The sequence below is a fragment of the Micromonospora sp. NPDC047620 genome, assembly GCF_043205005.1.
Classification (GTDB): domain Bacteria; phylum Actinomycetota; class Actinomycetes; order Mycobacteriales; family Micromonosporaceae; genus Micromonospora.
This window is the reverse complement of sequence record NZ_JBIDDG010000029.1, coordinates 1-56,832: the sequence shown is the minus strand read 5'-3', so window position 1 is coordinate 56,832 and position 56,832 is coordinate 1. Positions and strand designations below refer to the sequence as shown.

The window sequence follows — 56,832 nt, the reverse complement described above, 5'->3', positions numbered from 1 at the left end:
TTGCGGTCGGGACCGCCCGAGCCGATGACTTCGACGAGCTGGCCCGGCTGCTCGGCCACCTCTTCCACGCCCCGCCCGACCCCGAAACGCACGAGATCGAGCGGGCGCTCTTCGAGCCCGAGCGCACGCTGCTGGTCCGGGACGGCGGCGAGGCGGTGGCGACCGCACGGGCGTTCACCCGGGAACTCACCGTGCCGGGCGCGCGGGTGCCGGCCGCCCACGTCAGCGGGGTGGGCGTCGCACCCACCCACCGACGCCGGGGACTGCTCACCCAGCTCATGGTGCGACAGCTGCGGCAGGTGCGCGACGAGGGCCGGGAACCGGTGGCGGTGCTGTGGGCCAGCGAGGGCGGGATCTACCCGCGCTTCGGCTACGGCCTGGCCGCCCAGCGGCTCTCCGTCCAGTGCGCCACCGTCGCGCTGCGGATGCCGGACCCGACGCCCACGCAGGGCCGGCTGCGCCTGGCCGCGCCTGCCGACTGCCGGGCCGAGCTGGCCCGGGTGTACGACCGGGTGCGCCCCGAGCGCCCCGGCTGGTCCAGCCGCGACGAGGCGTGGTGGCGGTACGTGCTGAGCGACCAGGCCGACCGGCGGGGCGGCGCCACCGAGCGCCGGGCGGTGCTGCACGAGGGGCCGGACGGCGTGGACGGCTACGGGCTCTTCCGTACGCGCGCGAACTGGGAGAGCACCGGGCCGAACGGGATCACCACGGTCGACGAGGTGGTGGCCGCCACCCCGGCGGCGTACGCGGCGATGTGGCGGATGCTGCTCTCGCTCGACCTGACCGGGCAGCTCTCCTTCGGGGCGGGTGCGGTGGACGAGCCGCTGCTGCGGCTGGTCAACGAGCCGCGCCGGCTGGGCGCGCAACTGATCGACGCGCTCTGGCTGCGGGTGGTGGACGTGCCCGCCGCGCTCGCCGCCCGCCGGTACGCGACCGGGATGGACGTGGTGATCGAGGTCACCGACGAGCTGATCCCGGAGAACGCCGGCCGCTGGCACCTGAGCGGCGGGCCGGAGCGGGCCGGGTGCGCGCCGACGGACCGGCCGGCCGAGCTGGCCTGCGACGTGCGCTGCCTCGGCGAGCTGTACCTGGGTGGCGCCGGGCTGGCCGCGCTCGCCGCCGCCGGCCGGGTACGCGAGCTGCGCCCCGGCGCGTTGGCCGCCGTGGGTCCGGCCTTCGGCTGGCACCGGGCTCCCGCCGGCATGGACGTGTTCTGACCACCCGGCCGCCGGCGCGGGCGGGCCGGCGGCGGTGGGCCTCGGGCGGTACGGTCGGCTGATGGGGGACGTGGAGCGACGGCGCCGCCGGCTACGGCACTCGGGCGGCGACCCGGGCGCGCCCGAGGGGCCGCAGGCCACGACCCCGGGCGTGCACGACGGCGGCGCCGAGCCCTCGCGCGGTCGCCGGGGCGGCCCGGGCGACGAGGGGGAGCGCGGCCTGCGCGGCCTGGTCGGCTCCGGCTCGTCCCAGGTGAGCGTGACGGCCGCGATGCGGGCCCGCGACGCCGCCCAGCCGACCGACGAGGACCTGGCCGCCGCCGAGGAACGCGTGGTGGTCATCCGCCGGAACTGGACGCCCCGCGAGGACCTTCCCCGCCGCTGACGCCGAACCGCGACTGACGCCGACCCACGCCGCCCGCTCCCGCCCGGCGATCCTGGTACGGAGGCGACCCCACAGGGCCGCTCCGCACCAGGATCCGGGACAGGCACCGTCAGGTGCGCTCGGCAGGGACGGCGCGGGGTGGGAGGCGGCGGGTCAGGGAAGGGCGGGCAGTTGGCGGGTGCGCTCGTAGTCGGCCATCTGGCCGATCCGGCGGGCGTGCCGCTCGTTGCCGGAGAACGGAGTGGTCAGGAACGCCTCGACGATGGCCGTCGCCTCGTCCAGGGTGTGCTGGCGCGCGCCGACCGCGACGATGTTCGCGTCGTTGTGCTCGCGGGCGAGCTGGGCGGTCTCGATGCTCCAGGCGAGGGCCGCCCGGACCCCGGTCACCTTGTTCGCGGCGATCTGCTCGCCGTTGCCGGAGCCGCCGATGACCACCCCGAGGCTGCCGGCGTCCGCCACCACCCGGTCACCGGTGTGCAGGCAGAAGGCCGGGTAGTCGTCGTCCGGGTCGTAGGCGTGCGGGCCGACGTCGACGACGTCGTACCCCTCCTTGGTCAGGTGGTTGACCAGGTGCACCTTCAGCTCGAAACCGGCGTGGTCGGATCCCAGGTAGACGCGCATACCGCGCAGTCTGTCAGGGCGCGCGCCCGGGACGCCGCGCGGGCGGCGCCCCGGGGCGGATTCGTCACAACTCAGCGGGACAGCTCGGCGACCACCAGGCCACCGCGCGCCTTCGGGGTGAACCAGGTGCTCTTGCGCGGCATCTTCTCCCGCGCCAGGTTGACGGCCACGAAGTCGTCCACGGTCACCGGGGCGATCAGGACGGCCAGCTCGGCCCGACCCGCGTCGACCTCTCCGGTCAGCCAGCTCGCCGGATAGTCGCCGCCGACGTAGGTGATCCGCTTGTCGCCCGGGTCGAGCCCGAGGGCGTCGCGCAGCAGCAGCCGCTCGACCAGCGCGTGGTCCAGGTTCTCCAGCCGGCCGCCGCCCACCTGCGGCAGGGTGACGGCGTACCCCCGGTCGGGGAGGCGGAGGTGGACGGTGCCGCCGGCCGCCGGGACCTCGACCGGTCCGTCGATCGGGGTGACCTCCGCGCCGGCGGCGCGGAGCCGGTCGAGCAGCTCGTCGGCGGTGGTGGTCAGCTCGCTGACCAGCCGGTTGTAGGGCTGGATCGCCACCGACGCCGGCGTCGTGATCACCGACAGGAAGCGCGGCAGCCCGCCGGTCTGCGCGGCCAGGCTGCGGTGGTTGCCGTCGGCCACGACCAGCTCCCCGCCGCCCGCGAGCGCGGTCAGCTCGTCCTGCTGGGGGCCGGGGCCGAGCAGCCAGATGGCGTGGGTGCGCCCGGCCTGGTCGGTGTCGGTCGCCGCGGGCGCCCCGGCCGCGTCGGTCGCCGCCGCGAGCGCGGCGTGCAGCTCGTCGCCGCGCCCGGTCTGCAGCAGCAGTACGGGCGAGAGGAGGTGACCCAGCGCCTCGGCCAGCGCCACCCGCTCCCGCACCTTGGCGATGAAGACGTCCTCGTTGCGGATGACCAGACCGGGCTCGTCGGCCCGGGTGGAGATCTGGTCGGTGTCGGTCATGGCCCAGAGCCCGTAGGCCGTCTCCTCCCCCGGCGCGCTGATCCGGTAGAGGACCACGACCTGCTCGGCCGGGGTGTAGCTGCCGTCGGCCTTGGCCTCGGCGAGGCGGGTCACCGCGTCCGGCAGGGCGTCGAGGAAGGACTTCCCCAGGCTCTCCGGCGCCCGGTGCGGCATCTCGATGCCGAGGGCACTGTGCGGGTTCGCCTCGATGATCGCGGTGATCTCCGCGTCGTCGGCGAACTCGTCGTAGTTCTGCGCGCCGGTGCCGCCAGTGGTGATCCAGGCCCGGGCGATCGGATGCACGACCGTCATGTGCGACCACGCTACCGGCGACGCGACTGCCGGCGCGGCGGGACCCGCGCGGCGTCCACCAGATGAAAGAGCGGCCGTGCCGGGGCCGCCGGATTCGGGTGGCGCGGCGGGCACGTCGCCGGCAGGCGGTGCCGCCGCCCGAGGCGGCGGCCACGCCGCCGGCAGGCCGTGTCCCCGCCCGCCGGTGGCTACTTCGCCGGCAGGCGGTGCCGGCCGGCCGACGCGGGAGCGCCCGCCGGTCGCCGGCCCGACCCGCCCGGCGCGGCGGGCACGATCGTCCGCGGCCCGACCACCGGCGCCGACCGCTGCTCGGCCGGCACGTTGCGCCGCTGTTCCGCCGGGACGTTGCGTCGCTGTTCCGCCGGGACGTTGCGTCGCTGCTCCGCCGGGACGTTGCGTCGCTGCTCGGCCGGCGGGCCGAGCCGGTGGTCGGCGGGCGCGTTCCGCCGGTGCTCGGCCGGCGGGGTGAGCCGGGAGGTGGCCGGCACGCGGGCGACGCCGACCACGATCGGCGGGGCGAGCAGGTCCACCATGTGTGCGGGAAGATCGGGGCGGACCGCTGGCCAGCGGGAGTCGTCGACCGACCAGTACGCCGCCTCCGGGCCCTCGGTCACCTCCTCCCCGGTCAGCGGATCGTCACCGGAAGCACGGTGCTTGGCCATCGGGATTGCCTCCACGAGCTGCGGGGTGCGGCCCTGCGGGTCGCTGCGGCGGACACCGAAGAGAACGAGTCCGCCGGCCCCCCGGTGACGCCGCGGACCGCGGCCCGCCGGGCCGCGGCTTCGCCAGGCCGCGGCGTGCACGGCGGCAGCACGCACGGCGGCACCCGGCGGCAGCACGCACGGCGGCACCCGGTGCCCGACCGGCGGCATCCGGGCCCGCGAGCCGTGCGCCCGGTCCGGCCGGCGCACGGCTCGCGGCCGCCGTGGAGGGTCAGTCGAAGATGGGGCCGAGCTCGCGGGAGCGCTTGAGCTCGTAGAAGCCCGGAGTGCCGGCGACCAGCAGGACGCCGTCCCAGAGCCGACCCGCCGCCTCACCCTTCGGGCGCGGGGTGACCACCGGACCGAAGAAGGCGACCATGCCGCCGTCCGGGCCGGGCGCGTGGATCACCGGGGTGCCGACGTCGGTGCCGACCGGGCGCATGCCGGCCTCGTGGCTGGCCCGCAGCGCCTCGTCGTAACCGGCGCTCTCGGCGGCCTCGGCCAGCTCCGGGTCGAGCCCGGCGTCGGCCAGCGCGGCCGCGAACAGCTCCGGCGAGAGCTTCTCCTGCCCGAGGTGGATCCGGGTGCCCAGCGCGGTGTAGAGCTTCCGGACGGCCTCCTGGCCGTACCGCTGCTCGGCCGCGATGCAGACCCGCACCGGGCCCCAGCCCGTGCGCATCAGCTCCTGGTACTTCTCGGGCACCTCCCGGCCCTCGTTCAGCACCGACAGGCTCATCACGTGGAAGCGGACGTCCACGTCCCGCACCTGCTCGACCTCCAACAGCCAGCGGGAGGTGATCCACGCCCACGGGCAGATGGGGTCGAACCACATGTCTACGGCGACACGCTCGCTCACGGTGGGTCCCTTCACGACAGGTGGCGCCGGCCTCCGGCGCCTTCCCCGATCTTCACCCCGGCGGCCATCGACCGACACCGGAATGAGAGCGTGACCTCGCCCACCGCGGGGTGTTCGTGCATGGAAGACTCGAATCCGGCCGTCACGAGCGGTCGGTGACGGCGCCAACGAGGCGTACGGCGAGACGGGATGGAGACGAACAGTGCCGGGAGTGCGCAACCTGACGCAGGTCGAGGCCACCGAGCGGGCCCGCCTGCTCGACGTGACCGGGTACGACATCAGTCTGGACCTCTCGACCGCCGTCCAGGCGGCCGAAGGTCGCACCTTCCGATCCACCACCGAGATCCGGTTCCGGTGCACCGAGCCGGGGTCGAGCACCTTCATCGAGGTGGCCGCCGACTCGGTGCGGTCGGCGACGCTGAACGGCGCCCCGGTCGACCTCGGCGGCTGGTCGGCGGAGAAGGGTCTGACGCTGTCCGGGCTGGGCAGCGAGAACACGCTGGTGGTCGACGCGGACTTCGCGTACTCGAACAGCGGGCAGGGCCTGCACCGCACGGTCGACCCGGTCGACGGCGAGACCTACCTCTACAGCCAGTTCGAGACGGCGGACGCGCAGCGGGTCTTCGCCTGCTTCGACCAGCCCGACCTGAAGAGCGTCTACACCTGGCGCGCCACCGTCCCGGACCACTGGAAGGTGGTCTCGAACATGCCGGCGGAGCGCGAGGAGCCGGCGGGCGAGGGCCTCAAGACGGTGCACTTCGCCACCTCCGTGCGGATGAGCACCTACATCACCGCGCTCTGCGCCGGGCCGTACCACGAGGTGCGGGACAGCCACGACGGCATCGACCTGGGCGCGTACTGCCGCGCCTCCATGGCGCAGTACATGGACTCGGACGACCTCTTCCTGATCACCAAGCAGGGCTTCGACTTCTTCCACGAGCAGTTCGGCGTCCGCTACCCGCTGCCCAAGTACGACCAGCTCTGGGTGCCCGACTTCAACGCCGGCGCGATGGAGAACTTCGGCTGCGTCACGCACGCCGAGGCGCACTACATCTTCCGCTCGCAGGTGACCGACTTCGAGTACGAGCAGCGGGCCAACACGATCCTGCACGAGCTGGCCCACATGTGGTTCGGCGACCTGGTCACCATGCGCTGGTGGAACGACCTGTGGCTGAACGAGTCGTTCGCCGAGTGGGCCAGCCACTGGTGCAACACCCACGCGACCCGGTTCCGCGAGGCGTGGACGACCTTCCTCTCCATCCGCAAGAACTGGGGCTACCGGCAGGACCAGCTCTCCTCCACCCACCCGGTCTACTGTGAGATGCCGGACCTGGAGGCCGTCGAGGTCAACTTCGACGGGATCACCTACGCCAAGGGCGCCAGCGTGCTCAAGCAGCTGGTCGCGTACGTGGGCGAGGAGCCGTTCCTGGCCGGTCTGCGGGCGTACTTCGGCAAGCACGCGTGGGGCAACGCCACCTTCGACGACCTGCTCTCCGAGCTGGAGACCGCCTCCGGCCGGGAGCTGCGCAAGTTCGCCGCGCAGTGGCTGGAGACCGCGCAGGTCAACACGCTGCGGCCGGAGGTGACCATCGGCGCGGACGGCGCCTACGAGAACGTCGTGGTGCGCCAGGAGGCGCCGGCCGGGCACCCGACGCTGCGCACGCACCGGATCGGGGTCGGCCTCTACGACCTGACCGACGGCCGGCTGGTCCGCCGCGAGCGCATCGAGGTGGACGTGACCGGCGAGCGGACGGAGCTGACCGAGCTGCGCGGCGTGCGCGCCGCCGACGTACTGCTGCTCAACGACGACGACCTCACCTACACCAAGCTGCGGCTGGACGAGCGGTCGATGGCCACCGTGGTGCAGCACATCGCCGGGCTCGAGTCGTCGCTGGCCCGCGCGCTCTGCTGGACGGCCGCCTGGGACATGACCCGGGACGCCGAGTTGGCCGCCCGCGACTACGTGGCGCTGGTGCTGGCCGGGCTGCCCGCCGAGACCGACATCAACCTGGTCACCGCGACGCTGCGGCAGGCCACCACGACGCTCACCGTCTACGCCGACCCGGCCTGGGCGCCGACCGGCTGGGCGGAGCTGGCCCGCACCGCCCGCACCGCGCTGGCCGCCGCCGAGCCGGGCAGCGGCTTCCAGCTCGCCTGGGCCCGGGCGTACGCCTCGGCGGCCCGCTCCGCCGAGGACCTGGCGACCCTGCGCGGCTGGCTGGCCGGCAGCGGCGTCCCCGCCGGGCTGACCGTCGACACCGAGCTGCGCTGGACGGTGCTGGACGCGCTGGTCGCCAACGGGGCGGCCGGCCCCGCCGAGATCGAGGCCGAGCTGGCCACCGACCGGACGGCCAGCGGCGACCGGGAGGCGGCGCACGCGCACGCGCTGGTCCCGACGGCGGAGAACAAGGCCGCCGTCTGGGCGGAGCTGACCGGGCCGGAGGCGCTGCCGAACTGGCGACACCGGGCGCTGCTGCAGGGCTTCACCCACGCGGCGCAGGTCGAGCTGACCGCGCCGTACCGGGAGAAGTACTTCGCCGCGGTGGGCCAGGTGTGGGCCAGCCGGGACAGCGAGCCGGCGCAGGAGTTCGCGCAGCTGGCGTACCCGACGTACCTGGTGGAGGACGAGACCGTGGCGGCGACCGACGCGTGGCTGGCCGCCGACGGGCACCCCGCCCCGCTGCGCCGGCTGGTCGCCGAGGGCCGCGACGGCGTCGTCCGGGCCCTCAGGGCCCGCGCCAGGGACGCCCGGAGCGCCTGAGCAGTCCGACGGGCCGGGGCCGGCGTGGGGAGACCCGCGCCGGCCCCGGCCCGTGTCGTGCGGGTCCCGGAACCGCTCACGACGAAGCCCGGTCCGCACTGGCGGACCGGGCTTCGGTGTGAACGGGGGCGCTCAGCCCTTGCCGGCGTGGCTGGCGAGCTGGTCGAGGCCGTTGATGATGCCGCCGGCCAGGTCGCCGCCGCCGAAGGCCGCCACCATGGACAGGGCGGCGAGCCGGGCGTACGTGTCCGGGATGCGCTTGCGGGCGTGCCGGCCGGTGACGATCTCCAGCTGACGCTGGTTGGGCGACACCGCGATCAGCACCGACCGGTCCGGCTCGGCGAGCTGGCGGTGCAGCCGCTCGGCGTGCTGCCGGATCGGCTCGTCGAGGCCGCCGACGAACACCGAGAAGACCAGGCCGGTGCCCTGGTCGGCCAGGCGCAGGGCCTCGTCGATGCGCAGCAGCTGGCGGGTCGTGAACGGCCCGTCCAGCACCTCGGGCGGATTCCCCGTCCCGACCTGCTTCTCACCAACGGTCACTTGCGCCTCCGGTTCCACCGGCCGGCGCCTCGATGCCGGCCTGCTCCTGCTTGCGGCTGGTCAGCGCCGGCGCCTGCGCGCCCGCTGCCAGGGCGGTGCCGGCCGAGTCGGCCAGCTGCTCCGGACGGCCCAGGAACCAGACCGGAGTGAAGTCGAAGGGCCGGCCCGGCCGGTAGCGCTTGTCGCCGCCACCGCCGCCACCACGGCTACCGGCGTACGCCAGGCCGGCGATCACCAGCACCGCGGCCGCCGGGATGCCGACGAAGACCAGCAACGTCTCGGTTACAGACAATCCCAACGCCCCCAGGCGGAAGAAGAGACCTCGAACATCCGGGTCGGGTGGACGATCATGGTGCCGACCGCCCGACTCCGCTGCCATTCACGTTAGCGGAGCCGACGGCCCGCCAAATTGCGGGGTGGCGTTCCCATCCGCCACTGGAGTTCTCCAGTTGCGCAGCGGTGGCGACCAACCTCGCGTCGTCGCCGTACCGGCCGGTGAGCAGAACGCCCACGGGCAGCCCTTCGGCGGTGACGCCGACCGGCAGCGAAACCGACGGATCGCCGGTGACGTTGAAGACGGCGCAGTACGGCGAGAACCGGCGTTGCCGGTCGAAATCCTCCGCCGGGTCGCCGCCCTCGGCGAACCAGCCCACCGGGGCCTGGGGCGCGGCGAGCGTCGGGCAGAGCAGCAGGTCACACCCGGCGGTGCGCCGGACACCGAGGCGCACCTGCGCCTGGAGCTCGCCGAGCGTGGCGGTGAGGGTGCCGGCGGAGACCTCCGCGCCCCGGGCGCGCAGGTGGCGGGTCAGCGGCAGCAGGTCGACCTCCCGCTCCGGCGGCACGGGCGCGAGCGCCAGCACGTACCAGACGATCTCGAACAGCGGCCACACCGCGGGCCCGAGCGGCGCGGGGACGTCGACCACCTCGTGGCCGGCGGCGGTGAGCAGCGCGGCGGCCCGGTCCACGGCGGCGACGCAGTCGGGGTGGACCGGTTCGTCGGCGAGCATCGGGGCGGTGAACCGGCCCACCCGCAGCCGACCGGGCTCCGCCGCCCGGGCCGCGGCGAGGAAGCCGCCGGCCGGTGGGGCGGGCGCCAGGTAGGGCTCGCCGGGCACCGGCTGGGCCAGCACGTCGAGCAGCGCCGCCACGTCGGCGACCGTCCGCCCGACCGGCCCGTTGGTCGGCAGGCCGTAGGCGCCGAACCCGACGGGGCCGCCGGGGACCAGGCCCCGGCTCGGCTTGTAGCCGACCAGCCCGCACAGCGACGCCGGGATGCGCAGCGAGCCGCCGCCGTCGGAGCCCTGGGCGACGGGCACCAGCCCGGCCGCGACGGCCGCCGCCGCCCCGCCGCTGGAGCCCCCGGCGGTGTACGCCAGGTCCCACGGGTTGCGGGCCGGCGGGGCGACCAGCCCCTCGGAGTAGAGCGAGCAGCCCAGCTCGGAGGTGGTGGTCTTGCCCAGGCTGACCAGCCCGGCCGCGCGCATGAACCGGACCACGTCGGCGTCGACGGGCGGCACGAAGTCGGCGAACGCGGCCGAGCCGAAGGTGGTGCGCACCCCGGCGGTGAGGGTGAGGTCCTTGATCGCCGTCGGCACGCCGTGCAGCGGGCCGCGTTCCCCGGCGGGCGCGGCGTCGGCGGCGCGGGCCGCCGCGCGGGCCAGCTCCGGGGTGACCGTGACGAACGCACCGACCGTGTCGCCGAGCGCGTCGACCCGGGTGAGGTGGTGCTCGACCAGCTCGACGCTGGACAGCTCGCCGCGGGCGATCGCGGCGGCCTGCTCCAGCGCGGTCAGGTCGTGCGGCTCGGCCATCCCGTCATCCTCCCGGTTCTGTCGGCCATCGCCAGCACGACACGAGGGGTCAGGACAAAGTGCCCGCTGGCGCCACCCACTCGCTCCGGGGTCCCCCGACCTCGGTCATGAGGTCGAAGTCGCGGTCCACAGCAGGTTTACATACCGACCTTGCCGAGGAAGTGCAGCGCGTTGCCGCCGAGCAGTTTGGCGCGCTGGTCGTCGGTGAGGAAGTCCGCCTCGCGCACCACCCGCCCGACCGGCCGCTCCCCCAGCGGGTACGGGTAGTCGCTGCCGAGCAGCACCCGGTCGGCGCCCATCGTGTCGACCAGCAGCCGCAGCGCCGGCCCGGAGAAGACGACCGAGTCGACGCGGAACCGGTCGACGTAGGAGCTGGGCGGGGCGGCGGAGGACCCGCGTACCAGGTCGCCCCGGCGGTGCCAGGCGTTGTCGGCGCGGCCCAGCCAGAACGGGAAGCTGCCGCCGCCGTGGGCGAAGCAGATCCGCAGCGTGTCGGGCACCTTGTCGAAGACGCCGCCGAGGATCAGCGCCAGCACCGACAGGTGCGTCTCGGCGGGCATGCCGGTGAGCCAGCGCGCCATCCAGCGGTCCAGCCGGGGGCCGCCCGGCATGTCCCACGGGTGCACGAAGACCGGCGCGCCGACCTCGGCGCAGTGGGTCAGGAACTGCACGATCCCGGCGTCGTCGAGGTCGCGGTCGCCGACGTGGTTGCCGATCTCCACGCCCGCGTGCCCGGCCGCGAGGCAGCGGTCCAGCTCCGCACAGGCGGCGTCCGGGTCCTGCAACGGCACCTGGCAGAACGGCACCAGCCGGTCGCCGCCGGCGGCCGTGACCTCCAGGGTGAGGTCGTTGAAGATCCGCGCGACCTTCGCGGCCTGGTCGGCGGGGCGGTCGTAACCGAAGAAGACCGGGGTGGGCGAGACGACCTGCACGTCGACGCCGTCCGCCGCCATGTCGCCGAGCCGCGTCGGCGCGTCCCAGCACTCCGCGCCGACCGGCCGGAACTCCGTCTCCCCCACCATGATCATGGCGGCGCGCTCGGAGTCGACCCGCAGCCAGGGCCAGCCGGACCCGCCGCAGGCGGCGGCCAGGTCCGGCCACCCCCTCGGTACGACGTGCGTGTGCACGTCGACCACCGGAAACCGCGCCTGCCCCGGCAGGCCCTCGACGGGAACCGCCATCAGCCCTTGCCCGGGTGCAGCGCGCCGCAGTTGTCGCAGGTGCGCGCCTTCTCGTCGGCGTAGAACGCCTGGAAGACCGGGGGCAGGTCGGCGGCGATGTCGCGGACCTGCAACTCGACCTCGTGCACCTTGTGGCTGCACTCCGGGCAGTACCACTGGAACCTCTCCAGCGTGCCCTCCTCGCGGACCCGCTCGATGACCATCCCGATCGAGCCGGCCTCCGGCCGCTGCGGCGAGTGCGGCGTGTTGCGCGGCAGCATCCACATCTGGCCCTCGCGGATGTGCACCGTCCGCGGCCCCTCCGGGGTCATCAGGTTGACGTGCATGTTGCCCTTGACCTGGTAGAAGAACTCCTCGTACGGGTCGACGTGGAAGTCGGTGCGCTGGTTGGGCCCGCCCACCACCATGACGATGAAGTCGTCGCTGCCCGGCAACATCTCCTTGTTGCCCACCGGCGGCTTGAGCAGGTGCTGGTTCTCGGCAATCCAGCCCGGAAAGCTGAACGGCTCGGCGATCTCACTCACGACGACTGACCTCCTTGCGGGAGCACGGCCACGGCCTGGATCTCGATCAGCAAATGCGGGTGGGGCAACTGGTGCACCGCCACCGTGGTGCGGGTCGGGCCGGTCGCGTCGAAGAACTCCGCCCAGACCTCGTTGTAGCCACCGAAGTCGTTCATGTTGACCAGGTAGGTGGTGACCTGCACGAGGTCGGACAGGTCCGCGCCGACCGAGCGCAGCAGGTCCCGGATGTTCTCGATCACCGCCCGGGTCTGCACCCGGATGTCGAGGTTGGTGGTGCCGAACTCGTCCACCTCGACGCCGGCGAAGGTGTTGTCCGGCCGCCGCGACGACGTACCGGAGACGAAGACGAACCCGTTCGCCACCTTGACGTGCGGAAACGCCCCCCGCGGCACGGCCTTCCCGGCCACCACGCGCGCCTCGCCACCGGTCATGACCCACCACCTGGCAGGGACGCGAGAGCAGCGACCGGGACGGGGTTCCGGGCAGCCCGCCCGGCGCAGGGATCAAGCCTGACCTCCCGGAGCCGGGTGGGCCGCCCGGGGCCCCCGACGCCGATCACGACGAAGCCCGCAGCGACGCCGTGCCGAGCTTCTCCACCACGGCCCGGACGTGCGCCCCCGGCCGCAGCGGCACCGCGGCGGTGGCCGCGCCGGCCAGGAACACCCAGCCCTCGCGGAGGCGCACCCCGTGCCGCCCCGCGAGGCGGATCCCCTCGTCCAACGCCCGGCGCGGGTCACCGAGGATCGCCGCGGTCGAGCCGACCTGGGCCACCCGCCCGTCGACCTCCAGCAGCACGCCCAGGTTGTCCAGCCCGTCCGGCACCGGGCACCACGGCCCGACCACGAACGCGGCGGCCGACGCGTTGTCGGCGACCACGTCCGGCAGCGAGAAGGTGAAGTTCGCGTACCGGGAGTCGATCAGCTCGATCGCCGGGGCGACCGCCCGGACCGCGTCGGTGAAGTCGCCGACCGGCTCGCCGGGCTCGGGGAGCCGGTCCAGCAGGAACGCCACCTCCGGCTCGGCCCGGGGATGGATGTAGTCGCCGACCTCGACCGTGCCGCCGTCGGGCACCCGCATCGTGTCGGTGAGCCGGCCCCAGATCACCTCGTCCACGCCGACCTGGGCCATCTTGGCCTTGCTGGTCAGGCCCATCTTCAGCCCGACCAGCCGCTCGCCCCGGTCCAGCCGGCGCTGCAGCAGCGCGGTCTGCACCGCGTACGCGGCGTCGACGTCCAGGCCGGCCTCGGCCGCCAGTTGCGGGATCGCGGTGGCGCTGTCGGCCGCCCCGCCCAACCGCTCGGCGATCCCCGCCGTGTCGGGCCCGATCACCGTGCCACCTTCGTTCGCGACTGCGGGGCTCGCAAAACCGGCTCACTCCTCGTGCTCACAGCGATTCCTCCTTGCCGGCGAGGTCCAGCGCCACGTCCACGATCATGTCCTCCTGTCCGCCGACCATCCGGCGCCGGCCCAGCTCGACCAGGATCGACCGGACGTCCACGCCGTACTTGTCCGAGGCCCGCTCGGCGTGCCGCAGGAAGCTGGAGTAGACCCCGGCGTACCCCAGCGAGAGCGTCTCCCGGTCGACCTGCACGGGCCGGTCCTGCAGCGGCCGGACGACGTCGTCGGCGGCGTCCATCAGCGCGAAGACGTCGCAGCCGTGCTTCCAGCCGTGCAGCTCGGCGACGGCGACGAAGACCTCCAGCGGCGCGTTGCCGGCGCCGGCGCCCTGCCCGGCCAGCGAGGCGTCCACCCGCACCGTCCGGCCGTGTGGCGCGCCGAGCGGGCCGTCGCCGAGGATCCGCCCGTGCTCGACCGCGACCACGCTGTTGGCCACCCCGAGCGACAGGTTGTGGTGGGCGTGGATGCCGATCTGCGTCGCCGGCTCCAGCACCTGCCGGTACGCGTCGACCCGCTCGGCCACGTCGGACATCAGCAGCCGGCCACCGGAGTCGGTGACGTAGACGCAGTACGCCCCGTACGACTCCATCAGTTTGGCCTGGGCGGCGAGCCCCGCCGGATCGTTCATGTGCGACATCATCAGGAAGCCGGAGACGTCCATGCCGTTCTCGCGGGCCCAGGAGATGTGCTGGGCGGAGATGTCCGCCTCGGTGCAGTGGGTGGCGATCCGCACGCTGGTCACCCCGAGCGCCTTCGCCGCCCTCAGGTCGGCGATGGTGCCGATGCCGGGCAGCAGCAGGGTGGTCAGCTTCGCGGTCGTCAGCACCTCGGCCGCCGCCGAGATCCACTCGGCGTCGCTGGCCGCGCCGTGGCCGTAGTTGACGCTGGAGCCGGCGAGCCCGTCGCCGTGCGCCACCTCGATGGCGGCCACCCCGGCCGCGTCGAGCGCGGCGGCGATGGTGCGCACCTGGTCGACGGTGTAGCGGTGGGCGATGGCGTGCATGCCGTCGCGCAGCGTCACGTCCTGGATGTACAGGTCGGTCATGCGGTCACCTCCACGGCGGCGTCGCGGTCGGTCACCGCCGCGCGCAGGGCCACCAGCCGCTCCGCGGTGCGCAGCGCGGCCGAGGTCATGATGTCCAGGTTCCCGGCGTACGCCGGCAGGTAGTGCCCGGCGCCGGAGACCTCCAGGAAGACGGAGGCCTGCAACCCGGTCAGGTGCCGACCCAGCGACGGCACGTACGTGTCGACCCGGTCGAACTGCACGTCCTGCTTGAGCCGGTAGCCGGGGACGTACTCCTGGACGGTCGCCACCATCTGCGCCACCGAGGCGGCGATCGCTGCCCGGTCGGCGTCGGCGTCCGGGCAGAGGCAGTAGACCGTGTCCCGCATCAGCAGCGGCGGGTCGGCCGGGTTGAGCACGATGATCGCCTTGCCGCGCTCGGCGCCGCCGACCACCTCGATCGCCCGGGCGGTGGTCTCGGTGAACTCGTCGATGTTCGCCCGGGTGCCCGGCCCCGCCGACTTCGAGGCGATCGAGGCGACAATCTCCCCGTACGCGACCGGGGTGACCCGGCCGACGGCGGCGACGATCGGCACGGTGGCCTGCCCGCCGCAGGTCACCATGTTGACGTTGCGTTCGTGCAGGTGCTCGTCGAGGTTGACCGGGGGCACGACGTACGGGCCGATGGCGGCGGGGGTCAGGTCGACCACGGTGCGGCCGTGCCCCCGCAGCACCGCGTCGTTGTGCCGGTGCGCGCCGGCCGAGGTGGCGTCGAAGACCAGCTCGACGTCGGCGAACTCGGGCATCGCGACCAGCCCGTCGACCCCCTCGGCGGTGGTCGCCACGCCGAGGCGCCGGGCCCGGGCCAGGCCGTCGGAGGCCGGGTCGATGCCGGCCATCGCCACCATCCGGAGACCGTCACTGAGCCGAAGTACCTTGATCATCAGATCGGTGCCGATGTTGCCCGACCCGATCACCGCCACCCCGACAGTCATGCCGCCCCCTCCGACGACGAGAAACACGTCCGGACCGAGCCGAGGCCGGAGACCCGCGCCTCGTACGCCGCGCCCGGGGTCACCGGCACCATCGGGCCGAGCGCCCCGGAGAGCACCACGTCGCCCGCGCGCAGCGGATCGCCGGAGCGGGCCAGCGTCTGCGCCAGCCACTCCAGCGCGTGCAGCGGGTTGCCCAGGCAGGCCGCGCCCGCGCCGACCGACACCGGCTCCCCGGCGTGTTCGAGGACCATCCCGCACAGCCGCAGGTCCATGTCGGCGAGGCGGCGCGGCGTTGTGCCCAGCACGAAGAGGCCGCTGGAGGCGTTGTCGGCGACGGTGTCCACGATGGAGATGTCCCAGCCGGCGACCCGCGAGTCGACGATCTCGATCGCCGGCAGCACGTGGTCGACCGCCCGGACCAGGTCCGCCGTGGTGACCCGCTCGTCGGGCAGGTCCGCGCCGAGCACGAAGGCGACCTCCGCCTCCACCCGGGGCTGGAGCAGCCGGTCGATCGCCACCTCGGCCCCGTCCGGCACCGCCATCGCGTCGGTCAGCACGCCGAAGTCCGGCTGGTAGACGCCCAAGCCCTCCTGCACCGCCCGCGAGGTCAGCCCGATCTTCGCGCCGACCCGGCGGTGGCCCCGCTGCAACCACTGCCGCACCTGGAGCTGCTGTACGAGGTACGCCGAGGTGACGTCCCCCTCGGGCAGCAGCCGCCCGCGCAGCGGCGGGCAGGGTTTGCCGCTCTCCCGCGCCTCGACCAGTTCCCGGGCCGCGGCTTCGTAATCCGTCATGTCAGGTCCACGCAGACGTTGGTGAGTTCGGAGTAGAAGTCGAGCGAGTGCACGCCGCCCTCGCGCCCGATCCCGGACGCCTTCACCCCGCCGAACGGGGTGCGCAGGTCGCGCAGGAACCAGGTGTTCACCCAGACGATGCCGGCGTCGAGCCGGGCCCCGGCCCGGTGCGCCCGCCCGACGTCCCGCGTCCAGACCGTCGCCGCCAGGCCGTACTCGGTGCCGTTGGCCAGCGCGTACGCCTCGTCCTCGTCGTCGAACGGGGCGACGTGCACCACCGGGCCGAAGATCTCCTCGGTGTTGGTGCGGGCGTCCGGGCCCAGCCCGGTCAGCACCGTCGGCTGCACGTACGCGCCGCCGTCGCGGGCGTCGCCGAAGGCCGGCGTGCCGCCCCCGGCCAGCACCTCGGCGCCCTCGGCGCGGGCGAGGTCGTAGTGGCCGAGCACCTTGGCGCGGTGCTGGTGCGAGATCAACGGCATGTTGACGGTGGCCTCGTCGGCCGGCCAGCCGTACGGCAGCTCCCCGGCCCGCTTCGCGAGCCGGGCGGTGAACTCCTCGAACACCGGGCGCTGCACGTAGATCCGCTCGGTGCAGAGGCAGACCTGCCCGCCGTTGGTGAAGCTGGAACGCACCGAGCCGGCCACCGCCGCGTCGAGGTCGGCGTCGGCGAAGACCAGCCCGGCGTTCTTGCCGCCCAGCTCGAAGGAGACCGCCTTCACGCCGTCGGCGGCGGCCCGCATGATCGCGCCGCCGGTGGCCGACTCGCCGGTGAAGGTGATCGCGTCGACCCCCGGGTGGCGGGTGAGGAACTCCCCGGCCGAGTCCGGGCCGAAGCCGTGCACGAGGTTGAACACCCCGTCCGGCACCCCGGCGGCGGCCATCACCTCGGCGAGCAGGGTCGCCGACGCGGGAGTCTCCTCGCTGGGCTTCACCACCACCGCGTTGCCGCAGGCCAGGGCCGGGGCGACCTTCCAGGTGAGCAGCAGCAGCGGCAGGTTCCACGGCACGATCACCGCGACCACGCCGACCGGCTTGCGGACCGCGTAGTTCAGCGCCCGGCCGCCGGTCGGGGTGACCGTGGTGAAGGACTCGGTCGGCGCGGTCGCCACGATCTCGGCGAAGGCGCGGAAGTTCGCCGCGCCGCGCGGGATGTCCAGGGTGCGGGCCTGCGAGATGGCCTTGCCGGTGTCGGCGACCTCGGTGGTGACCAGGTCGTCGAAGCGGCGCTCCAGCTCGTCGGCGACCCGGCGGAGCACCTCGGCCCGCTCCCGCTCCCCCATCCGGCCCCACGGCCCGCGCAGCGCCGCCCGCGCCGCGGCGACGGCGTCGTCCACGCGCGCCCGGTCGGCCTCCACGACCTCGAAGACCGGCTCGCCGGTGACCGGGCTGCGCTTGGTGAACCGCCGCCCGGCGTCGACGAACTCGCCGCCGACGAAGTTGCGCAGCAGACCCGGACCGTCGGGCGCCCGCCCGGTCATCAGCCGGGGATCCCAGGTGACGGTCATCGACGCCTCCCTCGGTTGATCGCCACGCCGATCGCGCCGGCCAGCAGCGCCGCCGCGCCGGCGGCCACCGCACCCAGCACCCGGTGCTGACGGCGGACGCGCCGCACCACCTCGGCGTACGGGGTGGTGGAGAAGGACACCAGCTCGTACCGGGAAACGTACCGGCCCGGCAGCGCCCGTTCCAGCGCGTGTTCGACCTTCCGGCCGGCCTGGAACAGCGGGGAGGCCACCTTGTCCCGCATCTCCACGAAGTTGGCCAGCGCCATCCGCGCGATGGCCTCGGCGTTGGCCTGCCGCCGCTGCTGGAACAGCGGCAGCGCCGCCGACCAGTCGTCGGCGCACTCGTCCAGGCAGCGGTCCAGCTCTACGACGTCCTCGAAGGCGCAGTTGGCGCCCTGGCCGTAGAACGGGACGATGGCGTGCGCCGCGTCGCCGAGCAGGCCGACCCGCCCGTCCGCCTGCCACGGCGTGCAGCGCACGGTGCCGAGCACGCCCACCGGGTTGTGCTGGTAGTCGTCGACGAGGTTCGGGGCGAGCGGCGGCAGGTCCGGGTAGTGCTCGGCGAAGTGCCGCTCGATCGCCGCGGGGCTGCCCAGCGAGGCGAAGCTGGCGGTGCCGTGGGTGGGCCAGAAGAGCGTGCAGGTGAACGAGCGGTCCGGGTTCGGCAGGGCGATCATCATCGAGGTGCCGCGCGGCCAGATGTGCAGCGCGTCCGGGTCGAGGGCGAAGTCCCCGCCCAGCGGCGGGATCGTCAGCTCCTTGTAGCCGTAGTCGAGGAAGTCCAGGCTCTCGGTCAGCAGCCCGTACGCCAGCAACTGCCCGCGCACCGCCGAGCCGGCGCCGTCGGCGCCGAGCACGACCGACGCGCCGGCCGCGACCTTGCCCGCCGGGGTCTCGAAGGTCATCTCGCCGGTGGCCGGGTCGAGCCCGACCAGCCGGTGGTCGAAGGCGATCCGCACCCCGGGCAGGGCGGTGGCCGCGTCCAGCAGGGCGTTGTTCAGCGCACCCCGACTGATCGAGTTGATCGCCCGGTCGCCGGAGGCGCTGTACGACTGGAACTGCGGCTCCCCGTCGACCGGGTGGACCATCCGGCCGCGCATGGGCAGCGCGTCGGCGAGCACCTGCCCGTCGAGGCCGATGCGGCGCAGCGCGTCGAGGCCCCGCTCGGAGAGCGCCAGGTTGATCGATCGTCCCCGCTCGACGGTGCCGGTACGCGGGTCGGGCCGCCGCTCGTAGAGCGCCACCGGGTAGCCGCGGCGGGCCAGGAAGCAGGCCAGCAGGCAGCCGGCCAGGCCGGCGCCGACCACCGCGATCTCGTCCCGTTCCGCGCTCACCGGTCCGCCTCCACCGTGGTGGCCAGCGCGTCGGCGGCCCGCCAGCAGTCGTGGTACGTGGAGTAGAGCGGCACCGGGGCGAACCGGATGATGTCCGGTTCGCGGGCGTCGGCGATGACGCCGTGCTCGTGCCGCAGCCGCTTGGCCAGCCCGGCGGCGCTGCCCGCGCCGATCCGCACCGAGAGTTGGCAGCCCCGCCGCTCGGGCTCACGCGGGGTGACCACGGTCAGCGGGCGGTCCGCGGTCACCCCGTCGAGCAGCCGCGCCAGGTAGCCGGTGAGCCGGATGCTGCGCTCGCGCAGCGCCGGCATGCCGACGGAGTCGAACAGCTCCAGCGAGGTCCGCACCGGGCCCATCGCGAAGATCGGCGGGTTGGAGACCTGCCACGCCTCCACGGTGGCCGGCGGGCGGGAGACCGGGATCATCTCGAACCGGGTCGCCGCGTCGGTGCTCCACCAGCCCTCGAAGCGCGGCAGCCCGGGGTCGCCCAGATGCCGCTCGTGCACGAACACGCCGGCCAGCGCGCCCGGCCCGGAGTTGAGGTACTTGTAGGAGCACCAGGCGGCGAAGTCGACGTCCCAGTCGTGCAGGGCCAGCGGGACGTTACCGGCGGCGTGCGCCAGGTCCCAGCCGACCACGGCCCCCGCCGCGCGCCCGGCGGCGGTGATCGCCGGGATGTCCATCAGCTCGCCGGTGAGGTAGTTGACCCCGCCGAGCAGCACCAGCGCCACCCGGTCGCCCTCGGCGGCCAGGTAGTCGGTCACGTCCTCGGTGCGCAGGGTGTCCTCGCCGTCGCGGGGGCGCAACCGGACGACGGTGGCGTCCGGGTCCAGGCCGTGGAAGCGGGCCTGGCTGCGCACGGCGTAGCTGTCCGAGGGGAAGGCGCTGTCCTCGATGACGATCCTGGTCCGCGCCCCGGCCGGCCGGTAGAAGCTGACCATCAGCAGGTGCAGGTTGACCGTCAGGGAGTTCATCACCACGACCTCCGCCGGGGCGGCGCCGACCAGTCGCGCGGCGGGCGCCGTCAGCAGCTCGTGGTACGGCAGCCAGGGGCGCTCCGCCTCCAGGTGGCCCTCGACCCCCAGCCGGCTCCACGCGTCCAGGTCGGCCAGCAGCTCCCCACGGGTGGCCCGCGGTTGCAGGCCGAGGGAGTTGCCGGCCAGGTACGCGGCCTCGGGGTAGCGCCCGCCGTCGGCCGGCGGCACGTGGAACAGGTGGCGGTGCCCGGGGTCGGCGGCGTCGCGGCGGTGTGCCTCGGCCTCGCCGGCGGCGAACCCGGAAGAGTCTGGTGCGGGGGTGTTCATGGGGTGTCTCGCTCTCCGGTCACATCGCGGTCCGGGCCGACCACAGCTCGGGGAAGACCACCCGGGCCATGCTGCGCTGCAACCACGCCAGCCCGGCGGAGCCGCCGCTGCCGACCTTGGCGCCCATTGTGCGCTGCACCGCCTTGACGTGGTGCTGTCGCCAGTCGCCGAACTGCTCGGCGACCTCGGTCAGCGCCTCGCCCAGCAGCCGGAGGTGGTTGTCCGGCCCGGCGTCGGCGTAGATCCGCACCCAGGCCGCCTCGACGGCGGCGTGCGCCTCGTGCTCGACGGCGACGTCCCGGTCCAGCAGGTCGGCCGGGAGGTCGTGGCCGTGCCGGGCGAGCAGCGCGAGCACGTCGTCCCAGACGCTCGGCGCGGCCAGGGTGGCCCGCAGCTCGGCGTGCACCTCGGCCTGGCGCCGGAACGGCCGGATCAGCGCCTCGTCCCGGAGACCGAGCAGGAACTCCAGGTGCCGGTACATCGCCGACTGGAAGCCGGAGCCCTCGCCCAGCAGGTTGCGGAACCGGTTGAAGTCGGCCGGAGTCATCCAGCGCAGCCCCTTCCAGGCGGCGTTCAGCGCCTCCAGGTGCAGGGCGGCACGGCGCAGCGGGGCCAGCGCGTCCCACACCCGGTCGACGCGCAGCAGCCGCTGGGTCTCGCGCAGCTCGTGGCAGGTCAGCCCGAAGTACAGCTCCATGATCTGGCTGACCATCAGGAAGGACATCTCGCCCGGGTCGTCGCTCAGCGGTCGTTGCAGCCGGTGCAGCGTGCTGGCCTGCACGTACGCGTCGTACGGCACCCGCTCGGCGAACTCCAGGGTCGGCTCCCCGCCGTTGCGGGCCGCCCGGGCGGCGCGCTGCCGCGGGGTGACCGGGCGTACCGCCGCCCGGGTGGGCGCCCGCAGGTCCGTCTGCTCCACCGGTCCTCCTCTGCTCGCTGGGTGCGCCGGCCTGGCCGGGCCGGGTGACCGACATGATCCCGCGGCGGAACGGGCGGATGGAATGCCGGATCAACGGCTCTACCGCCCTCCGACCTGCGGCGCGGAAGGTGCGAGCGCGATTCGGCTTGGAGAAAGTAAGGTCGCCTCATGGACGACATGGACTGGGCGCTGCTGCGGGAGTTGCAGGCCGACGCGCGCCTCTCCTTCAGCGAGCTGTCCCGGCGGGTGCACCTGTCGCCGCCGGCCGTGGCCGAGCGGGTGCGTCGGCTGGAGGAGGCCGGGATCATCACCGGCTACCACGCCCACGTCGACCTGACCCGGGCCGGCCGCACGGTGGTCGCGTTCATCCGGATGTCCTGCTACGGCTCGCGGTGCATCCTGCACGACCCCGAGGTGGCGGGGTGGCCGGAGATCCTGGAGATCCACCGCATCACGGGCGACGCGTGCAGCATGCTGAAGGTGGCGGCCGGGTCGATCGGGGAGTTCGAGGCCGTCATCGACCGGCTCGCCCCGTACGGCCAGCCGTCCAGCACGATGGTCCTGTCGACCCCGCTGGACTGGCACCCCGTCACCCCGCTGCCCTCCTCCCCCCGCCACCGCTGACCGCGATCCGGGTTTGCCCCGGGGCCAGCGGGAAAGCAGGCGCTGTTGCCCGGGGAGGATTCCGGTGATCGTCACCGGAAGGGGGGATCATGCCGGTGTTCACAGCGTTCACACGTGCCCTGACCAGCGCCCTGTCCGTGTTGGGCCTGGTCGGGGCGTTCGTCCTGATCACGATCGCGCCCGTGCGGGCGGGCGAGAACACCTTCGTCGAGGTGGTGCCCAACAGCGCCCAGGCCGGCACCAGGGTCAAGATCCGGGCCAGTTGCGACAACGCCAACAACCGCCAGGCCACCGTACGCTCCGACGCCTTCGGGGGACCGGTGGTGCTGCGGCCCGACAACGGTTTCCTGACCGCCCAAGCCACGATCCCGGGCAACAAGCAGCCCGGGGACTTCCCGGTCGACCTGCGCTGCGACAACGGCAACACCGCGACGACCACGCTCACGGTGCTGAACATGGAGCAGCCCACGAAGGGGCCGGCGACCGGGGGCGGCGGCACCGCCGGCGGCACGGGCACCGGCTCGGTGCTGCTGGTAGGCGGCCTCGCCGCGGTGGCCCTGGCGGTGGGCTTCGGATTCCTCGGCAACCGTCGTCGGACCGGGACCGGTTCCTGACCCGCCGCCGCCATGGCCCGCTCCCAGAGGCGTACCAGGCGATCCGGTCCGGGCCGGGTCCGGACGACCACCCGGCGGGCGCTGCGGGCGTCCCGCCGGGCCGCGGCCGCCACCGCCCGCCGGCTTCGGCGGGTCGCCGGGGAGACGGTGTCGGCCAGTGTCGCCACCAGCGACCCGGCGGTCGGGCCGCTGCCCGCCCGACCCCGGCACCGCTGGGTTGCCGCCGGTCGCCGGCTGGCGCCCGGCCGGAACCCCGGGCTCCCGGTCCTGGTGATCGGGACGCTGATGGTGCTGATCATCGCGATGCTCGCCGTGGAGCGGGTCGCCGGCGTGAGCGTGCTGCCGGACCGGTTCATCGCGGGGCTGCGGCCACCGCCGAAGAAGTTCCCGGTGCTGCCCGCCAGCCCTCCCGTCGACATCACCATCGACCCGATCGACGTCCGGGCGCCCGTACACAACGTCGGCATCGCCCCGGACGGCAGCATCGGCGTGCCGGACGCCGCCCGAGCCCAGGAGGCCGGCTGGTACGACCAGGGCCCGACCCCCGGGCAGTACGGCCCGGCCGTCATCGTCGGGCACGTCGACACCTCGACCGGGCCGGCGGTCTTCCACAAGCTGCGGGACCTGCGGGAGGGCGACCCCATCGAGGTCGCCCGCGCGGACCGCTCGGTGGCGGTCTTCGAGGTGGAAGCGGTCGAGCGCTTCGGCAAGGAGCGGCTGCCCGTCGACGAGGTCTTCGGCGACTTCAGCCGCCCCCGGCTACGCCTGATCACCTGCGGCGGGCGCTGGGTCGGCGGGGAGACCGGCTACGCCGACAACGTGGTGGTCTTCGCGTCCCTCGTCCGATCCCGCACCACCTGACCGGGTGGCCTCGCGGGTCAGGCGGCCTCGGGCTCACGCAGGTCGAGCCAGTCGGCCCAGCGGGGGTCGGGCACCCGGTGGCCGAGGACCCGCCAGGCGGTGCCCTTCGGGGCGGCCGGCAGCGCGTGCAGCCGCCAGCCCAGCTCGGCCGGGGTCTTGTCGCCTTTGGTGTGGTTGCACCGGGCGCAGGCTGCGACGACGTTCTCCCAGGCGTGCCGGCCGCCACGGCTGCGCGGGAAGACGTGGTCGATGGTCTCGGCAGGGCCCCGGCAGTAGGCGCAGCGCCAGCTGTCCCGGGCGAAGATCGCCCGCCGGGAGAGCCCGACGTGGGTGCGGTAGGGCACCCGCACGAAGCGGGTGAGCCGGACGACCGACGGCACCGGCAGCGCGTTGCGGGCGCTGTGCAGGACGCCGTCGCCGTCGGCGACGCAGACCGCCTTGGCGGAGAGCACGAGGATGGCGGCACGACGCACGGATACGACACACAGCGGCTCGTAGGTGGCGTTGAGGACCAGCGCACCGGAGCCCACCGTGGGTCGTATGTCAGGCATCGCGATCACCCTCCCGGTTCAGCGGCCCACACTCACCACCGCCGACCGGGAACGGGCACAGCGACCCACCACGGCCGACGCCGGCCGGATCACCGACGTCCGTGCGCCCATCGTCCCTGATCGGCCCCCGGATTGCACGTACTAATCCGGGGTCCCTCCGGAAGCGTCTCTCCCGTCTGTCACGATGACCGGTTCGCCCTCGTACGGCCGGCGTGACCCGGGCACCGCGCGGGGCCCCGGTCACGGCCCGGAGGGTCGGCGGGAGCGCGAGGCCCCGGGTGCGGTACGAAGACAGCGTGACCGCTGCCAGCCTCCTGCCGCTCGCCCTGCCCGCCGTCGAGGCGCCGACGCCGGACCCGTCGCCGACCTGCCTGGACGACGCGCTCTGCCGCAGCGTCTTCGACATCACCAACTCGGTGTGGTTCGCCGAGGGCAGCTACTGGATCCTGCTCAAGCCGCTACGGATCGTCATGATCCTTCTGCTGGCGGTCGCCGCCCGGTGGCTGGTGCACCGGACGATCAGCCGGCTGGTGCGCACCACCACCGACGCGGGCGTGCCCACCATGCTGCGGCCCCTGCGCGAGCGGATCCCCACCGCCGCCGCGGAGCCGGGCGAGTTCGTCCCGGAGCGGCGCCGCCAGCGGGCCGAGGCGATCGGGTCGGTGCTGCGCAGCCTCAGCACGGCGTTCATCTTCGGCATCGCGGTGCTGATGGTGCTCAAGGAGTTCAGCTTCGACCTGGCCCCGCTGCTCGCCAGCGCCGGCATCGCGGGTGTGGCGCTCGGCTTCGGCGCGCAGAGCCTGGTCAAGGACCTGCTCGCCGGCCTGTTCATGCTGATCGAGGACCAGTACGGCGTCGGCGACACGGTGGACCTCGGAGAGGCGACCGGCGTGGTGGAGTCGGTCGGGTTGCGGGTCACCACGGTCCGCGACGCGCGGGGCGTGCTCTGGTACATCCGCAACGGCGAGATCGTCCGGGTGGGCAACAAGAGCCAGGGCTGGGCCATGGTCGTGGTGGACCTGCCGATCGGCTTCGCCGGCACCGAGCAGGCCACGGCGGTGCTGCGGACCGCGGCCGCCTCGGTGGCGGTGGACCCGGAGCTGGCGCCGGAGATCGTCGAGCCGCCCGAGGTGCTGGGCGTCGAGCAGATGACGATCGAGGGCGCGGTGATCCGTACGGTGGTCAAGACGACCGCCGACGGGCAGTTCGCGGTCGGCCGGGAGCTGCGGCGCCGGCTGGCCGAGGCGCTGGAGAACTCGGGCATCACCGCGAAGATCGCGGCCGCCCGGCTCTATCCCGGCGTGCCGATCGCCGCCCCCGGCGAGACCGGGCAGGGCGGCGCGACCTGAGCCGGCCGGGGAGGCCATCGGCGGGGGTCGCGGTCCGGGCGGCCCCTCGGGTATCGTCCGTTCGTTCAGTCGGAGATGCGACGATCAATCCGTTCGCCCTAGCCAGTTGTCAGACGATCGGGCAGAATCCGGTGCACGCGCTCCCCCAGAGCGTGATCACGTCCTCGCTGATCCGTGAATCTGACGACGGTTCCCGGGCCCGTCCATCACGAGTGGACCGCCCCGGGAACGATGGAGGCGACGGTGCCCGACCAGCGACCATCCCCGGAAGGGCCGGCAACCTTCCGTGAGGTGTTCGCCGATCGCGAATACCGCGCCGTCTTCGCGGCGAGCGCTCTCTCCTGGATCGGCGACTACATCGCCAAGGCCGCGGTAACCCTGCTGGTCTACGAGGCGACCCGGTCGGTCGCGCTCTCCGCGGCCGCGTTCGCGGTGAGCTACCTGCCCTGGCTGGTCGGCGGCCCCCTGCTCGCGACGCTCGCGGAGCGGCACCGCTACCGGCAGGTCATGGTGGTCTGCGACCTCGTCCGGATGGTGCTGATGGTCGGCATCGCCATCCCCGGCATGCCCGTCCCGCTGATCCTGGCCCTGCTCTTCGCCACCACCCTGGCCAACCCACCCAGCCAGGCCGCCAAGTCCGCGCTGATCCCCCTGATCCTCACCGGGGACCGGCTGGTGTTGGGGCTGTCGATCAACAGCAGCGTGGGCCAGGCCGCCCAGGTCGTCGGCTACCTCGCGGGCGCCGCCATCGCCGCCTTCAGCCCCACGGTCGCGCTCCTGGTGAACGCGGCGACGTTCGCCCTGTCGGCCGCGCTGGTCCGCTTCGGGGTGGCGGACCGCCCACCGGCGATGACCGCCGCGCACCGCAGCCACCTGTTGCGGGAGACCGCAGAGGGCTTCCAGATCGTGTTCGGCACCCCGGTGCTGCGGGCCATCGCCGTCCTGGTCTTCGCCGCCATGCTCTTCTCCGTGGTGCCGGAAGGCCTGGCCGCCGCCTGGGCCAGCGAGCACGCCGGCCCTCTGGACGCCGGCGCCGCCCAGGCGATCATCATGGCGGCCAGCCCCGTCGGTTTCATCGTCGGCGGTCTGGTGATGAGCCGGGCGTTCGGGCCGGACCGGCGCCTGACCATGATGCGGCCGTTGGCGGTGCTCTCCCCACTGGCCCTGGTGCCGGCCCTGTTCGACCCGCCACCGCTGGTGGTGGCGCTGCTCGCCGCGGCCTCCGGGTTCGCGGTGGCCGGCATGCTCCCGGTGGCCAACGGCCTCTTCGTCCGGGCCCTGCCCACCGGCTTCCGGGCGCGCGCCTTCGGGGTGATGGCCACCGGCCTCCAGGTGATCCAGGGCCTGGCCGTCCTGATCACCGGGCTGCTGTCCGAGCGCTACCCGATCCCGATCGTGGTCGGGGTGTGGAGCGCCGTGGGCGTCCTGCTGATGGCGCTCACCGCCCTGCGCTGGCCGAGCCAGCCGACCATCGCCTCCGCCGTCGCGGCGGCCGAGGCGGCGGGCAGGGCGACAGCGGGCACGGCGGTCCCGTTGGCCGGCAGTGCCGGTACGGAGACGGGGCCGTCGGGGGACGGCCGGCGCGGCCCGTCGGAGCAGCTCGACGGCGACCCGGTGGGCGGCCGGCCGGGCGAGCCGGGCTACCAGCGGCACGCGGTGAGCTGACGCACAGCCCGCCACCCTCCGACCCCCCGGATGGCACCTGGCAGGATGGAACGGTGAATGCCGCAGGTGAGTCCGACCGTCCCGGCGCGTCGATGACCCTCTTCGAGGCGGTGGGCGGCGAGCCCACCTTCCGCAAGCTGGTGGACGAGTTCTACGCCGGGGTCGCCACCGACCCCCTGCTGCGCCCCATGTATCCCGAGGAGGACCTCGGCCCCGCCGCGGACCGACTGGCCCTGTTCCTCATGCAGTACTGGGGCGGCCCGCACACGTACTCCGCCCAGCGCGGGCACCCCCGGCTGCGGATGCGCCACGCGCCGTTCCGGATCGGCGCCGCCGAGCGGGACGCGTGGCTGCTGCACATGCGCCACGCCGTCGACCGGCTCGACCTGCCGCCGGAGATCGCCACCGCGCTCTGGGACTACCTGGAGCGGGCCGCGTATTTCATGGTCAACATGATGGAGGACCCGACCGGGCCCGCCTGACCGCGCGCCGGGGCGGGCGCCGACTCGGGGCGAGCCGCGTCAGCCGGGCCGCCTCGGCTCGGCGCACGGCCGCCTCGGCTGGGAGGAGGGCGACCTCGGCTCAGAGCAGGGCGCCCTCGTCGTGCAGCCAGTCGACGAAGCTGGTGGCGACCGCCGCGCCACAGTCGAGCATCTCGACCAGGAGCGCGTCGTGCGTCCCGGCGCCGAACGGCACCTGCAGCTCCGCGTAGATCGGCAACTGCCCGCGCTCCGTCGGGTCGCCGATGTAGGCCTTGCAGAAGCGGCGGGTGTGGTTCCACTCGTTGACCACCCGGTAGGCCCGGTCGGCCCAGTCGGGCGGCACCGTCGCGTGTGGACGGGCCCGCATCACCAGGATCTCGTCCTCGGGACCCTCCAGGGTGACCAGCACCGCGTGCCGCTCCCACATGGCCAGCAGGTTCCCGTCGCCGTCGGCCAGGTAGCGCACGTCGAGCAGGTCGAGCGCGTCGCAGACGCGGCGCAGGGTGACCGGCTCGACGGTGGCCGGCATGTCCGCCATCACGGGCCGCTCGGCCGCCGGGCAGTCGTCTCCCGGCTGACGGGGGGCCGGTGGTCCGACCCGGACGGTGCCCTCCACTGTGATCCCGCTCCGACTGTCCGGATCGCCGCCGCCGTTGGCGGGACCGGGGCGCCATGACCACCACGGCATCGTTCGCGCACCTCACTCCCCAGCGGATCCAGCCGCCTACGGTGCGTTGGATCCGAGGATGGACGGTACCCGGACAGCCGGGTTGAAGCACCCCCCCAACGACAGCCCCAGGACAGAAGAATGACCATGGGTCGTCCGAACGGATGACCTCAGAGGGGCCGCACGGCAAGATCCGTAGCCTTCTGCGACCAGATCGCTCCATAAGGTCCCACGAGTCCGACCCAACGGCCGACCGTGCGCACCTGGACGTCGCCCGCGCCGGCAGCGCCGGCAGCCTCCCCGGCGGCGCCCAGGAAGCCCATCCGGACCAACCCCTGGACCATCCGCTGGGTCACCTCGACCGGCTCGCCGGGCGGGTCGTCGGGGGTGACCACCACCGGCACGTGGTCGAGCAGCGCGTCGCGCAGCGCCCGCTGGCCGACCGCCCGGCCGGCCACGCCGTGCGCGGCGGCGTCGCGCAGGGTGCCCGCCGCCGCCGCGGCGATCCGCCGCAGCTCCCCCGCCGGCAGCGTCTCCACCCGTCGGCTGGCCGGGGGCGGCAGCGGCCAGCGCCACCGCTCGTCCCGGCGCCGGGGCAGGGCCCCGCCGCCGGCCGCCAGCTCGGCGAGCAGCTCGCCGGCCCCGACGGTGACGTCGCCGGGGCCGTCGCCGGCCACGGTACGGACGACCAGCACCCCCCACGGCAGGTGCCCCCAGAGGGCCGTACGCCCCGCCACACCGATCGGCCGCAGCCGCACCGGCGCATCCCGGTCCAGCCGCACCAGGCGGGCGAGGAAGGCCCCCGCGTCGGCCGCGTCCACGATCCCGTGCCCGCCGCCGGCCGTGCCCGCCGGTGTGGGGGCCGGTCCCCCGGTCCCCGTCACGCCGGCCCGAGCCGCGGCGCGTACGAGAGCAGGAACTCGCGCTCCTCCGGGCTGACCCGCCGGGGCGTCTGCCGGGTCAGGTCGAACGGCACCAGCACGGAGCGGGCCCGGCTGGCCAGCACGTCGCCGTCGTACAGCTCGTAGGCGACCGTGAAGGACGCGGCCCGGATCTCCTCCACCCACAGCTCGATGCGCACCGTCGGAGCCGCCTCGGCGGTGGCCCGGCCGAGGGCGTAGTCGACCGGGCGCAGGTAGTCGACCTCGTGCCGACGGATCACGACCCCGTCGGCGAGCGAGCCCACGCCCCACGCCCGGCCGCCGGCGAACATCAACGCCACCCGCGCCTCCTCGTAGAGGGTGAGGAAGCGCGAGTTGTTGACGTGCCCGTACGCGTCCAGGTCCGACCACCGCAGGGTGCAGTGGTAGACGAATCGGTCAGCCACGTCAGTCGCGGGTCAGCTTGCGGTAGGTCACCCGGTGCGGGCGGGCCGCCTCGGCGCCGAGCCGGTCGATCTTGTTCTTCTCGTACGCATCGAAGTTGCCCTCGAACCAGAACCACTTGGCCGGGTTCTGGTCGTCGCCCTCCCAGGCCAGGATGTGCGTGGCGACCCGGTCGAGGAACATCCGGTCGTGGGAGATGACCACGGCGCAGCCGGGGAACTCCAGCAGCGCGTTCTCCAGGCTGCCGAGCGTCTCGACGTCGAGGTCGTTGGTCGGCTCGTCGAGCAGGATGACGTTGCCGCCGATCTTCAGCGTCAGCGCCAGGTTGAGCCGGTTGCGCTCGCCGCCGGAGAGCACCTTGGTCGGCTTCTGCTGGTCCGGCCCCTTGAACCCGAACGCCGCGATGTACGCCCGGGACGGCATCTCGACCTTGCCCACCAGGAGGTGGTCCAGCCCGTCGGAGACGGTCTCCCAGACCGTCTTGTCGCCGGCCAGGCCCGCCCGGCTCTGGTCGACGTACGACAGCGAGACGGTCTCGCCGACCCGGACCGAGCCGCCGGTCGGCTGCTCCAGCCCGACGATGGTCTTGAAGAGGGTGGTCTTGCCGACGCCGTTCGGGCCGATGATGCCGACGATGCCGTTGCGCGGCAGCGAGAACGACAGGTTGTCGATCAGCACCCGGTCGCCGAAGGCCTTGGTCAGGTTGTGCGCCTCGATGACCGTGTTGCCCAGGCGCGGGCCCGGCGGGATCTGGATCTCCTCGAAGTCCAGCTTGCGGGTGTTCTCCGCCGCCGTCGCCATCTCCTCGTACCGCTCGAGGCGGGCCTTGGACTTGGTCTGGCGGGCCTTGGCGTTGGAGCGGACCCACTCCAGCTCCTCGTCGAGCCGCTTCTTCATCTTGGCGTCGCGGCGCCCCTCGACGGCCATCCGGGCGGCCTTCTTCTCCAGGTAGGTGGAGTAGTTGCCCTCGTAGCCGATGGCCCGGCCGCGGTCCAGCTCCAGGATCCAGCCGGCCACGTTGTCGAGGAAGTACCGGTCGTGGGTGATGGCGATGACGGTGCCGGCGTACTTGGCCAGGTGCTGCTCCAGCCACTGCACGCTCTCCGCGTCGAGGTGGTTGGTGGGCTCGTCGAGCAGCAGCAGGTCGGGCGCCTCCAGCAGCAGCTTGCAGAGGGCGACCCGGCGGCGCTCGCCACCGGAGAGCTTGGTGACGTCGGCGTCCGGCGGCGGGCAGCGCAGCGCGTCCATGGCCAGCTCGAGCTTGGAGTCGATGTCCCACGCGTCGGCGTTGTCCAGCTCCTCCTGGAGCTTGCCCATCTCCTCCATCAGCTCGTCGGAGTAGTCGGTCGCCATCTGCTCGGCGATGGCGTTGAACCGCTCCAGCTTGGCCTTGGTCTCGGCGACCGCCTCCTCGACGTTGCCGAGGACGGTCTTGGTGTCGTTGAGCGGCGGCTCCTGGGCCAGCATGCCCACGGTGTAGCCGGGCATCAGCCGGGCCTCACCGTTGCTCGGCCGGTCCCACCCTGCCATGATCTTGAGGAGGCTGGACTTTCCGGCGCCGTTCGGACCGACCACACCGATCTTGGCCCCCGGCAGGAAGTTCAGCGTCACGTTGTCGAGCACGACCTTGTCGCCGTGCGCCTTGCGCGCCTTTTCCAGGACGTAGATGAACTGGGCCACGGTGCGGGCTACCTCCGTAGGTTGCGACTGGGGGCCGGCGGGCGCGGGCTGCGACTTCCGTCCGCCGCCGGCCGCTGGCCGGCCGCACGCACGCCGCCGTCAATCCTGACAGGTACGCGCCGCCGCGCCCACATCACCCCGCCCGGCCGGCCGGGCGCGCCGCGTCGCCGCCGCAGGCGACCAGCCCTGTCGACAAGATCACGTACGGGGTTGCGCCGACGTGGACCGGGTAGGTGACTCCGGCACGGGGCCCCAGACGCCGCAGCTAGGCTCAGTACGCTCATTCGCGGTTGACCCGTCAGCACCCGGAGGTGGCCGAACGTGACCGTCCGCAGCTCCTTTGTCGTAGTGGCGAACCGGCTACCGGTCGACGAGGTGAGCACACCCGAGGGACGGCAGTGGCGCCGCAGCCCCGGGGGGTTGGTGACCGCGCTGCACCCCGTCCTCGCCGAGCACCAGGGCACCTGGGTCGGCTGGGCCGGCGGCACCGGCGCCGCCCCCGAGCCCTTCGACCTGGAGGGCATCCGGCTGCACCCGGTGCCGCTGAGCGCGGAGGAGTTGGAGCGCTACTACGAGGGCCAGTCCAACGCGACGATCTGGCCCCTTTACCACGACGCGGTGGAGACGCCGGCCTACAAGCGCCGCTGGCGCGAGGCGTACCGCCTGGTCAACGCCCGCTTCGCGGAGGCCGCGGCGGAGGTCGCGGCCGAGGGGGCGACGGTCTGGGTCCAGGACTACCAGCTCCAGCTCGTCCCGGCGATGCTCCGCGAGCTGCGGCCCGACCTGCGGATCGGCTTCTTCCTGCACATCCCGTTCCCGCCGATCGAGCTGTTCATGCAGATGCCGTTCCGCACCGAGATTCTGCGCGGCCTGCTCGGCGCGGACCTGGTCGGGTTCCAGCAGCGGCTCGCCGCGCAGAACTTCGTCCGGCTGGCCCGGCACCTGCTCGGGCTGCGCTACGAGGGCCAGATGATCCAGGTCGACGGCCGCCAGGTGAAGGCCGGCGCGTTCCCCATCTCGATCGACACCAAGGAGATGGAGCGGCTGGCCGCCGACCCGGCGATCCAGGCCCGTGCGAAGGAGATCCGCGAGGAGCTGGGCAACCCGAAGACGATCATCCTGGGCGTCGACCGGCTCGACTACACCAAGGGCATCGAGTTGCGGCTCAAGGCCTTCCGCGAGTTGCTCGCTGACGGAAAGTTGACAGTCCCGGACGCGGTTATGGTGCAGGTGGCCACGCCCAGCCGCGAGCGGGTCGAGCACTACCAGGCGCTTCGCGTCAAGGTGGAGCGGGAAGTTGGTCGGATTAATGGCGAATTCGGCAGGGTCGGCGTGCCGGCGGTGCATTATCTGCATCAGTCGTACAGTCGCACTGAACTGGCCGCGATGTACGCCGCTGCCGACGTGATGATGGTGACCCCGCTCCGGGACGGAATGAATCTGGTGGCCAAGGAGTACGTCGCATCACGCGCCGACCAGGGCGGTGCGCTCGTGCTCAGTGAGTTCGCCGGCGCGGCCACCGAGCTGCGTCAGGCGTTCCTGTGCAACCCGCACGACCCCGACGCGGTCAAGGACGCCCTGCTGCGGGCCGTGCATGTCGAGAAGCCGGAGGCCCGCCGCAGAATGCGGACTATGCAACGCCATCTACGCGCCCACGACGTGGGGCACTGGGCCAAGTCCTTCCTCACCGAGCTCGGTGTGCCCGAGGCGGAGGAAGCGTGAACGCCGCCAGCGACATCGTCACGCCCGCGGCGGGCACGATGGACCCGGAACTGCGCGCCGCCATCGGCCGGATCGCCCGGGTGCCGCAGCTCCTGATCGCCTGCGACTACGACGGCACCCTGGCGCCGATCGTGGAGGACCCGAGCAAGGCCGTCCCGCTGCCGGAGTCGGTGGCGGCCGTCCGGGCGCTGGCCGCCCTGCCCCAGACCACCGTGGCGGTGGTCTCCGGGCGGGCCCTGCGCGACCTGGCCGCGCTCTCCCGGCTGCCCAGCGAGGTGCACCTGGTCGGCAGCCACGGCTCCGAGTTCGACATCGGCTTCGTCGAGCGGCTCTCCCCCGAGCTGATCGCCGTGCGCACCCGGCTGCGCGACGCGCTGCGCGAGATCGCCACGGCGCACCCGGGCATCCGGCTGGAGCGCAAGCCGGCGAGCGTCGCGGTGCACACCCGCGGGGTCGACCCGCAGGTCGCCGCCGCCGCCATCGAGGCGGTCCGCACCGGCCCCGCCACCTGGGCGGACGTCACCGTCACCCAGGGCAAGGAGGTCATCGAGCTGTCGGTGGTCGCCACCCACAAGGGCACGGCCGTCGACCAGCTGCGCACCCAGCTCTCCGCCAGCGCGGTGCTCTTCATCGGCGACGACGTCACCGACGAGAACGCCTTCGGCAACCTGCACGGGCCGGACGTCGGCATCAAGATCGGCCCTGGCGACACCGAGGCCGACTACCGGGTGGCCGACCCGATCGAGGCCGCCCGGGCCCTCGGCCTGCTGCTGGAGACCCGCCGGCACTGGCTCTTCGGCGAGCGGGCGGTGCCGATCGAGCGGCACTCGATGCTGGCCAACGGCCGCACCGTGGCGCTGCTCACCCCCGAGGCCAAGATCACCTGGCTCTGCCACCCCAAGCCAGACTCGGCGGCGATCTTCGCCGACCTGGTCGGCGGCAGCCCCGCCGGGCACTTCAGCGTCGCCCCGGAGCGCGGGGGCATCCCGCTCGGCCAGCGCTACCGCTCGGGCACGATGACCGTCGAGACCCGGTGGTCGGGCCTGACCGTCACCGACTGGCTGGACAAGCCGGCCACCGAGACCACGCCCGACGGCCCGGCCGTCATCACCGGCGACTCGACCCTCGTCCGGGTGCTCACCGGCTCCGGCCGGGTCCGGCTGGAGTTCGCGCCCCGACCCGAGTTCGGCCAGGTCGCGGTGCAGTTGCAGCCGCTCGGCGACGGCCTGCTGGTGCTCGGCTCCAACGAGCCGGTCGCGCTCTACTCCCCCGGGGTCGAGTGGCAGGTCAGCGGCGACGGCGGCAACTACGAGACCGCCAAGGCGGTCGTCGACCTCTCCGCCGCCGGCGGGCAGGTCGTGCTGGAGCTGCGCTTCGCCACGCACAGCCTGGAACACCACCGGCTGCCGGTCCACGAGCGGCAGGCCCTCGCGGAGCAGCCGTGGAAGGACTGGGTCGCCTCGCTCCGGCTGCCCAGCACCGCGCGGGACATGGTGGCCCGCAGCGCGCTGACCCTGCGGGGGCTCTGCCACGAGGCCACCGGCTCGATCCTCGCCGCCGCGACCACCTCGCTGCCCGAGGAGCTGGGCGGCGTCCGCAACTGGGACTACCGCTACTGCTGGCTGCGGGACGCGGCGATGACCGCGCGGGCGCTGGTCGACCTGGGCTCGATCGAGGAGGCCGAGGCGCTGCTGCGCTGGGTCGACGGGTGCATCGAGCGCACCGGCGGGCACCCGGAGCGGCTGCACCCGCTCTACACCGTGGACGGCTACGAGCTGGGCGCCGAGGCGGTCATCGACACGTTGCCCGGCTACGCCGGCTCCCGGCCGGTCCGCGTCGGCAACCTCGCCAACCACCAGCTCCAGCTCGACGTCTTCGGCCCGATCGCGGACCTGATCGCCGCCGTCGCCGACGCCCGGGGCTCGGTCCGCGAGGACGAGTGGCGGGTGCTGGAGAACATGGTCGAGGCGGTCCGCCGCCGCTGGCACGAGCCCGACCACGGCATCTGGGAGGCCCGCCTCCCCCCGCGGCACCACATCTTCTCCAAGGTCATGTGCTGGATGACCGTCGACCGGGCGTTGCACGTCGTCCGCCAGCACGGCGGCGAGGACCGGCCGGAGTGGGTGGAGCTGCGCGACCGGATCGGCGCCAACGTGCTGGAGTACGGCTGGCACGAGACCGTCGAGGCGTACAGCGTGGCGTACGGGGACGAGGACATGGACGCCTCGTCGCTGTGGATCGGGCTGTCCGGCCTGCTCCCCGGCGACGACCCGCGCTTCCTCTCCACGGTGCTGCGGATCGAGGCGGACCTGCGTAGCGGCCCGGTCGTCTACCGCTACCACTGGGACGACGGCCTGCCGGGGCGCGAGGGCGGCTTCCACATCTGCACCGCGTGGCTGATCGAGGCGTACCTGCGCACCGGGCGGCGTACCGACGCCGAGGAGCTGTTCGCGCAGATGGTGGACACCGCCGGCCCGACCGGCCTGCTCCCCGAGCAGTACGACCCGCTGGCCGAGCGCGGGCTCGGCAACCACCCGCAGGCGTACAGCCACCTCGGCCTGATCCGCTGCGCCCTGCTGCTGGACAACATGCTCAAGCAGTGACCTGACCAGCAAAAACGGCGGCCGGAGACTACGTCTCCGGCCGCCGTCGTTCATCCCACGAGATCAGACCCGATCCGAACCGACCCGAGCCACCCACGGACGATGCCCACCGGGGATGTCCGGGAAGCCCGCTCGCGGAGGGATCAAGCCTGACCGCCCGGAGCGAGCGGGCTCCCCGGAGATCCCTCATGCTCAGCCCCGGCGAGGGCCGAGACCACATCCCCGAGCACCACCACGGCCGGCGGCCGGAGGTCGGCGGCGACCACGTCGGCGGCCACCGCGCCGAGCGTGGAGCGGAGCACCCGCTGCGAGCCGGTCGTCGCCTCCTGCACCACCGCGGCCGGCGTCTCGGCCGGGCGGCCGTGCGCGACCAGCGTCGCGGTGATCGCGGCGAGGTTCTTCAGCCCCATCAGGACGACCAGCGTGCCGCGCAGCCCGGCCAGCGCGTCCCAGCGGACCAGGGAGGCCGGCGAGTCGGGTGCGACGTGCCCGGAGACCACCGTGAACTCGTGGGCCACCGCCCGGTGGGTCACCGGGATGCCGGCCGCGGCCGGTGCCGCGACGGAGCTGGTCACGCCGGGCACCACCGTCACCGGCACGCCCGCCGCCGCGCAGGCCAGCAGCTCCTCGCCGCCCCGGCCGAAGACGTACGGGTCGCCGCCCTTGAGCCGCACCACGAACTTCCCGGCCAGCGCCCGGTCCACCAGGATCCGGTTGATCTCCTCCTGGGCCCGGGACGGCCCGTACGGGATCTTCGAGGCGTCCACGAGTTCCACGTCGGCGCGCAGCTCGTCGAGGAGCAACCCCGGCACCAGCCGGTCGGCGACCACCACGTCCGCCTCGGTGAGCAGCCGCCAACCCTTCACGGTGATCAGCTCCGGGTCGCCGGGCCCGGCCCCGACGAGCGCCACCCGCCCAGGCCGGATGTAAGGAAGGGTCCCTTCCTCTACCGCAGGCGTTAGTGGGGGGCCCTTCCTTACATCCAGCAGGTCGCGGACCGCGTCGCGGACGGCCATCGCCCGGCGCGGGTCGCCGCCGCCGAGCACCGCCACGGTCACCGGCCCGTGCCGGGTCACCGCCGGGGTCCAGGCGGTGGCGGCGGCCCGGTCGTCGGCGCGTACGCAGAAGATGCGGCGCTCGGCGGCGGCGGCGCTGACCGACGCGGCGGCGAGCGGGTCGTCGACCGCGACCTGGACCAGCCACGCGCCGTCCAGGTCGTCGGGGGCGAACCGGCGCGGCGCCCAGTGCAGCCGTCCGGCGTCGACGTGCGACCGCAGCGCCGGGGTCAGCTCCGGCGCGACGAGGAAGACGTCCGCGCCGGCGTCGAGCAGGGCGGGCACGCGGCGGGTGGCCACCGTTCCCCCACCCACCACGACCACCCGCCGGCCGGCGAGCCGCAGGCCCAGGGGGTACGGGTTGCCGCTCACGCCGCCTCCTCGCTCCGCTCCCCGGCGCGAGGCGCCACGCCACCGAGCCGGATGGTTCGCCTGCTCACTTCTCGGCCACTCCCGCCGAGTCGAAGGTGGCGACCTCGTGCAGCACCCGGACCGCGCCGGTGACCACCGGCAGCGCGAGCAGCGCGCCGGTGCCCTCGCCGAGGCGCAGGCCCAGGTCGATCAGCGGCTCCAGCCCCAGCCGGCGCAGCGCGACGGTGGCGCCCGGCTCGGCGGAGCGGTGCCCGGCCACCATGGCGGCCACGGCGTGCGGGGCGAGGGCCGCCGCGGCGAGGGCCGCGGAGACCGCGATGACCCCGTCCAGCAGGACCGGGGTCCGTCGGGCGGCGGCGCCCAGGATCAGTCCGGCCAGGGCGGCGTGCTCCAGGCCACCGACGGCGGCCAGCACGCCCAGCGGGTCGGCCGGGTCGGGGGCGTGCCGGCGCAGCGCGGCGCGCACCACGTCCACCTTGCGGGCGTACGTGGGGTCGTCGACCCCGGTGCCCCGGCCGGTCGTCTCCGCCGGGTCGATGCCGGCGAACGCGGCGATCAGGGCGGCGGCCGGCGTCGTGTTGCCGATGCCCATGTCCCCGGTGAGCAGGATGCCCGCGCCCGCGTCGACCAGCTCGCCGGCCACCCGGATGCCGGTCTCCACCGCCGCCCGGGCCTCGTCCCGGGTGAGCGCCGCCGTGACCGCCAGGTCCCGGGTGCCGGGTCGGACGTTCGCCGCGACCAGCCGGGGCACGTCCCAGGCCGGCGCGGCTCCAGTGGCGCCCGCTCCGGTGGCGCCCGCCCCGGTGGCGCCCGCTCCGGTGGCGCCCGCCCCGGCGGGGTCCGCCGTCGGCGCGTCGGGGACCGGCAGCGGGGTGGCCACGCCGACGTCGACCACGGTGACGGAGGCGCCGGCCTGCCGGGCGAACGCGTTGACCACCGCCCCGCCGGCCAGGAAGTTCCCGATCATCTGCGCGGTGACCTCCTGCGGCCAGGGGGTCACCCCCTGGGCGTGCACGCCGTGGTCGCCGGCGAAGATCGCGACCGCGGCCGGCTCCGGCAGCGGCGGCGGGCAGTGCCCGGCCAGGCCGGCGAGGCGTACGGAGAGCTCCTCCAGGGCGCCGAGCGAGCCGGCCGGCTTGGTCAGGCGCCCCTGCAACTCCCGGGCGGCGGCCATCGCCGGCTCGTCCGGCGGCCGGATCGCCGCGATCGTGGTCTCCAGCATCATGCCTCCAGGATCTCCGCCAGCACCTCGGTGAACGCGTCGGTGGTGGCCGGGTCGCGTACGGCGATCCGCAGCCAGTCCGGCCCGAGACCGGGGAACGTGTCGCCCCGGCGCACCGCCCAGCCGCGCTGCCGCAGGGCGGCCCGCACCTCGGCGGCCCCGGGCAGGTGCACGAGCACGAACGCGCTGGTGGGCCGGCCGGCGACGCGTACGCCGGGCAGGGCCGACAGGCGGGCGACCAGGTGCGCGCGGTCGGCGGCGAGCCGGGCGGCGATGGCGCGCTCGGCCTCGACCGCGACGGGCGTGGCACAGGCCGACGCGGCGGCCAGGGCCGGGGTGGAGACGGCCCACAGCGGCTGGGCGGCGGCCAGCCGCTCCAGCAGCGCGGCCTCGCCGAGCAGGTAGCCGATCCGCAGGCCGGCCAGTCCCCAGGTCTTGGTGAGGCTGCGGACCACCACCAGGCCGGGCAGGTCCCGGCGGGCGGCCAGGGACTCCGGTTCGCCGGCCACCCCCGCCGCGACCGTGGTATCGGCGAACGCCTCGTCGACCACCAGCACCCGTCCGGGCCGGGCCAGCGCGGCCAGGTCGGCGGCGGGGTGCAGGACGGAGGTGGGGTTGGTCGGGTTGCCGATCATGACGAGGTCGGCGTCGGCGGGCACCCGGGCCGCGTCGAGCCGGAAGTCGTCGCCCGCGTCGAGCAGCACCCGCTCCACCTGGTGCCCGGCCGCGCGCAGCGCCGCCTCCGGCTCGGTGAACTGCGGGTGCACCACCACCGGCCGGCGTACGCCCCGCAGCGCCCGGGCCAGCAGCACGAAGCCCTCAGCCGCGCCCGCGGTCAGCAGCACCTCGGCCGGCGGGCGCCCGTGCCGGGCGGCGACGGCGGCCCGCGCCGGCCCCGGGTCGGGGTACGCGGCGAGGTCGCCGAGGGCGGCGGTGATCGGGTCGGCCAGCCAGTCCGGCATGGCGTCCCGCCGCACGTTGACGGCGAGGTCGACCAGCCCGTCGCCCACCTCGGCGTCCCCGTGGTGGGTGAGGTCGGGCTCGTTTCCCGCGGGGTCGGGTGCGGGCCCCGCGGGGTCGGGTCCGGGCCCCGCGGGGTCGGGTCCGGGCCCCGCGGCGGGGTGGGTAACGGTCGGCTGACCATGCATGTCCGCGATCCTGCCGGGAAGGCGGCGCACGGGACAGCGGATCCCGGCGTGGGACGCGTCACCACACGGGCGTTTATGAATATTTCTCAGGCACGAATCGGAATTGTCATAACTTGGCCCTGTGAGCAACCGACCCCTTGCTGCCGCTGGTCGTCTCGTTCCCCTCCTCCGCGCCGGGCTGATCGCCGGCATCGTGGTCGCCGCCGTGGCGTACCCGGTGGCCGCCGCCACCGGCCTCGGCGCGAAGGTCACGGCGCACGCCATGGAGCACAAGACCAAGATCCTCACCACCGCGCTGCCGGCCGAGACGTCGTACCTCTACGCGCCCGACGGCAAGACGGTGCTGACGATGTTCTACGAGGAGTACCGGCAGTACACGAAACTGGCGGACATCTCGCCGAACATGCAGCAGGCGATCGTCGCCGCCGAGGACAACCGCTTCTACCAGCACCGGGGCGTCGACCCGAAGGGCGTCGCCCGCGCCTTCGTGGCCAACGCCCGCTCCAGCGGCGTCTCCCAGGGTGCCTCCACCCTCACCATGCAGTACGTCCGGATGGCGCTGCGCGACAGCGCGAAGACGCCGAAGGAGGTGCAGGAGGCCACCCAGCAGACCAGCCTGCGCAAGGTCCGGGAGATGCGGATGGCGCTGGACCTGGAGAAGGAGCTGAGCAAGGAGCAGATCCTCGAGCGCTACCTCAACTCCGCCTACTTCGGGCACCGGGCGTACGGCATCTACGCGGCCAGCGAGATCTTCTTCTCCAAGCCCCCGAAGGACCTCACGCCGGTCGAGGCGGCCACCCTCGCCGGGCTGGTCAAGTCCCCGTCCGAGTACGACCCGGCCACCTCGGACCAGAAGGACGCCACCGGCCGGCGCAACTACGTGCTGGACCGGATGAGCCAGCTCGGCTACCTCTCGCGCGACGACGTGGCGCAGGCCAAGACCGAGCCGATCCGGCTGAAGCTGACCTACCCGCCGAACGACTGCGCGTCGGTGCCGGAGAAGTGGAACAGCTGGGGCTTCGCCTGCGACTACCTGAAGAACTGGTGGAGCGCGCAGCCCGCGTTCGGGGACAACCGGCTGGAACGGATGGACAAGCTGCGCCGGGGCGGCTACCGGATCGTGCTCAGCATGGATCCGAAGATCCAGGCGGCCGCCGAGCAGAACGTCGGCAGCAAGGAGAACACCGGCAGCCCGTTCGCCAACGGCATCGTGGTCGCCGAGCCCGGAACCGGACGGGTGAAGGCGATGGCGGTGAACCGGACGTACTCATTGAAGCTGGACGAGAACCCGCCCAGCTCCAACCCGGAGGCCGGGCCGAAGGTCAAGGCGAACTACCCCAACACGGTGGCGCCCCTGCTCGGCGGCGGCGACCTGCCGGGCTACCAGGCCGGTTCGACGTTCAAGATGTTCCCGATGCTGGCCGCGCTGAACGCGGGCATGCCGCTGTCCACCTCGTTCAACGCCCCGTACCGGTACCGCTCCGAGGTCTACAACGGCTGGGCGCCGTCCAACGCCAGCGGCGCGATGTCCGGTAACCAGACCATGTGGTCCGGCTTCGGCAAGTCCGTGAACACGTACTTCGTGTGGCTGGAGGAGCAGGTCGGCGCCGACAAGGCGGTCCGCCTCGCCGAGCAGCTCGGGCTGCGCTGGCGCACCGACGTCGACCGGGAGCACGCGTCCCCGGCCAAGGCGAAGACGTGGGGCGCGTTCACCCTGGGCGTCTCCGACGCCACCCCGCTGGAGATGGCGAACGCGTACGCCGCGATCGCCGCGGACGGCCGGTACTGCGAGGCGATCCCCGTGCAGGCGATCTACAACCGGGACGGCACGCCGACCACCTGGAAGACCGCCTCCGGGATCGAACGCGAGGTCGCCAAGCCGCGCTGCCGGCAGGTGGTGAACGCCGACGCGGCCCGGGCCGCCACCGACGCCGCCCGCTGCCCGACCGGCGACACCCCGGCCCGCGGGAGCTGCGGCGGCTGGTCGACGGCGGACAGCGTGCGGGGCACGGTCGGCCGGCCGGTCGCGGGCAAGACGGGCACCACCGACAGCACCCGGTCGGCCTGGTTCGTCGGCTACACCCCGGAGCTGGCGGCGGCGAGCTTCATCTCCGACCCGGACAACCCGTTCAACGCGGTCGGCGACGGCCAGTCCCAGATCCCGATCGCCGCGGTCGCGGAGACCCTCCGCGACGCGCTCAAGGGGCAGCCCACCCGCCAGTTCACCCCGCCCTCGGACCGCATCGTCGGCTGACCACCGCCGGCCGCCCCGCCGTCGGCAGGGCGGGGTCGGGCGGGTCAGCGGAGGTCGGCGGCGACGAAGGACCAGACCTCCAGGTCGACCCGGCCGCCCCGGACGAAGCCGGCGTTGCGCAGCAGGCCCTCGTAGCTGAAGCCGGCCTTCTCGGCGACCCGGCGGGAGGCCAGGTTGCCGGGGGCGACGCGCAGCTCGACGCGCTGGAAGCCGTGTTCGAGGATCAGCGCGATGGCGAGCGCGTCGACCGCCTCGGCGGCCAGCCCGAAGCCCCGCGCGTGTGCCGCCATCGCATAGGAGACCTCGGTGCACCGGGCGCCCCAGTCGGTGCGCCGGGTCCACAGGCAGCCGACCACCCGGTCGTCCTCGCGGCGCACCACCGCGTAGTGGTCGCCGTCGCCGCTGTCGCGCCGCTGCCGGGCCAGGTCGGTGCACCAGGCCAGCCCGTCGATCTGGCCGGACGTGTCGACCAGCGGCAGCCACCGCTGGGTCTGCCGGTCGGCGAAGACCTCGTCGGCGGCCTTCGCGTCGGCGGCGGTCAGCGCGCGTACCTCGGTGCGGGGCGTGGAGACCGTCAGCGCCGGGAATCGGCGCACCGCCACCTGGCCGATCACGCGGGCACCCCGCCGGGCCGGGCGGTCGCGGGGTCGGCCGCCGCCTCCGCCGCCGCGTCGACCAGCCGGGCGGCGAGCTGCGGGTACGCCGACCAGTGCACGGTGAGCTGCGAGGCGTGCACGCCCCGCCAGACGAAGCCCTCGGGCGCCCCGCCGTCCCAACTCCAGGCCGCCCGTGCCCCGGCGCGCGGGGTGAGCACGGCACGGTGCTCCTTGTGCCCGGTCACCACCGTGCCCGCCGGCGCCACCACGCTGTCGGTCAGCGCGGTCGCCTCCCGGTAGCCGACGACCAGGCCGTCCCGGCTGGTCCCGACCGCGTCGAGCACCCCGCACATGGGCAGCCCGTCCAGCTCCCGGGCCAGCCAGAGCAGGCCGGCGCCCTCGGCGACGACCGGCCGCCCGGTGCGGGCCAGCTCGGCGACCGCGATGCAGAGCCGGCGGTTGGCGGAGAGCTGCTCGGCGTACGACTCGGGAAGCCCGCCGCCGACGACCAGCGCGGCGGCACCGGCGGGCAGCGCCTCGTCGTGCAGCGGGTCGACCGCCACCACCTCCGCGCCGGCCGCCCGGAGCAGCTCCGTGGCCTCGGCGTGGCCGTAGCTGCCGCCCGCCGCCCCGGCGACCGCGACGACCGGGCGCGGGCCGGCGGCGGGCCGGTCGACCTCGGGCGACCACGGCGGCATCGGCAGGGGCGGGGCGGAGCGGGCCAGCCCCAGCAGCCGGTCCAGGTCGACCGTGGCGGCGACCGCCTCGCCGAGCCGGCGGACGGCGCCGGTGGCCTCACCGGTGCGGGCGAGCGCGGGGACCGCCCCGTGCCGGCGCGACGGCAGCACCGCCGGCAGGTCGTGGCGGCGCAGCACCCCGTAGACCGGTACGCCGATGTCGTCGAGCGCCGCGCGCAGCAGCTCCTCGTGCCGCGCCGAGGCCACCCGGTTGAGGACCACCCCGCCGAGCCAGAGCTGCTCGTCGTACGCCCGGAAGCCGTGCACCAGGGCGGCCACCGACTGCCCCATCGCGGCGACGTCGACCACCAGCACGACGGGGCTGCGCAGCGCGGTCGCCACGGCGGCCGTCGACTCGCTCTCCGGACGGCCGGCGAGGCTGTCGTACAGCCCCATGCTGCCCTGCACCAGCGCGAGCCCGGCGCCCGACGCCCCGTGGGCGACCAGCGGGGCGATCCGGTCGGCTCCGACCAGCCGGGGGTCGAGGGTGCGACCGGGGCGGCCCGCGGCCAGCCCGAGGTACGCGGCGTCGACGTGGTCCGGGCCGATCTTGAACCCGGCGACGTTGACGCCGCGGTCGGCGAGCGCCGCGAGCAGCCCGATCGCCAACGTGTTCTTGCCGTGGCCGGAGGACGGCGCGCTGAGCACCAGGCGCGGCACGACGGTCATCATCGACTCCCTGCGGGGCGGCGGGGGAACCCTGCGGCGGGCCGACCGCGCGGTCCGCCCGCGTGACGATAGCCGACGCGGGCGGCGGGTGGCCGCCGCTGAGCGGACCTGTCGGGCGCGCGGCGCCGGGGGCGGATCGGGCCGCCGAGACCGGTGACCCGGCACGGATCGGGGACGCCGAGGTCGGTGGCCGGCGCGGATCGGGGCCACCGAGGTCGGTGGCCCGGAGCACAGGGGTAGCCTCGTGGTCGTGTACCGGTTCCTGCTGACGCCGCGCTGGCTGGGCATCCTCGCGCTGGCCCTGGTCGCCGCGGCGGTGATGGTGCTGCTCGGCAACTGGCAGCTGGACCGCTACCACGGGCGTACGGCGATCAACGAACGGATCGACGCCGGCCTGCGGATGGACCCGGTCCCGCTGCGCGACGTGCTGCCCGCCCCGACCGGCGGCAGCGGCACGGCCGGCCCCGCACCCGCCGAGGACAGGTCCTGGACCAAGGTCACCGTGACGGGCCGGTACGACTCCGCGAACGTCGTCCTGGTCCGGGGCCGCGCCGTGGATCGCACGGTCGGCTTCGAGGTGGTCACCCCGCTCGTGCTGGCCGACGGCACGGCGGTGCTGGTGGACCGGGGTTGGATCCCGCCGGCCCCGGGCGGTGACGCGACCGTCCAGCCGGACGTGCCGCCCGCCCCCACCGGTGAGGTCACCGTGACGGGCCGGGTGCACCTGAGCGAGAGCGGCTCGGTCGGCGTCACCCGGCGCGACGGCAAGCTGGAGACCCGGCGGATCGGCGTGCCCCGGCTGGCCCAGGAACTGCCGTACCCGGTGCACGGGGCGTACCTGCTGCTGGACGAGCAGACCCCGGCGGCCGACCCGGCCTTCAAGGACGTGCCGGTCGGGCACGCCAACAACTGGCAGAACTTCGGCTACGTCGTGCAGTGGTGGATCTTCGCCGCGATGACCCTCTTCGGTTACGGCTGGGTGGCCCGCCGGGAGGCCCGCCGGCTGGCGGGCGTGGGGCAGGAGCGGCCCACCGACCGCGCCGCGGAGCCGGCGTCGCACGGCGTCGCCTGAGCGACGCGGTCCGCCGCGCCGGTCCCGGCGTTGGACGGACGATCCGCGATTCCTCGGCCGCGCCGATCCCGTTGTAGGGTCCGTCAATGATCAATCTGCGTGGGGGTTCGCGGTGACCCCTGATCCCACCATGCCGCTGCCGCCCTCGGAGCCGGCGACTCAGCCGCACCCGACGATCGATCCCTGGGCATCCGCCCCGGTCTCGACCGGCCACCAGGCGCCGCCGGCAGCGCCGCACCACCTCGCACCGCCGCTCCCGGGCCCGGACTCCGCCCCGCCGGCCCAGCCCTACTCCGCCCCGCCGGCAGCCGCGCAGTACTCCGCCCCGCCGGCCCAGCCCTACTCCGCCCCGCCGGCAGCCGCGCAGTACTCCGCCCCGCCGGCCCAGCCCTACTCCGCCCCGCCGGCAGCCGCGCAGTACTCCGCCCCGCCGGCCCAGCCCTATTCCGCCCCGCCGGCCCAGCCCTACGCGGTGTCGCCCGGTACGGATCTGGTCCGGCCGGGACCGCACCCGCCGGTGATGGCGCCCGCGGCCGGGCAGCCGGGCCCGCTGCCGGCCGGCTACCCGCCGCCTGCGCAGGGCGCGGTGGCGGTGCAGATCGGCGAGATCATGGTGAGCCCGCCGGTGATCCGTACGCCGGCCGGCGTGCTGCCGCTCGCCGGCGCCTCCTGGCACGTCGTCGACCACTGGCAGCAGGAGCAGAAGACCGCCACCTGGGCGGTGGTGTGCGCCATCGTCGGCTTCTTCTGCCTGACCTTCTTCAGCCTGCTGTTCCTGCTGATCAAGGAGACCCGGCACCACGGCACCGTGCAGGTCACCGTGTCGAACGGCGCCCAGCAGTACGTGGCCCGGATGCCCGTCGCGAACCAGGCCCAGGTGCAGCACATCAACAACCAGGTCAACTACGCCCGGTCGCTGTCGAACATGTGACCCGCCCACGGCTCGCGCCGCCCGGCACACCCCCGCCGGGCGGTCAGCCGTTGGCCCGCCCTGCGTGAATGGCGCGGACGGCGTCGATGGTGTCGGCCTCGGCCGCCGTCTTGTCGTCGCGGTAGCGCACCACCCGGGCGAAGCGCAGCGCCACCCCGCCCGGGTAGCGGGAGCTGGTCTGCACCCCGTCGAAGGCGATCTCGACCACCTGCTCGGGGCGGACCCGCACCACCCAGTCGCCGCGCTCGACGGCGAGGGAGAGGAACCGCTCGGTCTGCCAGCGCAGCACCTCGTCGGTCAGGCCCTTGAACGTCTTGCCGAGCATCACGAAGTCGCCGGTGCGCGGGTCCCGCGCGCCGAGGTGCAGGTTGGACAGCCAGCCCTGGCGTCGGCCGCTGCCCCACTCCACCGCGAGCACCACCAGGTCGAGGGTGTGCCGGGGCTTCACCTTGACCCAGGCGGCGCCCCGGCGGCCGGCGTCGTAGGGGGCGTCGGGCGCCTTCACCACGACCCCCTCCTGGCCGGCGTCGACCGCGGCGGCGAACGCCTCGCCGGCCCGCTCCGGGCCGTCGACCTCCATCCGGCCGACCAGCAGCGGAGGGTCGACCGCGGCGGCGAGCGCGGCCCAGCGCTCCCGGCCGGGCAGGTCGATCAGGTCGTGGCCGTCGAGGTGCAGCAGGTCGAAGAAGTACGGCGTCAGCACCGTCTCGCCGGTGGACTCGGCGGCGGCGAGCACGGCCGGGGCGACCGGGGCCCGGCCGGTGGTGCTCGGCGTGGTGCGCCGCGCCGCGCGGCTCGACGTCTCCTGGAAGGGCAGCGGCCGGCCCGTCGCGTCGAGCCCGATCGCCTCTCCGTCGAGCACCAGCTCGCGGGCGGGCAGCGCCCGCACGGCGGCGACCACCTCGGGCACCCGGGCGGTGATGTCGTCGAGGCTGCGGGTGAAGACGGCGATGTCGTGACCGGAGCGGTGCACCTGGATCCGGATGCCGTCGAGCTTGACGTCGACCACGGCGGGCGTGCCGGTGGCGGCGAGCGCCTCGTCCACCGAGGGCGCGCTCTGGGCCAGCATCGGCGCGAGGGGGCGGCCGACCTGGAGGCCGAAGGCAGCCAGCGCCGGCGCGCCGCCGTCGAGCGCGGCGACCGCGACCGCCCGCAGGTCGCCGGCGAGCAGCAGAGCCCGGCGTACGGCGGCGACCGGCACGTCGGCCGCCCGGGCCACCGCGTCGGCGAGCAGCCCCGCCTGGGCGCCCTGCCGCAGCTCGCCGCTGAACAGGCCGGTCAGCAGCCGCTGCTCGTCGGCGGTGGCGGCGGCATAGAGCGCGCCGAGCAGCGCCCGGCGGCGGGCCTGCGAACCCGGCCCACGCACCGCCGCGATCTCGTCGACGGCCGCGTCGACGGCGGCCACGGTCAGGGTCGGCTCGGCCGCCGGGGGCGGCAGGTCACGCAGGCTCGCCCAGCCCACCCCGGTCTGCCGCTGGCGCAGCTCGCCGGCCAGCCACCCCGATCCGGCCGCGACCTCGTCGGGGTCGAGCGACCGCAGCGCCTCGGCGAGCAGCTCCACCTTGGCCCGCCGGGCCCGGGTGGCGCCGACGGCGGCGGAGGTGGCTGCCAGGTCGATGAACCGCACAGGTCCATCCTGCCAGCCACCCCCGACACCACCCGGGCATTGCCGTGCCCGGGCCGTCACGCGGGCCGGGCGGTCAGGCCGAGACGGGCTCCTCGATGCGGAGCCCACGGGCGCGGATCTCGTCGGCGACCCGGGAGAGCACCGTGTCGAGCGCGACCAGGGCGGCGGAAAGCTCACCGAGCTGTTCCTTGAGCGTGTCCTCGGGCCACGCGGAGACATCGACGTCCCCCAGAGCGCTGACGGCGGCTTCGAGCCGGCTCATCACCTCGTTCGTACGCATGTTCGAGAGGCTATAACAAGCCCGCGCCCGACACACCGCAAACTCCCGCATCGACCCGGAAGTTACGGTTCCGACACCTAACGCCCGTCGGTGCCCGCCTCGGCGACCTTCTTCAGCAGCAGCGCCTCGGCCAGGCAGACCCGGGCGAACTCGCCGAGGTGCAGGCTCTCGTTCGGGCCGTGCGCCCGGGCGTGCGGGTCCTCGACGCCGGTCACCAGGATCGCCGCCCGCGGGAACATCTCCTGGAAGGTGGCGATGAACGGGATCGAGCCGCCGACGCCGATGTCCACCGGGTCGGTGCCGTCCCAGGCGGTCCGGAACGCCGAACGGGCGGCGTCGAACATCGGCCCGGACGCGTCGATGACACACGGGTCACCGTCGTGCTCGAAGGTGACGGTCACCCGCGCACCCCACGGCGCGTACTTCTCCAGGTGGGCGCGCAGGGCCGCGTACGCCCGCTTGGGGTCGTCGCCCGGCGCGAGCCGTACGCTCAGCTTCGCCTTCGCGGTCGGGACCAGGGCGTTCGGCGCCTCGCCGGTGGCCGGGGCATCGATGCCGAGCACCGCGAGGGCGGGCTTGGTCCAGAGCCGGTCGGTGATCCGCCCGGTGCCGATGAAGTCGACGCCCTCGCTCAGCCCGGCCTCGGCGCGGAACCGGTCCTCCGGGTAGTCGACGGCCGCGCCCTCCCGGCCGACCAGGCCGTCGACGGCGACGTCGCCGGTGTCGGTGTGCAGGGTGGCCAGCAGCCGGACCAGTGCGGTCAGCGCGTCCGGCACCGCGCCGCCGAACATGCCGCTGTGCACGGCGTGGTCGAGGGTGCGCACCTCGACGAAGCAGTTGACGATGCCGCGCAGCGAGGTGGTCAGCGCCGGCACGCCGATGTCCCAGTTGCCGGAGTCGGCGATGACGATGACGTCCGACGCGATCTCGTCGCGGTGCTCGGCCAGCAGCCGCTCCAGCGAGTCGGAGCCGTACTCCTCCTCGCCCTCGATGAAGAGGACCACGCCCACCGGCAGCGCGTCCCCGAACGCGCGCAGTGCCGCGACGTGCGCCATGATGCCGGCCTTGTCGTCGGCGGCGCCCCGGCCGTAGAGCCGGCCGTCCCGCTCCACGGGCTCGAACGGGTCCGACTCCCACAGCGACAGGTCGCCCACCGGCTGCACGTCGTGGTGGGCGTAGAGCAGCACCGTCGGCGCACCGGGCGGAGCGGGCTTCTTCCCGATGACCGCCGGCTGGCCGCCGGAGCGCACGATCTTGACGTCGAGGCCGCAGCCGCGCACCAGCTCGGCCACCGCCTCGGCGGAGCGCTCCACGTGCGAGTGGTCGAAGCCCTCGAACGCGATGCCGGGGATACGGACGAGGCGTTCCAGGTCGGCACGGACGCCGGGCAACTCCCGCTCGACGGCGGCCCGGACCTCGGACTCGGACATGATCGGTGTGGTCATGACCGGCATCGTATGCCGGCCTTACCGGTCGCCTCGCCCGAGGCCATGGCCACCCTGGTCAGGGCCGCTGGTCGCCTGCCGCCGTACGCTCGTCGAACGGGCCCGCCGCACGTAGTAGCGGGCGGCGTCGTGCGGCAGGGCCGGCGCGCCGTCGACCACCAGGTCGGCCCGGGCCTCGGTGCGGTCCGCGGCGAAGTGCGCCCGCTCCCCGAGGTGCCAGCGGCGCAGCTCCGGCAGGATCCCGGAGCCGTCCCGCCGCACGGCCCGGGTGAGCCGCAGCGGCGCCGGGGCGGTGACGAAGACGGCGAGGGTGCGGTCGGCCGCGGCCGCGGCCCGCGCCGCGCTGACCCCCTCCACCACCAGCACCGGCGCGACCGGCACCGGCACCGGGCGGGGCAGGAAGGCCCGGCGGACCCAGCTGTACCGGCGGTACGCCCCCGGCCGACCGGCGCGCAGCGGCGCCAGCACGCACTCTTCGAGCCGGGGCCAGAAGGTGAGCTGGTCGTCCCACCCGTCGAGCAGGTCGTCGGTGTGCACCACGGGCGGCCGCCCGGCGCCGGGCAGGCCGGCGAGGGCGTCCGCGAGCCGCGCCGCGAACACGCTCTTGCCCGCGCCGCTCGGCCCGTCCACCGCCACGAGTCGGGTCCGCCCCAACCGCGCCGGCCCGGCGAGCACCCGCCGGGCCAACCGGTCGTACGCCTCGACCACCGCAACCGCCACCTGGCCGACGGTAGTGGGAGACCCGCAGCGGGCCGACGACGGGCGAGCCGCGCGGACGGCGCGTGGGCCCGCACCGGCATGGCGTCGGGGGGCGACCGCCGTGCGGGCACACCGATCGGGGGTCGCCCGAACGAGCGGTCGTCGGGCTGGCCGGGGCGTTCGGTCGGCGACACCCCGGACCGGGCGGGATGATCGGCTGGTGTCCCACAGCGTGATGAGTCCGGGCGTCGACGCCCTGCTGGAACAGGCCCGCGCCGGGGTGCGCCGGCTGACCCCGCACCAGACCGTCGAGGCGGTCCGCACCGGGGCGTTGCTGGTCGACACCCGCACCGACGTGCAGCGCCGGGAACAGGGCGACCTCCCGGGTGCCGTCGTGATCGACCGGACGGTGCTGGAATGGCGGCTGGACCCGGCCAGCGCCTGGCGAATTCCCGAGGCCACGGCTTACGACCGGCGGATCGTCGTGGTGTGCCGGCACGGCTACGCCTCCAGCCTCGCGGTGGCGAGCCTGCGGGCGCTCGGGCTGCACCGCGCCACCGACATGATCGGCGGCGTGCAGGCGTGGCGCGAGGCGGGACTGCCCATGTCCGACCGCCCGGCCGACATCCGCTACTGACGCCGGACCGGCGGGTCCGATCCGAATGGTCTGGGTCCGCCACCCACCGTCCGGCCGCTGTCGAGCTGCCCCGTCCATGGGACCACCATCGGTGGCGCGAGGGGTGCGTGGCGCAGGCACGGCACCCAAGCCCGCAGCGTCGGCCGCACGGCACGCAGACCGCACACCGCAAGCGCAGGGCACACCGCACGGCAAGGCCCGTTCGGCACGGACGTGCGCGGGGCGGGAAGTCGTCAGGGGGCCGGTGGGGCGCCGGGTGGGATGAAGGGGAGGTCGGCCGGCGGGCCGGTCTCGACGAGGCGCCAGAGGGCGTCGGTGTCCAGGTGCTCCTCGACCAGGTCGCCGAGCAGGTCAAGGGAGCGCTCGCGGGCGGCGGCGAACGACGTGTCCGGCGCGACCCGGAAGCCGGAACGGCCGGCCAGCCGGGCCACCTCGGTCAGGAAACGGCGACGGAATTCGTCGGACTCGAAGGCCCCGTGCCAGTGGGTACCGTGCACGGTGCCCGCCACCGCGCCCTCGCCGCTGCCGTCAGCGCAGGTCAGCAGCGGGATAAGCGTGGGGTCGGCGTGCGAGACGTAACCGTGGTGGATCTCGTAGCCACGGACCGGGACGTCGCCCGCGGCGGTCCCGACCGACTGCCGGACGGTCTTGCGCGGGTCGAAGGTGACCTCGATCGGCAGCAGGCCCAGCCCCGGCACGCTGCCCTGCCGGCTCTCCACCGGGTCGTGGATGGCCCGGGCCAGCATCTGGAAGCCGCCGCAGATACCGAGCAGCGGCCTGCCCGCCGCCGCGTGCGCCAGCACCGCGTCGGCGAGCCCGGTCTCCCGCAGCCAGGCCAGGTCCGCCACCGTCGACTTCGAGCCGGGCAGGACGACCAGGTCGGCGGCGGCCAGTTCGGCCGGCTCGACGGTCAGCCGCACCCGTACGCCGGGCTCGGTGGCGAGCGCCTCGACGTCGGTGGCGTTGCTGATCCGGGGCAGCCGGACCACGGCGACGTCCAGCCAGTCGGTGCCGCGCGGGGCGGCCGGCCGGCCGAGCACCCGCCCGTACGCGAGCGAGTCCTCGGCGTCGAGCCAGAGGTCGAGCGCCCAGGGCAGCACCCCGTACGTCGGCCGGCCGGTGACCCGGTGCAGCATTTCCAGCCCGGGCCGGAGGAGCCCGAGGTCGCCCCGGAACTTGTTGATCACGAACCCGGCGATCAGCGCCTGGTCGGCCGGGTCCAGCAGGGCGACGGTGCCGAACATCGAGGCGAACACCCCGCCCCGGTCGATGTCGCCGACCACGATCGTGGGCAGGTTGGCGTGCCGGGCCAGGCCCATGTTGACGTAGTCGCCGGCCCGCAGGTTGATCTCCGCCGGGCTGCCCGCCCCCTCGCAGATCACCACGTCGTACGCCTCCCGCAGCTCGGCGAGCGCCGCGTACGCCGTCTCGGCGAGGCGGGGCCGCAGCTGGCGGAAGTTGCCGGCGGTGACCGTGTCGACGGCCTCGCCGAGCAGCACCACCTGGCTGGCCAGGTCGCTGCCCGGCTTGAGCAGGACGGGGTTGAACCGCAGGTCGGGGGCGAGCCCGCAGGCCGCCGCCTGCATCGCCTGGGCCCGGCCGATCTCGCCGCCCCGGCCGTCCGCGCCGACGACCACGGCCGAGTTGTTGGACATGTTCTGGGCCTTGAACGGCGCCACCTTCACGCCCCGGCGGTGCAACCACCGGCAGATGCCGGCGGTGAGCACGCTCTTGCCGGCGTCGGAGGTCGTGCCGGCAACCAGCAGCCCGCCGTTCACCGGCCGCTCCCCCGCCCCGCCGTCACCGCGACGCGGCGCCCGACGGCGGTCACCAGGCGACCGACGGTCAGCGGGTAGGTGGCCGCCAGGCCGAGCGCGGCCAGCCCGACCGCGCCCGAGATCCGGGCGGCCCGCTTCAGGTGCCGCGCCTCGGGCCGGGGGCCGTCGCCGAGGAACGGCCGCACCTCCGAGCGGCCGAAGTAGACGTTGCGCCCACCGAGCCGTACGTCGAGGGCGCCGGCCATCGCGGCCTCGCACTGCCCGGCGTTCGGGCTGGGGTGGTCGTCGCGGTCCCGGCGCCACACCCGCCAGGCGCGTTCCCGGTCGCCGTCGGCGGTCGGCGCGACGGCGATGGTGAGCAGCCCGGTCAGCCGCGCGGGCACCAGATTGAGCAGGTCGTCGAGGCGGGCGGCCGGGGTGCCGAACCGGGCGTAGCGGGGCGAGCGGTGCCCCACCATCGCGTCGAGGGTGTTCGCCGCCCGGTAGCCGAGCAGGCCGGGCAGGCCCGCGACCGCGCCCCAGAGCAGCGGGGCGACGACGGCGTCCGACGTGTTCTCGGCGACCGACTCCACGGTCGCACGGGCCAGCTCGGGCTCGTCGAGCGCCGACGGGTCCCGGCCGCAGAGATGACCGAGCCGCTGCCGCGCCGCCGGCAGGTCGCCGTCGCGCAGGGCCCGCCCCATCACGGTTGCCTCGTGCCGCAGGGTACGCCCGCCCAGCACCGTCCAGGTCCCGGCGGCGACCAGCGCCGCCCGGGCCACCGGCCGGTGTCGCGTGGCAACCGTCGCAGCCACGCCGAGCAGCACCGGCGCGCCGACCGCCAGCGCGGCGAACGCCGTACCGGCGCCCCTGTCCGGGCGGTAGATCCGCCGCTCCAGGGCTCCAGCGGCGCGGCCGAAGCCGGCCACGGGGTGGTAGCGGCGGGGGTCGCCGAGGAGCGCGTCGAGGGCGTACCCCGCGACCAGTCCCGCCGCGGTCGCCACCGGCGTCGCCTGTCGCACCCGCCATCACCTCCGGCCGGCCAGCCTAGCCGAGCGCCTTCCCGCCCTCGGGCGGGAGCGACCGGTCCTCGCGGGCCAGCGACCGGGCGGCCCGCCGACAGGGACCGTGCCACGCCGACAAGGCCCGCCGACAGGGGCCGTGCCACGCCGACAAGGGGCGTGCTCGCCGGCAGGAGTCGCCCGACCGCCACGGGCCGCGCCGGCCGCTGCCGGAGGACGCGTCCACCGACACCGGCCGGGATCGCCCGTTGCCGGGGAGACGCGTCCACCGACACCGGCCGGGGTCGCCGGACGGAGGCGCGAGAGACACGCGGGGTGACGACGGCGTGGCCGGCGTCACCCCGCCCCCGTCGTGTCGCCCGGGCCCGCCCGTCACGCCGGCTGCGGCACCCGCCCCCGACCCCGTCGGCCGCGCCCGTTCGGAGTGAGGCCCGCGTCGGTCTCCTCGGGGCGCGAGCCCGCTGGCGCGTCGGACTCCTCGGGCACCGGCGTCGGGTCGCCGGCCTCCGGCGCGGGGCCGTCGGGTTCCCCGTCGCGGCTGCCGTCCGCGGGGTCGTCGAAGGGGTCGAGCGAGCCGTCGAAGCCGGCGTCGGCCGGCAGGCCAGGGCCGGCCCCGGACGGGCCGAAGTCGGGCAGCTCGAACTCGACGTCGAGCAGCCGGCCGTCGGGCCGGGCGGGGGCGTCCTCGTCCGGCACCGGCTCGGTCGCCTCGCCGTGCACCCGGTGCTCGGCCTCCGCGTCCTCGACAGTGCTGGTGGTCATGCTCGGCCGGTTACGCATGAACCGGCCCCGACCCCGGGACAGGTCGTGACCGACGGCGACCGCCTCCAGCTCGTAGAGGGTGCGGTGGTTGCCGGCGTCGTCGGTCCAGTCCCGGGTGTAGAGCCGCCCACAGACCACCACCGGGTCGCCGACCATCACCGAGGCGGCCACGCCCTCGGCGAGCTTGCGCCAGCAGTTGACGCGGACGCGCAGGCTGTTGCCGTCGACCCAGCGACCGCTGTCGCGGTCGAGCCGGCGAGCGGTGGAGGCGACCTTGAAGTTGGCCACCAGGGTGTTGCTCTGGGTGGTGCGGCGCCACTCCGGGGCCGTCAACACGTTGCCCACGATCGTGACGTAGGTGTCGAACATCGTCCCTCCAGGGGGAGATCGGGCTTGCCATCGCGAGTCGACTCGGTGTCGAGCCTGGGCCGTCGGGCACGACCGGCGCCACCGTCGCCCGCCGGCCTGTGGACAGCCGGAGCACCTGTGGACAAAGACCTGATCAAGGTCCCGGTGTGCTAGGGCCGAGCGGCCCTGGGGGCGCCCACGGCGTTCGGCTGATGATCGGTGTGCCGGAGAGGTCACGTTCCGGACGGAAGGCGGCGGGGTATGGATTCGATCAACCGCACCGCCGACAGCACGACGAACGAGAGGTCAGCGATCATGAAGATGACCACCACCGCAACCGCCTTCGGCTCCGGCCAGGTGCGGCGATGAGCGCCGTCGCCAACCCGGCCACCGTCGCCGAGTGCCTGCGGGTCGGCGCCGGGTTCTCCCAAGGCGACCGGAACTGGATCGCGGAGCAGTTCGCCACGCTGGACGCCCGGCTGGCCGGGTTCCACGCCGACGCCACCGAGCTGGAACTGTCGGTGAAGGACCGGGAAGCCAAGGGACAGAAGGTCACCCTGGAGTGTTGGATCGCCGGCCGGCAGAAGATCGTCACCACGTCCGCCGAGGAGGACCTGCACGCCGCGCTCAACGACGTCCGGGACGACCTGCGGCGGCGACTCAACGACGCGAAGACCAAGCAGGAGCCGCGGCACAACAAGCACCTGCGGGACGTCGGCCAGCCGGCCGCCGAGACCGGGACCGGGAGCGACCCGGACACCGACCCGGCCCGCGCCGAGGTGGAGACGGTCTGAGGCGTACGCCCGAGGCCCCGTCCGCGGTGCGGGCGGACGGGGCCGGGCACGGCGGGGCTACCGCCCGGTAGCTCACCGGCGTACCGTCGCGTTCGTGGAACCGGACGTGCTGGGCCCGCCGTACGAGCGGCAGACGATCGACCTGGGCACCGACGACGAGGGGCCGGTGGTGGCCACCCTGGTCCGTCGCCGCGCCGACCGCCCGACCAGGCGGGCCGTGCTCTACACGCACGGCTTCACCGACTACTTCTTCCAGGCCCACCTCGGCCACTTCTTCGCCGAGCGGGGGTGGGACTTCTACGCCGTCGACCTGCGCAAGCACGGCCGCAGCCTGCTGCCCCACCAGACCCCGAACTTCTGCCGCGACGTCAGCGACTACTTCCCCGAGCTGGACGCCGCCGCGAAGATCATCCGCGAGGACGACGGGCACGACACCCTGCTCGCGATGGGCCACTCCACCGGCGGCCTGATCATGCCGCTCTGGGCGCACGCCCGCCGCGACGCCGGGATCATCGACGGGCTCTTCCTGAACAGCCCCTTCTTCGACATCAACGCACCCTGGGCGGTACGCCGGCCGCTCGCCGCCGCCGTCGCCCCGCTGGGCCGCCGCGCGCCGCGCCGTGTCCTGCCGTTCGGGCTGGGCACCGTCTACAGCCAGACCATCCACGCCGACCATCACGGCGAGTGGAACTACGACCTGGCGTGGAAGCCGCTCGCCGGGTTCCCCGTCCGGGCCGGTTGGCTGAACGCCATCCGCACCGCCCAGCGGCAGCTCCGCGCCGGGCTGGACATCCGGGTGCCGGTGCTGCTCGCCTGCTCGACCCGCTCGTTCAAGGGCACGAAGTGGCACGAGTCGGCCGCGCTCGCCGACGCCGTCCTCGACGTCGAGCACATGGTCCGCTGGGCGCCCCGCCTCGGCCGGCACGTCACCGTGGCACGCTTCGACGGCGGCATGCACGACCTCACGCTCTCCGGCCCCGCCGTACGCGAGAAGGTCTTCGCGGAGGTCGGGCGCTGGGCCGACGCGTTCTTCGACGCCGGGCCGACGGTCCGCGACGGGGAGCGGCCACCGGCGAGCCGGCGGCCCGCAGACGGGGCCGACCAGGCGGGCGTGCCCGCGCAGGGCGGCTGAGCCGGCGGCCGACGCACCCTCACACGGCGGCGACGGCCTCCCGGATGCGGTCGAAGGTGGCCAGTGGGTGACCGCCGTCGCGGGCCGGCAGGACGAGTCCCAGGCACCGCAGGCCCACCTCACCGTCGCCGGCCTGGACACCGAACACCGGCGCGCCGACGTAGCCGAGCGGCAGTTCCACGGTGATCCGGACGGCGTCGCCCACGCGCGTCACCCGCTCGATCGCCACCTCCAGCGGCCGGGCGCCGTCCGCGCCGGCCCCGTGGGCGAGCACGATGGCCGAGCCCGGCTCCGCGCCGATCCGGGCGATCGCGTCCCGGTCGGCCGCGATCCCGTCCGGCACCTGCTGGGTACGCCACCGCCAGCCCTCGCCGTCGGCGTGCTCGTGCAGGCCGCCGGTGGGCATGACGGCCACGCCGAGGTCCCCGCGATGGTGCCACCGCGCGGCGTAGTCCGGCAGGGCCACGGCGTCCGCCGACACCCCGGCCGGCTCGGTCACGCTCGCCCGCAGCCCGATCTCCCCGGCCGGGGCGTGAGTGAGGGCGTCGGCGGTCACCAGGTACTCCCGCCCCTGCCCGGTGAAGAAGAACGCCGTGCCCTCGTCCCGGCCGCCGTCCGCCGGCCCGGCGTCGGTCCGGCGGATGGGCAGGATCGCGCGGCCGAGGAGCTGGCACAGCTCGTAGGCGACGTCGTTCTCGGTGTCCGGGTCAAGCAGCACCAGCCGAGGGTACGACCCGCCGGTCGCCGGGCCGCGCCGACGGCGGAACCCGGGTGACCTCCGCCGGGGGTGCGTGCGACCCTGATCGACGACGTGGGACGCGACCACCCGTTCCACCGGCCACCCCGTGGTCGGCGGTACCCTTCTGGCGCGACACGTACGCCGCGCGCCCGTAGCTCAGCGGATAGAGCAGGGGACTTCTAATCCCAAGGCCGCAGGTTCGAATCCTGCCGGGCGCACCACCTGCGCAAACGTAGATCGCATCGGTCCGGCGGGGTTGCTACAGCGGTAC

The 56,832-nt window shown here is 74.4% G+C and carries 52 protein-coding genes, 1 tRNA gene and 1 pseudogene (1 of these 54 only partly in view); 18 read left to right on the top strand and 36 right to left on the bottom strand.

From position 1 onward, the window contains the following. On the top strand, positions 1-1,217 hold the 3' portion of the coding sequence (locus ACGF5C_RS27670; RefSeq protein WP_393306227.1) for a GNAT family N-acetyltransferase. It extends 16 nt beyond the left edge of the window; only the last 1,217 of its 1,233 coding nucleotides appear in the window; its start codon lies beyond the left edge, outside the window; the stop codon is at positions 1,215-1,217. A 61-nt stretch (positions 1,218-1,278) separates the two neighbouring features. Further along, complete coding sequence (locus ACGF5C_RS27665; protein ID WP_357695680.1) at positions 1,279-1,602, top strand: hypothetical protein; 324 nt, start codon at positions 1,279-1,281, stop codon at positions 1,600-1,602. Between the two features lie 153 nt (positions 1,603-1,755). Here the strand turns inward: ACGF5C_RS27665 and ACGF5C_RS27660 are convergent, their stop codons facing one another. From ACGF5C_RS27660 to ACGF5C_RS27645, 4 genes are all read right to left on the bottom strand, one after another. Next, positions 1,756-2,223: a ribose-5-phosphate isomerase gene (locus ACGF5C_RS27660; RefSeq protein WP_350708454.1), complete on the bottom strand. Its 468-nt coding sequence runs from the start codon at positions 2,221-2,223 to the stop codon at positions 1,756-1,758. Between the two features lie 71 nt (positions 2,224-2,294). Then, positions 2,295-3,494 (bottom strand): DUF1015 family protein, encoded by a 1,200-nt coding sequence (locus tag ACGF5C_RS27655; protein WP_363707279.1) that lies wholly within the window; start codon positions 3,492-3,494, stop codon positions 2,295-2,297. Positions 3,495-3,682: 188 nt separating this feature from the next. Then, complete coding sequence (locus ACGF5C_RS27650) at positions 3,683-4,156, bottom strand: hypothetical protein (protein WP_393306224.1); 474 nt, start codon at positions 4,154-4,156, stop codon at positions 3,683-3,685. 271 nt (positions 4,157-4,427) lie between these two features. Next, complete coding sequence (locus ACGF5C_RS27645) at positions 4,428-5,051, bottom strand: DsbA family protein (protein ID WP_393306222.1); 624 nt, start codon at positions 5,049-5,051, stop codon at positions 4,428-4,430. Between the two features lie 211 nt (positions 5,052-5,262). Here ACGF5C_RS27645 and pepN point away from each other — a divergent pair, with 211 nt between their 5' ends. After that, complete coding sequence (pepN, locus tag ACGF5C_RS27640; protein ID WP_393306220.1) at positions 5,263-7,812, top strand: aminopeptidase N; 2,550 nt, start codon at positions 5,263-5,265, stop codon at positions 7,810-7,812. A gap of 132 nt (positions 7,813-7,944) precedes the next feature. On the opposite strand, the gene ACGF5C_RS27635 is transcribed toward pepN, so the two are convergent. The 14 genes from ACGF5C_RS27635 to ACGF5C_RS27570 all read right to left on the bottom strand — a co-directional run bounded on the left by ACGF5C_RS27635 (position 7,945) and on the right by ACGF5C_RS27570 (position 21,120). After that, on the bottom strand, positions 7,945-8,352 hold the full coding sequence (locus ACGF5C_RS27635) for a DUF5130 family protein (RefSeq protein WP_357695667.1): 408 nt from the start codon (positions 8,350-8,352) through the stop codon (positions 7,945-7,947). Then, complete coding sequence (locus tag ACGF5C_RS27630; protein ID WP_350684434.1) at positions 8,339-8,626, bottom strand: hypothetical protein; 288 nt, start codon at positions 8,624-8,626, stop codon at positions 8,339-8,341. Before ACGF5C_RS27630 ends, ACGF5C_RS27635 begins: the two co-directional genes overlap by 14 nt. Before the next feature lie 73 nt (positions 8,627-8,699). After that, a complete protein-coding gene (locus tag ACGF5C_RS27625) occupies positions 8,700-10,163 on the bottom strand; it encodes an amidase (RefSeq protein WP_393306218.1) in 1,464 nt (487 codons plus the stop codon). 137 nt (positions 10,164-10,300) lie between these two features. Beyond that, entirely contained in the window at positions 10,301-11,344 is a 1,044-nt protein-coding gene (locus tag ACGF5C_RS27620; RefSeq protein ID WP_393306217.1) for an amidohydrolase family protein, read from the bottom strand. Further along, positions 11,344-11,868 (bottom strand): 3-hydroxyanthranilate 3,4-dioxygenase, encoded by a 525-nt coding sequence (locus ACGF5C_RS27615; RefSeq protein ID WP_350708470.1) that lies wholly within the window; start codon positions 11,866-11,868, stop codon positions 11,344-11,346. Before ACGF5C_RS27615 ends, ACGF5C_RS27620 begins: the two co-directional genes overlap by 1 nt. Further along, entirely contained in the window at positions 11,865-12,299 is a 435-nt protein-coding gene (locus tag ACGF5C_RS27610) for a RidA family protein (protein WP_393306215.1), read from the bottom strand. The genes ACGF5C_RS27615 and ACGF5C_RS27610 overlap by 4 nt, the downstream gene beginning before the upstream one ends. 124 nt (positions 12,300-12,423) lie before the next feature. Then, complete coding sequence (locus ACGF5C_RS27605) at positions 12,424-13,197, bottom strand: 2-keto-4-pentenoate hydratase (protein WP_393306214.1); 774 nt, start codon at positions 13,195-13,197, stop codon at positions 12,424-12,426. 55 nt (positions 13,198-13,252) lie between these two features. Then, a complete protein-coding gene (gene dmpG, locus ACGF5C_RS27600; RefSeq protein WP_393306213.1) occupies positions 13,253-14,311 on the bottom strand; it encodes a 4-hydroxy-2-oxovalerate aldolase in 1,059 nt (352 codons plus the stop codon). After that, positions 14,308-15,264, bottom strand: coding sequence for an acetaldehyde dehydrogenase (acetylating) (locus ACGF5C_RS27595; RefSeq protein WP_393306211.1), 957 nt, complete (start codon positions 15,262-15,264; stop codon positions 14,308-14,310). Before ACGF5C_RS27595 ends, dmpG begins: the two co-directional genes overlap by 4 nt. After that, positions 15,261-16,058 (bottom strand): 2-keto-4-pentenoate hydratase, encoded by a 798-nt coding sequence (locus tag ACGF5C_RS27590; RefSeq protein WP_393306209.1) that lies wholly within the window; start codon positions 16,056-16,058, stop codon positions 15,261-15,263. Before ACGF5C_RS27590 ends, ACGF5C_RS27595 begins: the two co-directional genes overlap by 4 nt. Beyond that, the gene (locus tag ACGF5C_RS27585; RefSeq protein WP_393306286.1) at positions 16,055-17,536 is read right to left on the bottom strand and encodes a 2-hydroxymuconic semialdehyde dehydrogenase; all 1,482 of its coding nucleotides are present in this window, start codon (positions 17,534-17,536) and stop codon (positions 16,055-16,057) included. The genes ACGF5C_RS27590 and ACGF5C_RS27585 overlap by 4 nt, the downstream gene beginning before the upstream one ends. 23 nt (positions 17,537-17,559) lie before the next feature. Next, positions 17,560-18,897, bottom strand: coding sequence for an FAD-dependent oxidoreductase (locus tag ACGF5C_RS27580; protein ID WP_393306207.1), 1,338 nt, complete (start codon positions 18,895-18,897; stop codon positions 17,560-17,562). Next, positions 18,894-20,201 carry a kynureninase gene (kynU, locus tag ACGF5C_RS27575; protein WP_393306205.1) on the bottom strand — a complete coding sequence of 436 codons (1,308 nt, stop codon included), beginning with the start codon at positions 20,199-20,201 and terminating at the stop codon, positions 18,894-18,896. The genes ACGF5C_RS27580 and kynU overlap by 4 nt, the downstream gene beginning before the upstream one ends. A 19-nt stretch (positions 20,202-20,220) precedes the next feature. Then, entirely contained in the window at positions 20,221-21,120 is a 900-nt protein-coding gene (locus ACGF5C_RS27570; RefSeq protein WP_393306203.1) for a tryptophan 2,3-dioxygenase, read from the bottom strand. A gap of 168 nt (positions 21,121-21,288) precedes the next feature. Here ACGF5C_RS27570 and ACGF5C_RS27565 point away from each other — a divergent pair, with 168 nt between their 5' ends. The 3 genes from ACGF5C_RS27565 (at position 21,289) to ACGF5C_RS27555 (ending at position 23,219) form a co-directional block, all read left to right on the top strand. Then, complete coding sequence (locus ACGF5C_RS27565) at positions 21,289-21,744, top strand: Lrp/AsnC family transcriptional regulator (RefSeq protein ID WP_393306201.1); 456 nt, start codon at positions 21,289-21,291, stop codon at positions 21,742-21,744. A 137-nt stretch (positions 21,745-21,881) separates the two neighbouring features. After that, complete coding sequence (locus ACGF5C_RS27560; protein ID WP_393306284.1) at positions 21,882-22,358, top strand: hypothetical protein; 477 nt, start codon at positions 21,882-21,884, stop codon at positions 22,356-22,358. Positions 22,359-22,370: 12 nt separating this feature from the next. Next, positions 22,371-23,219, top strand: a complete 849-nt coding sequence (locus ACGF5C_RS27555) for a class F sortase (protein WP_393306200.1) — start codon at positions 22,371-22,373, stop codon at positions 23,217-23,219. A 17-nt stretch (positions 23,220-23,236) separates the two neighbouring features. Here ACGF5C_RS27555 and ACGF5C_RS27550 read toward each other — a convergent pair whose 3' ends face one another. Beyond that, positions 23,237-23,770, bottom strand: coding sequence for an HNH endonuclease (locus ACGF5C_RS27550; RefSeq protein ID WP_393306198.1), 534 nt, complete (start codon positions 23,768-23,770; stop codon positions 23,237-23,239). Between the two features lie 296 nt (positions 23,771-24,066). Here ACGF5C_RS27550 and ACGF5C_RS27545 point away from each other — a divergent pair, with 296 nt between their 5' ends. The 3 genes from ACGF5C_RS27545 (at position 24,067) to ACGF5C_RS27535 (ending at position 27,266) form a co-directional block, all read left to right on the top strand. After that, positions 24,067-25,119: a mechanosensitive ion channel family protein gene (locus ACGF5C_RS27545; protein ID WP_393306196.1), complete on the top strand. Its 1,053-nt coding sequence runs from the start codon at positions 24,067-24,069 to the stop codon at positions 25,117-25,119. Between the two features lie 231 nt (positions 25,120-25,350). Then, positions 25,351-26,784, top strand: coding sequence for an MFS transporter (locus ACGF5C_RS27540; protein WP_393306282.1), 1,434 nt, complete (start codon positions 25,351-25,353; stop codon positions 26,782-26,784). 92 nt (positions 26,785-26,876) lie between these two features. After that, complete coding sequence (locus ACGF5C_RS27535; protein ID WP_393306280.1) at positions 26,877-27,266, top strand: globin; 390 nt, start codon at positions 26,877-26,879, stop codon at positions 27,264-27,266. A gap of 100 nt (positions 27,267-27,366) precedes the next feature. Here ACGF5C_RS27535 and ACGF5C_RS27530 read toward each other — a convergent pair whose 3' ends face one another. The 4 genes from ACGF5C_RS27530 to ettA all read right to left on the bottom strand — a co-directional run bounded on the left by ACGF5C_RS27530 (position 27,367) and on the right by ettA (position 30,938). Beyond that, complete coding sequence (locus ACGF5C_RS27530) at positions 27,367-27,954, bottom strand: YbjN domain-containing protein (protein WP_393306194.1); 588 nt, start codon at positions 27,952-27,954, stop codon at positions 27,367-27,369. A gap of 149 nt (positions 27,955-28,103) precedes the next feature. Beyond that, a complete protein-coding gene (locus ACGF5C_RS27525) occupies positions 28,104-28,817 on the bottom strand; it encodes a hypothetical protein (RefSeq protein ID WP_393306192.1) in 714 nt (237 codons plus the stop codon). Next, positions 28,814-29,260 (bottom strand): thioesterase family protein, encoded by a 447-nt coding sequence (locus tag ACGF5C_RS27520; protein WP_357695622.1) that lies wholly within the window; start codon positions 29,258-29,260, stop codon positions 28,814-28,816. The genes ACGF5C_RS27525 and ACGF5C_RS27520 overlap by 4 nt, the downstream gene beginning before the upstream one ends. 1 nt (position 29,261) lies before the next feature. Next, positions 29,262-30,938, bottom strand: coding sequence for an energy-dependent translational throttle protein EttA (gene ettA / locus ACGF5C_RS27515; protein ID WP_393306190.1), 1,677 nt, complete (start codon positions 30,936-30,938; stop codon positions 29,262-29,264). Between the two features lie 321 nt (positions 30,939-31,259). On the opposite strand from ettA, the gene ACGF5C_RS27510 reads away from it, so the two are divergent. Both ACGF5C_RS27510 and otsB read left to right on the top strand, forming a co-directional pair. Beyond that, positions 31,260-32,660 carry a trehalose-6-phosphate synthase gene (locus tag ACGF5C_RS27510; RefSeq protein ID WP_350708526.1) on the top strand — a complete coding sequence of 467 codons (1,401 nt, stop codon included), beginning with the start codon at positions 31,260-31,262 and terminating at the stop codon, positions 32,658-32,660. 38 nt (positions 32,661-32,698) lie between these two features. Continuing rightward, a complete protein-coding gene (gene otsB / locus ACGF5C_RS27505; protein WP_393306278.1) occupies positions 32,699-35,263 on the top strand; it encodes a trehalose-phosphatase in 2,565 nt (854 codons plus the stop codon). Positions 35,264-35,406: 143 nt separating this feature from the next. Here the strand turns inward: otsB and cobA are convergent, their stop codons facing one another. The 3 genes from cobA to cobC all read right to left on the bottom strand — a co-directional run bounded on the left by cobA (position 35,407) and on the right by cobC (position 39,150). After that, positions 35,407-36,690, bottom strand: coding sequence for a uroporphyrinogen-III C-methyltransferase (gene cobA / locus ACGF5C_RS27500; RefSeq protein WP_393306188.1), 1,284 nt, complete (start codon positions 36,688-36,690; stop codon positions 35,407-35,409). A gap of 64 nt (positions 36,691-36,754) precedes the next feature. Beyond that, complete coding sequence (locus ACGF5C_RS27495) at positions 36,755-37,912, bottom strand: nicotinate-nucleotide--dimethylbenzimidazole phosphoribosyltransferase (RefSeq protein WP_393306276.1); 1,158 nt, start codon at positions 37,910-37,912, stop codon at positions 36,755-36,757. Further along, on the bottom strand, positions 37,912-39,150 hold the full coding sequence (gene cobC, locus ACGF5C_RS27490; protein ID WP_393306274.1) for an Rv2231c family pyridoxal phosphate-dependent protein CobC: 1,239 nt from the start codon (positions 39,148-39,150) through the stop codon (positions 37,912-37,914). Before cobC ends, ACGF5C_RS27495 begins: the two co-directional genes overlap by 1 nt. Positions 39,151-39,181: 31 nt before the next feature. On the opposite strand from cobC, the gene ACGF5C_RS27485 reads away from it, so the two are divergent. Then, the gene (locus ACGF5C_RS27485) at positions 39,182-41,314 is read left to right on the top strand and encodes a transglycosylase domain-containing protein (RefSeq protein ID WP_393306186.1); all 2,133 of its coding nucleotides are present in this window, start codon (positions 39,182-39,184) and stop codon (positions 41,312-41,314) included. 44 nt (positions 41,315-41,358) lie between these two features. On the opposite strand, the gene ACGF5C_RS27480 is transcribed toward ACGF5C_RS27485, so the two are convergent. Both ACGF5C_RS27480 and ACGF5C_RS27475 read right to left on the bottom strand, forming a co-directional pair. Then, positions 41,359-41,928: a GNAT family protein gene (locus ACGF5C_RS27480; RefSeq protein WP_350708536.1), complete on the bottom strand. Its 570-nt coding sequence runs from the start codon at positions 41,926-41,928 to the stop codon at positions 41,359-41,361. Next, positions 41,925-43,316 (bottom strand): cobyrinate a,c-diamide synthase, encoded by a 1,392-nt coding sequence (locus ACGF5C_RS27475; RefSeq protein ID WP_393306184.1) that lies wholly within the window; start codon positions 43,314-43,316, stop codon positions 41,925-41,927. Before ACGF5C_RS27475 ends, ACGF5C_RS27480 begins: the two co-directional genes overlap by 4 nt. 244 nt (positions 43,317-43,560) lie before the next feature. On the opposite strand from ACGF5C_RS27475, the gene ACGF5C_RS27470 reads away from it, so the two are divergent. Continuing rightward, entirely contained in the window at positions 43,561-44,388 is an 828-nt protein-coding gene (locus tag ACGF5C_RS27470; protein WP_393306182.1) for an SURF1 family protein, read from the top strand. A 112-nt stretch (positions 44,389-44,500) separates the two neighbouring features. Continuing rightward, a complete protein-coding gene (locus ACGF5C_RS27465; protein ID WP_393306180.1) occupies positions 44,501-45,319 on the top strand; it encodes a hypothetical protein in 819 nt (272 codons plus the stop codon). Positions 45,320-45,362: 43 nt separating this feature from the next. Here ACGF5C_RS27465 and ACGF5C_RS27460 read toward each other — a convergent pair whose 3' ends face one another. The 4 genes and pseudogenes from ACGF5C_RS27460 to ACGF5C_RS27445 all read right to left on the bottom strand — a co-directional run. After that, a complete protein-coding gene (locus tag ACGF5C_RS27460) occupies positions 45,363-46,946 on the bottom strand; it encodes an ATP-dependent DNA ligase (protein WP_393306178.1) in 1,584 nt (527 codons plus the stop codon). Between the two features lie 73 nt (positions 46,947-47,019). After that, positions 47,020-47,226: a hypothetical protein gene (locus ACGF5C_RS27455; RefSeq protein ID WP_350686124.1), complete on the bottom strand. Its 207-nt coding sequence runs from the start codon at positions 47,224-47,226 to the stop codon at positions 47,020-47,022. A gap of 77 nt (positions 47,227-47,303) precedes the next feature. Then, on the bottom strand, positions 47,304-48,656 hold the full coding sequence (locus ACGF5C_RS27450; protein WP_393306271.1) for a dipeptidase: 1,353 nt from the start codon (positions 48,654-48,656) through the stop codon (positions 47,304-47,306). Then, positions 48,646-49,391 (bottom strand): annotated as a pseudogene (locus tag ACGF5C_RS27445) (uridine kinase); the annotation flags it as partial. The pseudogene ACGF5C_RS27445 and the gene ACGF5C_RS27450, both read right to left, overlap by 11 nt. Before the next feature lie 214 nt (positions 49,392-49,605). Between ACGF5C_RS27445 and ACGF5C_RS27440 the strand changes: the two are divergent. Then, positions 49,606-50,007: a rhodanese-like domain-containing protein gene (locus tag ACGF5C_RS27440; protein WP_393306269.1), complete on the top strand. Its 402-nt coding sequence runs from the start codon at positions 49,606-49,608 to the stop codon at positions 50,005-50,007. Between the two features lie 233 nt (positions 50,008-50,240). Here ACGF5C_RS27440 and ACGF5C_RS27435 read toward each other — a convergent pair whose 3' ends face one another. The 3 genes from ACGF5C_RS27435 to ACGF5C_RS27425 form a co-directional block, all read right to left on the bottom strand. Further along, entirely contained in the window at positions 50,241-51,785 is a 1,545-nt protein-coding gene (locus ACGF5C_RS27435) for a cobyric acid synthase (protein WP_393306176.1), read from the bottom strand. Further along, positions 51,782-52,786 (bottom strand): cobalamin biosynthesis protein, encoded by a 1,005-nt coding sequence (locus ACGF5C_RS27430; RefSeq protein WP_393306174.1) that lies wholly within the window; start codon positions 52,784-52,786, stop codon positions 51,782-51,784. Before ACGF5C_RS27430 ends, ACGF5C_RS27435 begins: the two co-directional genes overlap by 4 nt. Positions 52,787-53,158: 372 nt before the next feature. Next, complete coding sequence (locus ACGF5C_RS27425) at positions 53,159-53,917, bottom strand: single-stranded DNA-binding protein (RefSeq protein ID WP_393306172.1); 759 nt, start codon at positions 53,915-53,917, stop codon at positions 53,159-53,161. Between the two features lie 344 nt (positions 53,918-54,261). Between ACGF5C_RS27425 and ACGF5C_RS27420 the strand changes: the two genes are divergently transcribed. Both ACGF5C_RS27420 and ACGF5C_RS27415 read left to right on the top strand, forming a co-directional pair. After that, entirely contained in the window at positions 54,262-54,690 is a 429-nt protein-coding gene (locus ACGF5C_RS27420) for an HPF/RaiA family ribosome-associated protein (RefSeq protein ID WP_357455741.1), read from the top strand. 94 nt (positions 54,691-54,784) lie between these two features. Then, entirely contained in the window at positions 54,785-55,822 is a 1,038-nt protein-coding gene (locus ACGF5C_RS27415; RefSeq protein ID WP_393306170.1) for an alpha/beta hydrolase, read from the top strand. Between the two features lie 19 nt (positions 55,823-55,841). On the opposite strand, the gene ACGF5C_RS27410 is transcribed toward ACGF5C_RS27415, so the two are convergent. Next, complete coding sequence (locus ACGF5C_RS27410; RefSeq protein ID WP_393306168.1) at positions 55,842-56,540, bottom strand: hypothetical protein; 699 nt, start codon at positions 56,538-56,540, stop codon at positions 55,842-55,844. A gap of 166 nt (positions 56,541-56,706) precedes the next feature. On the opposite strand from ACGF5C_RS27410, the gene ACGF5C_RS27405 reads away from it, so the two are divergent. Then, positions 56,707-56,782, top strand: a tRNA-Arg gene (locus tag ACGF5C_RS27405). The last annotated feature ends 50 nt before the right edge of the window (positions 56,783-56,832 follow it).

Excerpts from the sequence above, each read along its gene's own strand:
- ACGF5C_RS27665 (WP_357695680.1), top strand. The coding sequence starts at position 1,279 with ATGGGGGACGTGGAGCGACGGCGCCGCCGGCTACGGCACTCGGGCGGC.
- ACGF5C_RS27660 (WP_350708454.1), bottom strand. The coding sequence starts at position 2,223 with ATGCGCGTCTACCTGGGATCCGACCACGCCGGTTTCGAGCTGAAGGTG.
- ACGF5C_RS27655 (WP_363707279.1), bottom strand. The coding sequence starts at position 3,494 with ATGACGGTCGTGCATCCGATCGCCCGGGCCTGGATCACCACTGGCGGC.
- ACGF5C_RS27650 (WP_393306224.1), bottom strand. The coding sequence starts at position 4,156 with ATGGCCAAGCACCGTGCTTCCGGTGACGATCCGCTGACCGGGGAGGAG.
- ACGF5C_RS27625 (WP_393306218.1), bottom strand. The coding sequence starts at position 10,163 with ATGGCCGAGCCGCACGACCTGACCGCGCTGGAGCAGGCCGCCGCGATC.
- ACGF5C_RS27620 (WP_393306217.1), bottom strand. The coding sequence starts at position 11,344 with ATGGCGGTTCCCGTCGAGGGCCTGCCGGGGCAGGCGCGGTTTCCGGTG.
- ACGF5C_RS27610 (WP_393306215.1), bottom strand. The coding sequence starts at position 12,299 with ATGACCGGTGGCGAGGCGCGCGTGGTGGCCGGGAAGGCCGTGCCGCGG.
- dmpG (WP_393306213.1), bottom strand. The coding sequence starts at position 14,311 with ATGACCGACCTGTACATCCAGGACGTGACGCTGCGCGACGGCATGCAC.
- ACGF5C_RS27595 (WP_393306211.1), bottom strand. The coding sequence starts at position 15,264 with ATGACTGTCGGGGTGGCGGTGATCGGGTCGGGCAACATCGGCACCGAT.
- ACGF5C_RS27590 (WP_393306209.1), bottom strand. The coding sequence starts at position 16,058 with ATGACGGATTACGAAGCCGCGGCCCGGGAACTGGTCGAGGCGCGGGAG.
- ACGF5C_RS27585 (WP_393306286.1), bottom strand. The coding sequence starts at position 17,536 with ATGACCGGGCGGGCGCCCGACGGTCCGGGTCTGCTGCGCAACTTCGTC.
- kynU (WP_393306205.1), bottom strand. The coding sequence starts at position 20,201 with ATGAACACCCCCGCACCAGACTCTTCCGGGTTCGCCGCCGGCGAGGCC.
- ACGF5C_RS27565 (WP_393306201.1), top strand. The coding sequence starts at position 21,289 with ATGGACGACATGGACTGGGCGCTGCTGCGGGAGTTGCAGGCCGACGCG.
- ACGF5C_RS27555 (WP_393306200.1), top strand. The coding sequence starts at position 22,371 with ATGGCCCGCTCCCAGAGGCGTACCAGGCGATCCGGTCCGGGCCGGGTC.
- ACGF5C_RS27550 (WP_393306198.1), bottom strand. The coding sequence starts at position 23,770 with ATGCCTGACATACGACCCACGGTGGGCTCCGGTGCGCTGGTCCTCAAC.
- ACGF5C_RS27540 (WP_393306282.1), top strand. The coding sequence starts at position 25,351 with ATGGAGGCGACGGTGCCCGACCAGCGACCATCCCCGGAAGGGCCGGCA.
- ACGF5C_RS27535 (WP_393306280.1), top strand. The coding sequence starts at position 26,877 with ATGACCCTCTTCGAGGCGGTGGGCGGCGAGCCCACCTTCCGCAAGCTG.
- ACGF5C_RS27530 (WP_393306194.1), bottom strand. The coding sequence starts at position 27,954 with ATGCCGTGGTGGTCATGGCGCCCCGGTCCCGCCAACGGCGGCGGCGAT.
- otsB (WP_393306278.1), top strand. The coding sequence starts at position 32,699 with ATGGACCCGGAACTGCGCGCCGCCATCGGCCGGATCGCCCGGGTGCCG.
- ACGF5C_RS27495 (WP_393306276.1), bottom strand. The coding sequence starts at position 37,912 with ATGCTGGAGACCACGATCGCGGCGATCCGGCCGCCGGACGAGCCGGCG.
- ACGF5C_RS27475 (WP_393306184.1), bottom strand. The coding sequence starts at position 43,316 with ATGACCGTCGTGCCGCGCCTGGTGCTCAGCGCGCCGTCCTCCGGCCAC.
- ACGF5C_RS27455 (WP_350686124.1), bottom strand. The coding sequence starts at position 47,226 with ATGCGTACGAACGAGGTGATGAGCCGGCTCGAAGCCGCCGTCAGCGCT.
- ACGF5C_RS27450 (WP_393306271.1), bottom strand. The coding sequence starts at position 48,656 with ATGTCCGAGTCCGAGGTCCGGGCCGCCGTCGAGCGGGAGTTGCCCGGC.
- ACGF5C_RS27440 (WP_393306269.1), top strand. The coding sequence starts at position 49,606 with ATGAGTCCGGGCGTCGACGCCCTGCTGGAACAGGCCCGCGCCGGGGTG.
- ACGF5C_RS27425 (WP_393306172.1), bottom strand. The coding sequence starts at position 53,917 with ATGTTCGACACCTACGTCACGATCGTGGGCAACGTGTTGACGGCCCCG.
- ACGF5C_RS27420 (WP_357455741.1), top strand. The coding sequence starts at position 54,262 with ATGAGCGCCGTCGCCAACCCGGCCACCGTCGCCGAGTGCCTGCGGGTC.